This is a genomic window from Pseudomonas sp. SDO5215_S409 (genome assembly GCF_054071325.1).
The window spans coordinates 172648-230318 of sequence record NZ_JBSVWN010000004.1 but is presented as its reverse complement, the minus strand read 5'-3'; the positions used below and the strand labels follow the sequence as shown (position 1 = coordinate 230318).

General features: G+C 62.2%; 47 protein-coding genes, 1 tRNA gene and 2 pseudogenes (2 of these 50 only partly in view). 11 read left to right on the top strand and 39 right to left on the bottom strand.

The genetic code is table 11. The features are described from left to right. From ACW9H9_RS03815 to amaB, 10 genes are all read right to left on the bottom strand, one after another. Positions 1-960: the 5' end (the start) of a phospholipase D-like domain-containing protein gene (locus ACW9H9_RS03815; RefSeq protein WP_457341677.1), read on the bottom strand. Its footprint begins 1230 nt before the window's first position; the window shows 960 of its 2190 coding nt (coding positions 1-960); it begins with the start codon at positions 958-960; the stop codon falls past the left edge of the window. Between the two features lie 17 nt (positions 961-977). Continuing rightward, entirely contained in the window at positions 978-3338 is a 2361-nt protein-coding gene (gene tssI, locus ACW9H9_RS03810) for a type VI secretion system tip protein TssI/VgrG (protein ID WP_457341676.1), read from the bottom strand. Next, positions 3302-3661: a hypothetical protein gene (locus ACW9H9_RS03805; protein WP_457341675.1), complete on the bottom strand. Its 360-nt coding sequence runs from the start codon at positions 3659-3661 to the stop codon at positions 3302-3304. Before ACW9H9_RS03805 ends, tssI begins: the two co-directional genes overlap by 37 nt. Positions 3662-4051: 390 nt before the next feature. Continuing rightward, complete coding sequence (locus ACW9H9_RS03800) at positions 4052-4768, bottom strand: ABC transporter ATP-binding protein (RefSeq protein ID WP_457341674.1); 717 nt, start codon at positions 4766-4768, stop codon at positions 4052-4054. Continuing rightward, entirely contained in the window at positions 4765-5640 is an 876-nt protein-coding gene (locus tag ACW9H9_RS03795) for an ABC transporter ATP-binding protein (protein ID WP_457341673.1), read from the bottom strand. Before ACW9H9_RS03795 ends, ACW9H9_RS03800 begins: the two co-directional genes overlap by 4 nt. Then, the gene (livM, locus tag ACW9H9_RS03790) at positions 5637-6914 is read right to left on the bottom strand and encodes a high-affinity branched-chain amino acid ABC transporter permease LivM (RefSeq protein WP_457341672.1); all 1278 of its coding nucleotides are present in this window, start codon (positions 6912-6914) and stop codon (positions 5637-5639) included. Before livM ends, ACW9H9_RS03795 begins: the two co-directional genes overlap by 4 nt. A 2-nt stretch (positions 6915-6916) precedes the next feature. Beyond that, positions 6917-7831 carry an ABC transporter permease subunit gene (locus tag ACW9H9_RS03785; protein ID WP_457341671.1) on the bottom strand — a complete coding sequence of 305 codons (915 nt, stop codon included), beginning with the start codon at positions 7829-7831 and terminating at the stop codon, positions 6917-6919. Positions 7832-7989: 158 nt separating this feature from the next. Beyond that, complete coding sequence (locus ACW9H9_RS03780; protein WP_457341670.1) at positions 7990-9126, bottom strand: ABC transporter substrate-binding protein; 1137 nt, start codon at positions 9124-9126, stop codon at positions 7990-7992. Between the two features lie 373 nt (positions 9127-9499). Next, positions 9500-10783: an L-pipecolate oxidase gene (amaA, locus tag ACW9H9_RS03775; protein ID WP_457341669.1), complete on the bottom strand. Its 1284-nt coding sequence runs from the start codon at positions 10781-10783 to the stop codon at positions 9500-9502. Between the two features lie 29 nt (positions 10784-10812). Then, positions 10813-12303, bottom strand: coding sequence for an L-piperidine-6-carboxylate dehydrogenase (gene amaB / locus ACW9H9_RS03770; RefSeq protein WP_457341668.1), 1491 nt, complete (start codon positions 12301-12303; stop codon positions 10813-10815). Positions 12304-12455: 152 nt separating this feature from the next. Between amaB and ACW9H9_RS03765 the strand changes: the two genes are divergently transcribed. The 3 genes from ACW9H9_RS03765 to nadE all read left to right on the top strand — a co-directional run bounded on the left by ACW9H9_RS03765 (position 12456) and on the right by nadE (position 15502). Next, positions 12456-13352: a LysR family transcriptional regulator gene (locus tag ACW9H9_RS03765; protein ID WP_457341667.1), complete on the top strand. Its 897-nt coding sequence runs from the start codon at positions 12456-12458 to the stop codon at positions 13350-13352. Between the two features lie 104 nt (positions 13353-13456). Continuing rightward, the gene (gene pncB, locus ACW9H9_RS03760) at positions 13457-14671 is read left to right on the top strand and encodes a nicotinate phosphoribosyltransferase (protein WP_457341666.1); all 1215 of its coding nucleotides are present in this window, start codon (positions 13457-13459) and stop codon (positions 14669-14671) included. A 3-nt stretch (positions 14672-14674) separates the two neighbouring features. Further along, a complete protein-coding gene (gene nadE, locus ACW9H9_RS03755; RefSeq protein ID WP_457341665.1) occupies positions 14675-15502 on the top strand; it encodes an ammonia-dependent NAD(+) synthetase in 828 nt (275 codons plus the stop codon). Positions 15503-15614: 112 nt separating this feature from the next. On the opposite strand, the gene azu is transcribed toward nadE, so the two are convergent. The 4 genes from azu to ACW9H9_RS03735 form a co-directional block, all read right to left on the bottom strand. Next, positions 15615-16061: an azurin gene (azu, locus tag ACW9H9_RS03750; protein WP_457341664.1), complete on the bottom strand. Its 447-nt coding sequence runs from the start codon at positions 16059-16061 to the stop codon at positions 15615-15617. Positions 16062-16384: 323 nt separating this feature from the next. Beyond that, positions 16385-17275 (bottom strand): transglutaminase family protein, encoded by an 891-nt coding sequence (locus ACW9H9_RS03745; protein WP_457341663.1) that lies wholly within the window; start codon positions 17273-17275, stop codon positions 16385-16387. Next, positions 17275-19761, bottom strand: a complete 2487-nt coding sequence (locus tag ACW9H9_RS03740; protein WP_457341662.1) for a circularly permuted type 2 ATP-grasp protein — start codon at positions 19759-19761, stop codon at positions 17275-17277. The genes ACW9H9_RS03745 and ACW9H9_RS03740 overlap by 1 nt, the downstream gene beginning before the upstream one ends. Positions 19762-19894: 133 nt before the next feature. Further along, positions 19895-23185 carry a transglutaminase family protein gene (locus ACW9H9_RS03735; RefSeq protein WP_457341661.1) on the bottom strand — a complete coding sequence of 1097 codons (3291 nt, stop codon included), beginning with the start codon at positions 23183-23185 and terminating at the stop codon, positions 19895-19897. A 257-nt stretch (positions 23186-23442) separates the two neighbouring features. Here ACW9H9_RS03735 and ACW9H9_RS03730 point away from each other — a divergent pair, with 257 nt between their 5' ends. Then, positions 23443-24321 (top strand): helix-turn-helix domain-containing protein, encoded by an 879-nt coding sequence (locus ACW9H9_RS03730; RefSeq protein ID WP_457341660.1) that lies wholly within the window; start codon positions 23443-23445, stop codon positions 24319-24321. 92 nt (positions 24322-24413) lie between these two features. Further along, on the top strand, positions 24414-24890 hold the full coding sequence (locus ACW9H9_RS03725; protein ID WP_457341659.1) for a cupin domain-containing protein: 477 nt from the start codon (positions 24414-24416) through the stop codon (positions 24888-24890). A gap of 65 nt (positions 24891-24955) precedes the next feature. On the opposite strand, the gene ACW9H9_RS03720 is transcribed toward ACW9H9_RS03725, so the two are convergent. From ACW9H9_RS03720 to rnr, 8 genes are all read right to left on the bottom strand, one after another. Next, the gene (locus ACW9H9_RS03720; RefSeq protein ID WP_457341658.1) at positions 24956-27259 is read right to left on the bottom strand and encodes a YgiQ family radical SAM protein; all 2304 of its coding nucleotides are present in this window, start codon (positions 27257-27259) and stop codon (positions 24956-24958) included. Between the two features lie 141 nt (positions 27260-27400). Further along, positions 27401-28798: a replicative DNA helicase gene (gene dnaB / locus ACW9H9_RS03715; RefSeq protein ID WP_457341657.1), complete on the bottom strand. Its 1398-nt coding sequence runs from the start codon at positions 28796-28798 to the stop codon at positions 27401-27403. A gap of 110 nt (positions 28799-28908) precedes the next feature. Beyond that, positions 28909-29355, bottom strand: a complete 447-nt coding sequence (gene rplI, locus ACW9H9_RS03710; protein ID WP_003171376.1) for a 50S ribosomal protein L9 — start codon at positions 29353-29355, stop codon at positions 28909-28911. A gap of 18 nt (positions 29356-29373) precedes the next feature. Next, on the bottom strand, positions 29374-30267 hold the full coding sequence (locus ACW9H9_RS03705; RefSeq protein WP_457341656.1) for a hypothetical protein: 894 nt from the start codon (positions 30265-30267) through the stop codon (positions 29374-29376). 36 nt (positions 30268-30303) lie between these two features. Then, entirely contained in the window at positions 30304-30534 is a 231-nt protein-coding gene (gene rpsR, locus ACW9H9_RS03700; protein ID WP_003171373.1) for a 30S ribosomal protein S18, read from the bottom strand. A 28-nt stretch (positions 30535-30562) separates the two neighbouring features. Next, the gene (rpsF, locus tag ACW9H9_RS03695) at positions 30563-30988 is read right to left on the bottom strand and encodes a 30S ribosomal protein S6 (protein ID WP_457341655.1); all 426 of its coding nucleotides are present in this window, start codon (positions 30986-30988) and stop codon (positions 30563-30565) included. Positions 30989-31204: 216 nt separating this feature from the next. Then, positions 31205-31954 (bottom strand): 23S rRNA (guanosine(2251)-2'-O)-methyltransferase RlmB, encoded by a 750-nt coding sequence (gene rlmB / locus ACW9H9_RS03690; RefSeq protein ID WP_457341654.1) that lies wholly within the window; start codon positions 31952-31954, stop codon positions 31205-31207. Further along, positions 31951-34569, bottom strand: coding sequence for a ribonuclease R (rnr, locus tag ACW9H9_RS03685; RefSeq protein WP_457341653.1), 2619 nt, complete (start codon positions 34567-34569; stop codon positions 31951-31953). Before rnr ends, rlmB begins: the two co-directional genes overlap by 4 nt. 225 nt (positions 34570-34794) lie before the next feature. Between rnr and ACW9H9_RS03680 the strand changes: the two genes are divergently transcribed. Continuing rightward, a tRNA-Leu gene (locus tag ACW9H9_RS03680) sits at positions 34795-34881 on the top strand. Between the two features lie 72 nt (positions 34882-34953). On the opposite strand, the pseudogene ACW9H9_RS03675 reads toward ACW9H9_RS03680, so the two are convergent. The 13 genes and pseudogenes from ACW9H9_RS03675 to ACW9H9_RS03615 all read right to left on the bottom strand — a co-directional run. After that, a pseudogene (locus tag ACW9H9_RS03675) lies at positions 34954-35499 on the bottom strand (methyl-accepting chemotaxis protein); the annotation flags it as partial. 360 nt (positions 35500-35859) lie between these two features. Then, positions 35860-35913 (bottom strand): annotated as a pseudogene (locus tag ACW9H9_RS03670) (hypothetical protein); the annotation flags it as partial. Positions 35914-37025: 1112 nt separating this feature from the next. Continuing rightward, positions 37026-38318 carry an adenylosuccinate synthase gene (locus ACW9H9_RS03665; RefSeq protein WP_457341652.1) on the bottom strand — a complete coding sequence of 431 codons (1293 nt, stop codon included), beginning with the start codon at positions 38316-38318 and terminating at the stop codon, positions 37026-37028. A 54-nt stretch (positions 38319-38372) separates the two neighbouring features. Further along, positions 38373-39560 carry an ATP phosphoribosyltransferase regulatory subunit gene (locus ACW9H9_RS03660; protein WP_457341651.1) on the bottom strand — a complete coding sequence of 396 codons (1188 nt, stop codon included), beginning with the start codon at positions 39558-39560 and terminating at the stop codon, positions 38373-38375. Between the two features lie 303 nt (positions 39561-39863). Next, positions 39864-40730 (bottom strand): protease modulator HflC, encoded by an 867-nt coding sequence (gene hflC, locus ACW9H9_RS03655; RefSeq protein WP_457341650.1) that lies wholly within the window; start codon positions 40728-40730, stop codon positions 39864-39866. Further along, complete coding sequence (gene hflK, locus ACW9H9_RS03650; RefSeq protein WP_457341649.1) at positions 40730-41905, bottom strand: FtsH protease activity modulator HflK; 1176 nt, start codon at positions 41903-41905, stop codon at positions 40730-40732. The genes hflC and hflK overlap by 1 nt, the downstream gene beginning before the upstream one ends. 96 nt (positions 41906-42001) lie before the next feature. Then, complete coding sequence (gene hflX, locus ACW9H9_RS03645) at positions 42002-43303, bottom strand: ribosome rescue GTPase HflX (RefSeq protein WP_457341648.1); 1302 nt, start codon at positions 43301-43303, stop codon at positions 42002-42004. Positions 43304-43315: 12 nt separating this feature from the next. Beyond that, entirely contained in the window at positions 43316-43576 is a 261-nt protein-coding gene (gene hfq / locus ACW9H9_RS03640; RefSeq protein ID WP_457341647.1) for an RNA chaperone Hfq, read from the bottom strand. 96 nt (positions 43577-43672) lie between these two features. After that, complete coding sequence (gene miaA / locus ACW9H9_RS03635) at positions 43673-44644, bottom strand: tRNA (adenosine(37)-N6)-dimethylallyltransferase MiaA (protein WP_457341646.1); 972 nt, start codon at positions 44642-44644, stop codon at positions 43673-43675. Continuing rightward, a complete protein-coding gene (mutL, locus tag ACW9H9_RS03630) occupies positions 44645-46546 on the bottom strand; it encodes a DNA mismatch repair endonuclease MutL (protein WP_457341685.1) in 1902 nt (633 codons plus the stop codon). Positions 46547-46560: 14 nt separating this feature from the next. After that, positions 46561-47982: an N-acetylmuramoyl-L-alanine amidase gene (locus ACW9H9_RS03625; protein WP_457341645.1), complete on the bottom strand. Its 1422-nt coding sequence runs from the start codon at positions 47980-47982 to the stop codon at positions 46561-46563. A 15-nt stretch (positions 47983-47997) separates the two neighbouring features. After that, positions 47998-48468 (bottom strand): tRNA (adenosine(37)-N6)-threonylcarbamoyltransferase complex ATPase subunit type 1 TsaE, encoded by a 471-nt coding sequence (gene tsaE, locus ACW9H9_RS03620; RefSeq protein ID WP_457341644.1) that lies wholly within the window; start codon positions 48466-48468, stop codon positions 47998-48000. Then, positions 48456-49316, bottom strand: coding sequence for an NAD(P)H-hydrate dehydratase (locus ACW9H9_RS03615; protein WP_457341643.1), 861 nt, complete (start codon positions 49314-49316; stop codon positions 48456-48458). The genes tsaE and ACW9H9_RS03615 overlap by 13 nt, the downstream gene beginning before the upstream one ends. A 63-nt stretch (positions 49317-49379) precedes the next feature. Between ACW9H9_RS03615 and queG the strand changes: the two genes are divergently transcribed. Beyond that, positions 49380-50462, top strand: a complete 1083-nt coding sequence (gene queG / locus ACW9H9_RS03610) for a tRNA epoxyqueuosine(34) reductase QueG (RefSeq protein WP_457341642.1) — start codon at positions 49380-49382, stop codon at positions 50460-50462. Here the strand turns inward: queG and ACW9H9_RS03605 are convergent. After that, positions 50441-51058: a trimeric intracellular cation channel family protein gene (locus ACW9H9_RS03605; protein ID WP_457341684.1), complete on the bottom strand. Its 618-nt coding sequence runs from the start codon at positions 51056-51058 to the stop codon at positions 50441-50443. The two genes, queG and ACW9H9_RS03605, sit on opposite strands and share 22 nt — an antisense overlap. Before the next feature lie 71 nt (positions 51059-51129). Beyond that, positions 51130-51672, bottom strand: a complete 543-nt coding sequence (orn, locus tag ACW9H9_RS03600) for an oligoribonuclease (protein WP_457341641.1) — start codon at positions 51670-51672, stop codon at positions 51130-51132. A gap of 107 nt (positions 51673-51779) precedes the next feature. Between orn and rsgA the strand changes: the two genes are divergently transcribed. Continuing rightward, positions 51780-52799, top strand: coding sequence for a small ribosomal subunit biogenesis GTPase RsgA (gene rsgA, locus ACW9H9_RS03595; protein ID WP_457341640.1), 1020 nt, complete (start codon positions 51780-51782; stop codon positions 52797-52799). Positions 52800-52848: 49 nt separating this feature from the next. On the opposite strand, the gene motB is transcribed toward rsgA, so the two are convergent. Both motB and motA read right to left on the bottom strand, forming a co-directional pair. Then, positions 52849-53871 carry a flagellar motor protein MotB gene (gene motB, locus ACW9H9_RS03590; protein ID WP_457341639.1) on the bottom strand — a complete coding sequence of 341 codons (1023 nt, stop codon included), beginning with the start codon at positions 53869-53871 and terminating at the stop codon, positions 52849-52851. Between the two features lie 3 nt (positions 53872-53874). Then, entirely contained in the window at positions 53875-54726 is an 852-nt protein-coding gene (motA, locus tag ACW9H9_RS03585) for a flagellar motor stator protein MotA (protein ID WP_457341638.1), read from the bottom strand. A gap of 166 nt (positions 54727-54892) precedes the next feature. Between motA and ACW9H9_RS03580 the strand changes: the two genes are divergently transcribed. The 3 genes in view from ACW9H9_RS03580 to asd are tightly spaced (at most 58 nt apart) and all read left to right on the top strand, a layout consistent with a single transcriptional unit that may run on beyond the window. Beyond that, on the top strand, positions 54893-56428 hold the full coding sequence (locus ACW9H9_RS03580) for an HDOD domain-containing protein (protein WP_457341637.1): 1536 nt from the start codon (positions 54893-54895) through the stop codon (positions 56426-56428). 58 nt (positions 56429-56486) lie between these two features. Beyond that, positions 56487-57302: a rhodanese-like domain-containing protein gene (locus ACW9H9_RS03575; RefSeq protein WP_457341636.1), complete on the top strand. Its 816-nt coding sequence runs from the start codon at positions 56487-56489 to the stop codon at positions 57300-57302. Positions 57303-57314: 12 nt separating this feature from the next. Then, positions 57315-57671, top strand: the 5' portion of a protein-coding gene (asd, locus tag ACW9H9_RS03570; protein WP_457341635.1) for an archaetidylserine decarboxylase. 504 nt of this gene lie beyond the right edge of the window; the window shows 357 of its 861 coding nt (coding positions 1-357); the start codon lies at positions 57315-57317; the stop codon falls past the right edge of the window.

Here is a 57671-nt window from a genome sequence, read left to right as displayed (position 1 = left end):
GCGATGCATGTTGTGCCCCATGACGAAGCCAACCGCGTTCGCCGTGTCTTCATAGTCCACCAACACCATCTTTTGGTGGTGGCTGCCAAACAGGGTCAAAAGCAACATATGTGCAAAGTTGGTATCGGGTACTTCCCCTTTCATCAAACGATAAAGGGTCGCCAGACGTCCTTTTTCATGGCGCATCTGCGGCCCGCGTATGGCGGCATTCAGGGGTATTTCAGTAGAAAAGTCCCGGGTGCGGAACTCGACGTTCTGCATCCGCCCATCGTGGACGCGGCTGAACCACTCCCGCGTGTATTCCTCATCCTGTGGGGAATATTTGGGCGCGCCAGAACCTTTGAGTTTGTTGTAGCCACCTTGTCCGTTCAGTTGCGCTTGCACGTCGGTCAGAATGTCCAGCAGCTCCTTTTCACGCGTATCGTAGCGATAGCCGCTGGTGCCGTACGCAGGGATTTGACCGGCGCGTAGTTTGGTCAATTCATGTTGGTGAATTGTGCGACGATACTCCAGTTGCTGGCGAGCCTGCACAGAGCTATCAGACGCTGCGCTCCCTCTAGCCATACCCGACCCGGCAGCAGTGCCTCCCGAGCCTGCCAGACCATCGCCAATGAGGGTGTTTTCAACAAAGTTGGCCAGAGGGTTTTTCCAGATCAGCACACGCGTCTTGACCCCGTGGCGACCTCGAACATCGAGCAACTCACCGATGCGATCGCTGTCGGGTTTGAAGCGCATCGCCGGGTCGAATCCCCAACTGATTATTTCGACACTCTTAGTTGCGGCCTGAATGGCGTCGTATACAGCGCCGAACGCCTTGTCACCATTGATCAAAGGGGTGACCTTTATACCGGCACGTGGTGGGTAGAACGCTTTCCTCGCGAACCAGTCCATTGTCAGGGAGGTGGACTTGTGTTCTCTAGGCGTCAGTTGGATCACTTCTTTGCTGTAATCAGTCGTCATTCGATTGCTTCCTGCACTCAATGGCTATTTGGCTTACTGGCGGGGTTCAAGTTAACGGCGCGGTAGTCATCCGTCGAGTTCATCGCTTCGAGCTGATCGACCTGCGCGTGATAGTCGCGATAGCCCTGACGAGCCAGTTGTTGGTTCTGTGCAGCTGATTGGCTACTTTCTTCTTTGGGTTCAATCTCGAAGCGATGGCCATTCACCAACTCAACTGCATAAACTTGGGTGCCAGGGACGTGGTCAAAAATGATTTTACCGTCGCCGCCCGTGAGGCCTTCCTGAATCACGGAGCCATCGGCGAACAGCGTATAGGGCTCATCCTCGTAACCGGGATGACCGGGTACAGCACTGATGGTTGCGCTGAGTTTGTGGATGACATCCGGCGCCAGTTGCGACTCGCCACGCTTCGGTACTTCACCGGCCTTGTCAGAAGCAGCGGGCAGGGGCACCTGTGGCAGGAGCGCTGCATTTCCAGTTCCGACGCCCGCCGCACCTCCGGCATTCAGCTTGATGACAGGCCCCACGACGGTGATGCCACCCGCATTGAGCTTGACGAAGCTACCGCCGGCTTTCACGGTGAGTTCCGTGCCTGCTTCGATTACCATTTTCTGTCCGGCCTTGAGATGAATTTCTTTACCTGCCGTCATCAACTGCGCGGTTCCCAGTTTGATGTGCTGGTTTTGGCCTATCACCAGGTGGTCATCAGCTCTTACTTCAATTTTGCGATCCCCAATCGTGGTGCGATGTTCTTCAGCCTTCAACTCGGTGTAGGTGTTTTTCTCTACCGTGTCGTGGCGTTCATTACCCACGCGGATCTTCTGGTCATGCTCAATGTTTTCATCCCAATCCCGCTGGGCATGCAGGTAGATCTGTTCGGCACCTTTCTTGTCTTCAATCCGCAGTTCGTTATACCCGCCGCCCCCCGGTGAGCTGAGGGTTTTGAACACGGTGCGTGTTTTGTTAGCTGGCAACTTGTAGGGAACCTGGTTTTCCTTGTGGTAGAGGCAACCGGTCACGAGTGGTTGATCGGGGTCGCCCTCGAGGAAGGTGACGAGGACTTCCATGCCGATACGCGGGATGGCGATGGCGCCGTAGCGGTCGCCGGCCCAGCAGTTGGAGACGCGCATCCAGCAGCTGCTTGTGTCATCCGCCAAACCTTCGCGGTCCCAGTGGAACTGCACTTTGATGCGGCCATATTGGTCGCAGTGTATTTCTTCACCTTTGGGGCCGGTGACCATGGCGGTTTGGCTGCCGAGGACGCGCGGTTTCGGGTGTTCCAGCGCCGAGCGATAGAATACGGCCCATGGAGTAGCGAGGAAGCGATTGCGGTAGCCCTGGTGGAAGTCGTCTTGGTCGGCGGTGGCGTCGCTGGTTACCGATTCTTCGAGGACTGACGGCTGTTTACCTTCGTGGAAGATTTTGGTGAGCAGCCACAGGTCGTTCCACTCGGTGCGCGGGTGGTCGGAGAGTTCCAGGAAGTGGCCGCTGGCCAGTGTGGTCTGGTCGCCGTGGCCTTCGGCTTGTCGGTAGTCTGCACGATGGCGCTCCAACGCTCTCTGGCTGAGGCGTTTGCCCCGGGCACGGTCGGTGAAGCGGCCCGGATAGTCGTAGTCTTCGAGGTCTGGCTCGGTGCTTTCGCCTTCAGGTCTGTAGGCGGACTCCAGCAGCAGGCGCGGCTTTTCGAAGTCGTAGTCGCGACGGGTCGTGCGGCTGGTGCGGGTTTCCAGGCGTTGCGTGAAGCTTTTGATGACCGGTTCCTTCGCGACCATACCGCTGCCTTGTACATAAGCTGTCGGCTGGCCGAGTTTCGGGAACACGGTCTGGTCGTCGCCGAACACCAGCAAATGCCCCTTGGGCGTGTGTTGGAAATGGTAGTGAATCCCCTCCTCTTCGCACAGGCGTTGCACGAAATGCAGATCCGTTTCGTCGTACTGCACGCAATAGTCGCGGTCCGGGCACGGTTGGCTCAGTTGGAAGCTGTAGGCGTTACTCCTGATGCCATGCTCGTCGAGGATCAGCGCGATGATTTTCGGTGCGGACATCTGCTGGTAGATGCGCTGGTTTGTTCGGTGTTTCAGATAGCTCAGCTGTGGCACCAGCGTCAGGCGGTAGCGGGTCAGGCGTTTGCCGGCATCGCCTTGGGCGATGCAGTAGATCTGACCGTGGATGCCGCTGCCCGCCGCGTCAAGCGCCAGGAACGCCTGTTTGTGCAGCAAGGTCTCCAAGTCCAGGTCGGGATTATCACTGACCAGTTCCACATCGAATGCGTAGGGTTGGCTGATACCCTCGGTGCCGGTAAACGAAAGCACTTGAAGATCGTGCTCAAGATGATCGATGGTCAGGCTGAAATGAGCTTGGTTGGCAGAACTGAACATCTCTTGGGTGCTCCTTGATGTGGTGTGGCGCTTCCGTAAAAGTTAGGTGTGAATTGCTCCATGTCTCCGGTACTGGCACTGGCGGCAAATCGCCAGGTGTGTGCTTCTGCCGACACCGCATAGGGCACGGTATCGCGCTCGCCGATCGTCCAGCTCGCCTCGCGATGCAAGGCGTTGAGCAGGTTGTCCTCTTGGCTGGTCCAGCTGTTGATCTTCAGTTCAAGGCTGCCCAGCACGCTTGTTTTGCGCCCCGTGCCAATCGCCTGCCGGATGTCTTTGATCAGGTCAGCGGCGAGTCGTTTGTTGAACGGCTTGCCCGCCATCACCCGAAGGGGAACGCGGGTTGCCGGGCAATTTCCCCCAGCGTGCCGCCGCTTTTAACGGTATAGGTGCTGCTCATTGATCATCGTCCTTGACCGTGCGGGTAGCGTTAACGTGTTTAATCTCGACTTAACAGGCGCGCACGCTAACAAAACGGCAAAACAATTGATGTCAGGCGATTCCTAAAATGCATTCGACTTTGCAAGGGGGGGGGGCAGGTCAGTAAATGGCCGCAACGGGTTCATTCAAGTGATGACTCCCCCGCACATAGGGGGGCCGGCCTACACGGGCCAGTTGGACAGCAGCCGGATCAAGCGGGTGAAGAACCCAAAAAAAATGGGAGCGGGCCTGCCCGCGACGCAGGCAGCCACGCTCCCACCGGGGGCGTCGGCTTAGTGGCCGCCGAGGTAGGCGTTGCGCACGTCCTCGTTCACCAGCAGCTCCTTGCCGGTGCCTGTCAGGCGGATTTCGCCGTTGACCATCACGTACGCCCGGTCAGACAGGCGCAACGCGTGGTTGGCGTTCTGTTCCACCAGAAAGATGGTCATGCCCGTGGAGGCCAGTTCGCGCAGCGTGGCAAAAATCTGCTTCACCACGATCGGCGCCAGCCCCAGGCTCGGTTCGTCGAGCAGCAACAGCTTGGGCCGACTCATCAGCGCGCGGGCGATGGCGAGCATTTGCTGCTCGCCACCAGACATGGTCATGGCCCGCTGGTTACGGCGCTCCTTGAGCCTGGGAAACAGCTCGAACATGCGCTGCATGTCCTCGGCGGCGTGCTTGTCACCAATCGGGATGGTGCCCATCAGCAGGTTTTCTTCCACCGTCATGTCGGGGAACACGCGGCGCCCTTCTGGCGACTGGGCGATGCCGTTGGAGGCGATGTAGTGCGACGACTTGTGGGTAATGTCGACGCCGCGATACAGAATCTGCCCCGCTTCGGCCCGTGGCTGGCCGAAGATAGACATCAGCAACGTGGACTTGCCCGCGCCGTTGGAGCCGATCAGGCTCACGGTTTCGCCTTCGTCGATGTGCAGCGAGACTTTCTTGAGCGCCTGGATCGGCCCGTAGAACACGTCCAGGTCTTTCATTTCGAGGATCGGCGTACTCATACCAGCTCCTCTTCATCGGCGCCCAGGTACGCCGCGATCACTTTGGGATCGTTGCGGATCGCCTCCGGGCCGCCTTCGGCGATGACGTTGCCGTGGTCAAGCACCACGATGTGGTCGGAAATACTCATCACCATGCCCATGTCGTGTTCAATCAGCACCACCGTCAGGTCGTGTTCGTCGCGCAGCAGGCGGATCATCGCGCTGAGGGCTTCGGTTTCCTGCGGGTTGAGGCCCGCCGCCGGTTCGTCCAGGCAGATGATCTGCGGGCGCGTGCACATGGCCCGGGCGATTTCCAGGCGGCGCTGCTGGCCGTAGGAAAGCTCGCCAGCCAGGCGGTTGGCGCAGTCCACCAGGTCCACCACTTCCAGCCAGTAGAAGGCGTGGTCCAGCGCGTCGCTTTCGGCCTTGCGGTAGCCCTTGGTGTTGAGGATGCCCGCGAGCATGTTGCGGTTGACCCACATGTGTTGGGCCACCAGCAGGTTTTCCACCACGGACATTTCCTTGAACAAGCGAATGTTCTGGAAGGTCCGCGCCAGCCCTGCGCGGTTCACCAGGTGGGTGCCGCCAAACATCTTGTAGAACACCCGGGTGACGAAGCTTTTCGGCGAGATGAAGTCGCGCGCCTTGAACGACTCGCCCAGCAGCTGGATCACGTTGGTCTTTTTGCCGCGCACGTTGAGGTCGATTTTGCCACCCGTGGCCGTGTAGAAGCCGGTGAGGCAGTTGAACACGGTCGTTTTGCCGGCGCCGTTGGGGCCGATCAGGGCAAAGATCGAGTTGCGCTCGACCTTGAGGTTCACATCCCTCAAGGCCTTGATGCCGCCGAAACTCATCATCAGGTTTTCGACGGACAGGACGATTTCCTTGCTCATGGCGCCACTCCTTTACGTGGGGTTACGCCGGTGCGGCTGATGCGGATCAAACCGCGCGGTCGCCAGATCATCATCACCACCATCAACACGCCAAACAGCAGCACCCGGTATTCGGAGAAACTGCGCAGCAGTTCCGGCGCCACCGTGAGCACGAACGCCGCGATCACCACGCCCACTGTCGAGCCCATGCCGCCCAGCACCACGATGGCCAGGATCAGCGCCGACTCGAAAAAGGTGAACGAGGACGGGTTGACGAAACCCTGGTAGCTGGCAAAAAACACCCCGGCCAGGCCGGCCGTGGAGGCACCGATGGTAAAGGCCGAGAGTTTGACCAGTACGTGGTTCAGGCCCATGGAGCGGCAGGCGATTTCGTCTTCGCGCAAGGCTTCCCAGGCGCGGCCCACCGGCATGCGGGTCAGGCGGTGCTTGACGTACAGCACCAGCAGCACCACCAGAAACAGCACGATGTAGATGAACAGGAATTTGAAGTTAGGGTTGTAGTCGATGCCGAAGAACTCGTGGAACGGCACCCCGCCATCCTTCGCCTTGCGCCCGAATTCCAGGCCGAAGAAAGTCGGCGATGGCACCGGCATGCCGTTCGGGCCGCCGGTAAACGACAGCCAGTTGTTGAGCACCAGGCGGATGATTTCACCAAACCCCAGGGTCACGATGGCGAGGTAATCGCCGTGCATTCGCAGCACCGGAAACCCCAGGATGCACCCGGCCAGCGCCGCACAAATGGCGGCCAGCGGCAGCACCGTCCAGAACCCCAGGCCCAGGTACTGATAACCCAGCGCCAGGCCGTAGGCACCAATGGCGTAGAACGCCACGTAACCCAGGTCGAGCAGCCCGGCCAGGCCCACCACAATGTTCAGGCCCAGCCCCAGCAACACGTAGATCAGGCCGAGGATCACCACGGTCAGCAGGTACTTGTTGGCAAAGAACGGGAACACGATGGCGATCACGATCAGGGCCGGGATGATCCAGCGCAACCGCGACTTGTAGTCGGGCTTGAGCACGTGCACGCCGGAGCCGGTGCTTTCAAAGCCCTGCAGAATCTTCAGGCCCTTGGGGGTTTGCAGGAACAGGCTCATGGCGAAGCGCCCGACCACCACAATGGCCACCAGCAGCGCCACGCGCGCAGGTTCCAGGTTGAAGCTGTAGCCGTCGAGCACGACGCCGACGATAGGGCCGAACACGATCAACGAAATCAGCCCGGCAAGGACTGCGTCGACCACACTTTTCTTGATATCGATAGATTTGGCAGCAGACATGTTTACACCTTCGCCACGAGCGGACGACCGAGCAGGCCCTGGGGACGGAAGATCAGAATCACCACCAGCAGGGAGAAACTGAACACGTCTTTGTAGTCAGAGTTGATCAACCCCGAGAACAGCGACTCGGAGATGCCAAGGATGATCCCGCCCAGCATCGCCCCCGGCAGCGAACCGATGCCACCCAGTACCGCAGCGGTAAAGGCCTTGATGCCAATGATGAAGCCTGCGTAGAAGTCGAACGTGCCGTAGTTGAGCGTGATCAGCACGCCCGCCAGGGCCGCCATCGCGGCACCGATCACAAACACGTAGGAGATCACCCGGTCAGTGTTGATGCCCAGGATCGACGCCATCTTGCGGTCTTGCTGGGTAGCTCGGCACATGCGGCCCAGCTTGGTGTACTTGATCACGTAGGTCAGCAGCGCCATGCCGGCGAAGGCGGCCACGAGGATGAAGATCTTGGTGTAGGTCAGTTGCACGAACCCGGTGCCGATGTCGACGCGCCAGGCGCCGGCCAGCAGGGTGGGAATGCCTTGTTGCTTGGCGCCCTGGGCGATTTGTGCGTAGTTCTGCAGGATCAGCGAAATACCGATGGCGCTGATCAGCGGCGCCAGGCGGGTGGAGTTGCGCAGGGGCTTGTACGCGACACGTTCGATGACCCATCCGTAAACGCCGGTGACGACCACGGTGAAGATCAGGGTGCCGAGCATGAGCAGCGGAAAGGATTCGATGCCGAAGTAAGCCAGCAGTGCCAGACTGATCGCCGCGAGGTAAGCGGAGATCATATAAACCTCGCCATGGGCGAAGTTGATCATGCCAATGATGCCGTAGACCATTGTGTAGCCGATGGCGATCAGGCCATAGACCGACCCGAGGGTCAGGCCGTTGACCAGTTGCTGCAGGAAAATACCATCCATAACGCAATCTCACGCAGTGAGAACCTGCACACCTGTGGGTGTGCGGTTCCTCTAGGAAAAGTACAGAAACATGACGATGCTCACGAGGCCAGGCCCGGCCCCCACCTGAGAGAGAACGGATTCAGGCAGGGGCGGGGCTCAAGCGACCGTGCCCGGCCTTATTTCTGTTTTTCCAGCTGGTGGTATTTGCCGTTGGCGTCCCACTGGTACACCACGTAGTCGGACACTTTCAGGTCGCCCTTGGCGTCCCAGGTCTTCTCGCCCATGACGGTTTGCACCGGGTGCGCCTTGAGCCACTTGGCCGCGTCTTCACCCTTGTTGGACTTGGCACCGTTGAAGCCTGCGGCCAGGGCCTGGATCGAGGCGTAGGCGTACAGGGTGTAGCCTTCAGGCTCTTTGCCCGCCTTGCGGAACTCTTCCACCACTGCCTTGCTCTCTGGCAGCAGGCGCGGGTCGGCGCCAAAGGTCATGTACACGCCGTTCACGTACTGGGCACCGCCCGCAGTGGCCACCAGTTCGTCGGTGACGACGCCGTCATCGGACATGAACTTGACGTCCTTGAGGCCCGCTTCACGAATCTGACGCACCAGGGGGCCGGCTTCCGGGTGCAGGCCGCCGAAGTACACGACGTCGGCGCCGGTGGCGCGGATCTTGGTCACCAGGGCGCTGAAGTCTTTTTCGCCACGGGTCAGGCCTTCTTCGAGCACCGGCTTCACGCCGCGCTTGGTCAACTGGGCAGCGGTGGCGTCGGCCAGGCCTTTGCCGTAGGTGTCCTTGTCGTTGATGACCGCGACTTTCTTGCCCTTGAGCACGTCGACGATGTAGTCACCGGCCACGATGCCTTGCTGGTCGTCACGCCCGCACATGCGGAACATCGCGGTCAGGCCGCGCTCGGTCACTTGCGGGTTGGTGGAGCCTGGGGTGATCGCGATCACGCCCGCATCGCTGTAAACCTCGGAGGCCGGGATGGTGTTGGAGGAGCAGAAGTGCCCGACCACACCGATCACCTTGTCCTGGTCGACCAGGCGGTTGGCCACGGCCACGGCCTGCTTGGGTTCGCACGCGTCATCGCCGGCGACCAGCACGATTTTCTCGCCGTTGATCCCGCCCGCCTTGTTGATGACCTCCGCCGCCGCCTTGGCACCCGTCATGTACTGCTCACCGAACGCAGCGTTGGCACCGGTCATCGGGCCTGCCACGCCAATCTTCACATCAGCCTGAGCGAACGCAGAAACACCCAGCGCAGTAGCGACTGCGAGGGCCAGAAAGCCTTTTTTGTAAAACGTCTGGGACATGAGTGGTGCTCCGAGGTTTTTGTTAATGGCACTACGAATTCACTTCAAACTTTCACCTCAAAGCCCAGAGCAAGGCGCGTGCCATTGCGTTTTTATTCTTCAAAAAGACACGGCTTCACGTTTAAGACAGGGGTTTGGTGGCCTTTTGACTGGACGTGCAACCGTCTAATTCAAAGGGGTGCAACCTGAGGATCCAATCAGCGCAACCCGCTTGAAAACAGGCTGCAACCCGGCCATCAAACGGCCATCGTTGAACCTGTAACAAACGGCGTAACGGAACTGCACATTTACAGTGCGCCGTTGCTACGCCTCGCACCAATACAGATGAGTAGCCTGCTAAGAAAATGCAGGCTTCTTACAGCTACTTCGCTGATCAGATGACAATTCGCAGGCATTGACCGGCGTGGTACAGCGAAAACCCGGCTTCATACAGGCAACTGCGCACGCCCGCCCCGACCAGTGGCTGCATCGGAGTGAACGGAATGGGCAGGCTTTGTGGGTTTTGGTGACACAGGTAGTCGGCAAAGGCCTTGCCCACCACCGTACCCGTGGTGACACCGCGCCCGTTGTAGCCGGTGACCGCCACCAGGCCAGGCGCTGGCTCGAACAGGCGCATCAAGTGGTCGGGGGTAAAGGCGATGCAGCCGGTCCAGGTGCACGCCCACTGCACCGATTTGAGGTACGGGAAGTAATGCTGCTGCACCCGATCGGCCCAGGCCTTCAGGAACCAGGCCGGTTTTTGATTGCCGTTGCCCAGGCTGCCGAGCAGCAAGCGACCGTCGGCGTCCCGGCGAATGCTGCTGAGCACCTGGCGGGTGTCCCACGAGCCCTGGCCGCCGGGCAGGATCCGCTGGGCGGCATCGTCGGTCAGCGGCACCGACGCCACCTGGTAGTAATAGCCGGGGAAAAAATTGCGCCGCAGCTGCGTCCATTCGCCTTCGGTGTAGGCGTTGGACGCGATCACCACCTGCTCAGCCTGCACCGCGCCCTGGGCGGTCTGCACCGACCAGTGCGCGCCCTGGCGCTCGAGCTGGGTCACGGGAGAGTGGTCGAACAGTTGCCCACCAAGGCCCGCAACCGCATTGGCCAGCCCGGTGGTGTAGGCCATCGGGTTCAACGTACCGGCGCGCCGGTCCAGCAACGCAGCGGCGATCTTGCGGGTGCCCGTGGCCGCTTCGCAGGCGCTGCCGGTGAGCAGTTCCACCGGCGCACCGCGCCGTTTCCATTGCTCCTCCCGGCTGCGCAAATCCGCCTCGCCCCGGGCGTTGTGCGCCATGTGCAAGGTGCCTTCGCGGCGCAGCTGGCAGTCGATGCCGTAGGTATCCACCAGGCTGAACACCAGCGACGGCGCCGCACCGAGCATGCGGTTGAGCTGGCTGCCGACCTCGCGGCCAAACCCCGCCTCGATCTCGTCCGGCGGGATCCACAGGCCTGCGTTGACCAGCCCCACATTACGCCCCGATCCCCCCTGGCCGGTGCGATGCGCCTCCAGCACGCATACACTTTTGCCCTGTTCCAGCAAATGAATGGCCGCCGACAACCCGGTGATCCCGGCGCCGATCACGCACACATCCACCTTGACCTCGCCCTTGAGCGCCGCCCGGTCCGGGCGGCCTGGGGTAAGGGTTTCCCACAAACACTCGTTGCGTAATGCCATTGCCAGGCTCCGGGATAAACACCCACCGATCAGTCGAAGGTAATGCCCTGCGCCAGCGGCAACTCCAGCGAATAGTTAACCGTATTGGTCTGGCGCCGCATGTAGCCGCGCCACGCGTCGGAGCCCGACTCACGCCCGCCGCCGGTTTCTTTTTCGCCGCCAAACGCGCCGCCGATTTCCGCGCCGCTGGGGCCGATGTTGACGTTGGCGATCCCGCAATCGCTGCCCACCGCCGACATGAATTGCTCGGCCTCACGCACGTCGGTGGTGAAGATGCACGACGACAAGCCTTGCGGCACGTTGTTGTTCAAATGCAGCGCGTCGGCGAAGTCGGTGTAGCCGACCACGTACAGGATGGGCGCGAAGGTTTCGTCACGCACCACGTCGCTTTGCTCGGGCATTTCCACAATCGCAGGCGACACGTAGTAGGCGTTGGGGAATTGGTCTTGCAGTTGGCGCTTGCCGCCAAACACCTTGCCGCCTTCACTCAGGGCCTGCTCCAGGGCGTCTTGCATGTTGTCAAAGCTGCCCTTGTCGATCAGCGGGCCGATCAGGTTGCCTTCCAGCGGGTGGCCGATGCGCACGTTGGCATACGCGGTCTTGAGGCGGGTGACGATTTCTTCCTTCACCGATTCGTGGGCGATCAGGCGGCGCAAGGTCGTGCAGCGTTGCCCGGCAGTGCCGACGGCGCTGAACAGGATGGCACGTACGGCCATGTCCAGGTCGGCGCTGGGGGCCAGGATCATAGCGTTGTTGCCGCCCAGTTCCAGGATGCTGCGGGCAAACCGCGCGGCCACTTTGGGCGCCACTTCGCGGCCCATGCGGGTGCTGCCGGTGGCGCTGATCAACGCCACACGCGGGTCGTCCACCAACGCAGCACCGGCATCACGGCCGCCGATGATCACCTGGCTCAGGTACGCCGGGGCGTCGCTGAAGGTGTTCAGTACGCGCTCGAACAGCGCCTGGCACGCCAGGGCGGTGAGCGGGGTCTTTTCCGATGGTTTCCAGATCACCGCGTTACCGCACACCAGCGCCAGCGCGGTGTTCCAGGCCCACACGGCCACCGGGAAGTTGAAGGCGCTGATCACGCCGACCACGCCCAGCGGATGCCAGGTTTCACGCATGTGGTGGCCGGGGCGCTCGGAGGCGATGGTCAAGCCGTACAACTGGCGGGACAGGCCCACGGCGAAGTCGCAGATGTCGATCATCTCTTGCACTTCGCCCAGGCCTTCCTGGGTGATCTTGCCCGCTTCCCACGACACCAGCTCGCCGAGGTCGGCCTTGTGGGCACGCAGCACGTCGCCGAACTGGCGCACCAACTCGCCGCGCCGCGGCGCTGGCACCTTGCGCCAGGCCTGGAATGCATGCTCGGCGCGACTGACCTGCTGCTCGACCTCGGCGGCGCCCTGCCAGTGCACACTGCCGATACGGCTGCCGTCGATGGGCGAATGCACGGGCTGTTTACCCGACTGGTACAAGGCCGGGTCTACCCCGAGACGATCAAGCAATGCGGCAACCATGGGTCACTCCTTTAATCTGCTGGCAAATTCTCGTCGCCGACACACCCGGCGAATCAGGCCTTATTTGTAGCGGGCCCAAGACTTGTCAACAAACGACGAATAGGCGAGATATCATTCCGTTTATTCATGCAAAGAAAAAACAGAGCCCCACCATGCTCAATAAAAGACATTTGCCCTCGATCACCGCGCTGCAATGCTTTGAGGCCGTCACCCGGCACCTGAGCTTCACCCGCGCCGCGCAGGAGCTGAACCTCACCCAGAGCGCCGTCAGCAAACAGGTGGCGCAGTTGGAAGAACTGCTGCAACACCTGCTGTTTCGCCGGGTACGCCGCCGCTTGCAGATGACACCGGCCGGGGATCTGTACTTGGTGGAGGTGCGAAAAATCCTCAGCCAGGTGGAGATGTCCACCCACTACCTGCGCTCCTACGGCGGCGAAACCGAAGTTTTGCGCGTGTCCACACCCTACACCTTCGGCGCCCGCTGGCTGGTGCCGCGCCTCAAGGGCTGGCGGTTGCGTCACCCGCAGATCCACCTGGACCTGTGCAACGAGCAGGAGCCCGACGAACTGCTGCAAGGCAAGGCCGACCTGGCCTTCTACTTTGGCGCGGGCTCACGCCCCGGCACCGAAAGCCGCAAGCTGTTCAGCGAAGAATTGGTGCCGGTGTGCGCCCCGGACAGCCTGCCCGCCAACGCGTTTACCGACCCCACCCAGTTGAGCGAACTGGTCCTGCTGCAAAACGCCTCGCGCCCCCAGGGCTGGCACGACTGGTTCGCCGCCCAGGGGCACCACACCGAACACAGCTACCACGGGCCGCGTTTCGAGACGTTTTACATGTGCATCCGCGCCGCGCAAGTGGGGTGCGGCGTGGCGTTGCTGCCGCGCTTTCTGGTGGAAGAGGAACTGGCCGAGGGCAAGCTGGTGATCCCCTGGCCCCATGCGATGCCCAGCCAGGATGCGTACTACCTGGCCTACCCCGAGCATGCGGCCGAGGTGCCCAAAGTGCGCGATTTCGTGACGTGGATGATGGAGCAGGTAGACACAATTTGAAAAAACAGCTGGCAAACCACACCGCGTCTATGCGCCACTAACCGCATTCTTAAATAGCGCGATAAAGGCTGGCGCCCATCGCCGGCCCGTCTGGAGATCCCCGTATGAGCGAGAGTGTGTTTGCCGATAGCATCGTGCAGAACCTGCTCGACACCGACTTCTACAAGCTGACCATGATGCAGGCGGTGCTGCACAACTACCCCAACGTGGAAGTTGAATGGGAATTTCGCTGCCGCAATCACGAAGACCTGCGGCCTTACCTCACTGAAATTCGCCATCAGATCGAGCGCCTGGCCGAGCTGAGCCTGAGCGCCGACCAACTGAGTTCGCTGGAACGCATCAGCTTTCTGAAGCCGGATTTTTTGCGGTTCCTGGGCCTGTTCCGCTTCAACCTGCGCTATATCCACACCGGCATCGAAAACGGCGAGTTGTTTATCCGCCTGCGCGGGCCGTGGCTGCATGTGATTTTGTTTGAAGTGCCGATGCTGGCCATCGTCAGCGAAGTGCGCAACCGCGCCCGCTACCCGCATGTCACCCAGGAAATGGCCCGCGAGCAGCTGTACCGCAAGTTCGACTGGTTGAGCGCCAATGCCAGCGCCGAGGAATTGTCCGAACTGCAAGTGGCCGACTTCGGCACCCGTCGACGTTTTTCCTACGGCGTGCAGGCAGAAGTGGTGAACGTGCTCAAGCATGATTTCCCCGGGCGTTTCGTAGGCACCAGCAACGTGCACCTGGCCCGCCAGATCGAGATGAAACCCTTGGGCACCATGGCCCACGAATGGATCATGGCGCACCAACAACTGGGCCCCCGCCTGATCGACAGCCAGATCGCCGCGCTGGACTGCTGGGTGCGTGAATACCGGGGCCTGCTGGGCATCGCCCTGACCGACTGCATCACCACCGACGCGTTCCTGGGCGATTTCGACCTGTACTTCGCCAAGCTGTTCGACGGCCTGCGCCATGACTCCGGCGACCCGGTGCAGTGGGCGGAAAAATCCATCGCCCACTACCACAAACTGGGCATCGACCCCATGAGCAAGACCCTGGTGTTCTCCGACAGCCTCACGCTGCCCAAGTCGCTGGAGATCTTCCGGGCGCTGCGCGGGCGCATCAATGTCAGCTTTGGCATCGGCACCAACCTCACCTGTGACATTCCGGGTGTCGAGCCCATGAGCATCGTGCTTAAAATGACCGCCTGCAACGGCCAGCCCGTGGCGAAGATCTCCGATGAAGCGGGCAAGACCCACTGCACCGACCCGAACTTCGCCGCTTATTTGCGCCACGTTTTCAAACTACCTGCTGAACCTTCCGAGGGGTGAATCATGCAAGCCGTACAGCGTGAGATTGCTGAACAACTCAAGGTCCAACCGCCGTTCCCGGACCAGGCCGCCCTTGAGGCGGAGGTGTCCCGACGGGTGGCCTTTATCCAGAAATGCCTGCTCGACTCCGGCCTCAAGACCCTGGTGCTGGGCATCAGCGGCGGCGTCGACTCGTTGACCGCAGGCCTGTTGGCCCAGCGCGCCATGACCGAACTGCGCGCCAGCACCGGCAACGACGCCTACCGCTTTATCGCCGTGCGCCTGCCTTACCAAACCCAGTTCGACGAACACGACGCCCAGGCCTCGGTGGATTTCATCAACCCCGACGAGCGCCACACCGTCAACATCGGCCCGGCGGTCAACGCCCTGGCGGGTGAAGTGGCGGCGTTTGAAGGCAAGGCGGCGGTGTCCCGCGATTTTGTGCTGGGCAACACCAAGGCACGCATGCGCATGGTGGCCCAGTACACCATCGCCGGTGCGACGGGCGGGCTGGTGATCGGCACCGACCACGCGGCAGAAGCGGTGATGGGGTTTTTCACCAAATTCGGCGACGGCGCCTGCGACCTTGCGCCACTGAGCGGGCTGGTAAAAAACCAGGTGCGTTCGATTGCGCGCCTGTTTGGCGCCCCCGAATCGCTGGTGGAAAAAGTGCCCACGGCCGACCTCGAAGACTTGTCCCCGGGCAAACCGGACGAGGCCTCCCACGGCGTGACCTACGCCGAGATCGACGCCTTCCTGCACGGCCAGCCGCTGCGTGAAGAAGCGTTCCGGATCATCCGCGACACGTACCGCAAGACCGAGCACAAGCGGGTCATGCCGTTTGCGCCGTGACACCAAGGTCACAGGCGAGCCCGCGCCCGCCTGTTGATAAGTGGCTTTGCCTTCGATGAAACACCCACAAAAAAGCGCCCCGAAAGGCGCTTTTTTCATGCCCCAAGCCCTCTCACTTCAGGGTCACGGTGCCTTTCATCATCGAGATGTGGCCCGGGAACGAGCAGAAGAACGCATAGTCGGTCCCCGCTGCCAGCTTGGACACATCAAAGGTCACCGAGTCTTTCTCGCCAGCACCGATGATCTTGGTGTGGGCGATGATGCGGGTGTCGCCGTCCTTGAGGTAGTTCTTGTCGAGGCCGGCGGCCATGCCGTCGCTGGCGATACCGGGCATGTCGGCGGCGGAGCTGAGCACCCAGTTATGGCCCATGACGTTTTTCGGCAAGCTGCCGGAGTGAGTCAGCTCGACGGTGAATGTCTTGCAGCTCTTGTCGATTTCAACGGCCTTGGTGTTGAACGACATTTGATCGGTGGAGTCGACAGTGACCTTGCACTCTGCAGCCAGCAACTGGCCGCTGGCCAACGTCAGCAGGGAAACAGCAACGATTTTGGCAAACATGTGAATCTCCATGGCAGGGTTTAAAAACGCGTGTTGCGACAAGGGTGCACGATACAGGCGGATAATCCTGTGACCTGTATCAACAAATTGTATACAACTTTAGGCTATCACATTCATCGAAACAATCTACCGGCCAAACGCCCGGCCCCGGCCTATGATCGCCCCATCACCCCCCCGATGGAGTCCGAACCATGCACCTCAATAGCCTGTTCCGCAGCCTGCTCGCCGCCTACGCCTGTGGCGCCAGCGGCACCTATGAGACACCTCGACGCGAGGTTTGACTCTTTAGAAACGCTTACAAGCCTTTGCGCTTTAGCGCAGGCTCACTCGATGGGCATGACCGTCACACGCACTTCGGGGTCATGACTGCCGCCGCCCAATATCACCCCGCGCAGCGGCGACACATCGGAAAAGTCCCGGCCCCAGGCCAGGGTGATGTGCTCCAGCGCGGGCTGCACGTTGTTGGTCGGGTCAAAATCCACCCAGCCCAACACCGGGCAAAACACCGACACCCAGGCATGCGACGCATCGGCGCCGATCAGGCGCGGCTGGCCAGGCGGTGGCTGGGTGAGCAGGTAGCCGCTGATGTAGCGCGCCGCCAGGCCGCGCGAGCGCAGGCAGGCGAGCATCAGGTGGGCGAAGTCCTGGCACACGCCGCGACGACGCTCCAGCACTTCCACCAACGGCGTTGCCACCTGCGTGGCCTCGGCGTCAAAGGTGAATTCGCTGAAGATTTTTTGCATGAGCGCCTGCACGCCCAGCAACAACGGGCGACCCGCCGTAAAGCAGCTTTCGGAGAACTCGACAAAGCTGTTCTTGAGGTGCACGTAAGGCGACTCGAACCGATACCGGCACGCCTCGAGCCGGTCGGCCGGCAGCGCCAGGCTGCTGTACGTCAACTGGCTGCGGGTGAGTTCCCAGGCCGGTGACTGGGCAAAATCCAGCGTCGGGCGCTCCAGCACCTCCACCGTCAGCGCGGCGTTGACCAGCAGTTCGTCATGGGGCCGCTCGAACGCCAGGCGCGTGATGGGGTTGCCGAACACGTCCAGCTCGTCGCGGCGCACGGTGGGCTCGGGGCTGATGTCCAGCAACTGCAGCGTGCAGCGTTGCCACGCGCAGGGCCGGGGCCACAAGTGCGCAAGCTGCTGGGCCAGCGACACCGGGCTGTCGTAGTGGTAGTGGGTATCGTGAAAAATCTGGTAGCGGGCACTCATCACACAGACACCGTTTGCTGGCTCACATCATCCACATGGGCAAAATGGCGCAAGGCCAGGCGGTCGGACACTTGCCCGCTTTCATCGGCCACGGCTTGCAACAGGTCGGCCAGGCCGTCCAGGGCAGCGCGCACGCTGGCATCGCCGAACAGCGGGTTTTCCAGGCAGCCCAGGTCAAAACGCGCCAGGCGCTCCACCAACGGGGCCAGCCCGCTGTCACGGGGCGCGGCAAAATCATCGTTCAGGCGACGCAAGTTGCGGCTCACCAGCTTGAGCTGAAACAACACCGCATGAGGGTTTTGTTCATCCAGCAGCAACAGGTCGAGCACCGGGATCAATTGCGGCACCGCCAGGTAACGCGAGCGGTAGGTGATGCTGCTGTTGCCCAGCTCCAGCAACCACTCAAGCCCGGCTTGATCGAACACCGCCACGCCGCGCAGGAACGCCGCCAGGCTGCTGCTCAAGAACTGCAAGCGCTCGATGCGCCGGCCCATCATCAGAAAGCGCCAGCCTTCATCGCGGGTCATGTCGTCCAGCGCAAAGCCTGACAGCGCCGCCAGGGACATGACCAGACGGTTGAGGAAGTCGAGCAATTCGCCGAAGTCAGGCTCCTTGCTCTCCAGTTGCAGGGCCTCGCGCTGCAACTCCACCAGTGCCTGCCAGTTTTCCCGGGACAGCTTGCCGCGCACCTGGGACGCCGCCCATTGCAGGCGTTGCAGGTTGGCGCGCAGGCTGAACGGCCAGTCATCGCCCAGCAGCGCCGCCAGCAACCGCTCGGGCAGCTCGCCCTCTTCGGGCAGCAAGCGCAGGCTTTCGCCCAGCTCCACGGCGGCCTGCAGGGCTTGTGGGTCGTCGCCGTCGACGTAACGCGCCAACACCACCCGCAACCAGCGCGCGCTGTCATCGCAGCGCTCGCAATAGCGGCCAAACCAAAACAGGTTTTCCACCACCCGCGACGGCAAATAGGGGTCGCGCCGCACCAGGTCATGCGCCCCAATGGCACGCTGTGCACGCCAGTGCTCGGTGCCGTGGGCCCGGTCGCCCAGCACCCAGGTGTCTTTGCTCGCGCCACCGCGTTGCATCGACACCACTTCGGCGTCGGCCTCGGCCGCCACGCGGGTCAGCCCGCCAGGCAGCACGCGGTAGCCGTCGGCGCTGGCCACCGCGTACACGCGCATGCCGATGGCGCGATGCTGCAGGTGGTCGTCCACGGTGTGCCACACCGGCGCCTGGGACAGTTGCGCCAGTTCCTGCGCAACGTACGCGTATGGCCGCGCCTGAATGCGTTCGGCCAGGGCCTGGCGTTGTTCATCATTGAGGTCGCGACCAAACACCGGCGCAAAACTTTGCGACGGGAACGCCGGTTTGATCAGCAACTCCGGGAGTTTTTCCAGCGCTTCGGCCAGCACCGGCGCCTCGCCACACCACCAGGTGGCGATGGACGGCAAGATCAGTTCTTCACCAAACAGGTGCTGATTGATCTTTGGCAAAAAGCCCAACAACCCGGGCGACTCCAACACGCCACTGCCCAAGGCGTTGGCCACCAGCACGTTGCCTTCACGCACCGCGCCCAACAGGCCCGGCACACCCAGGGCCGAGTCGGTGCGCAGTTCGAGCGGGTCGCAGAAGTCGTCGTCCAGGCGACGCATGATCGCGTGCACGCGGCGCAGGCCGTTCAGGGTTTTCAGGTACACCGTGGCGTCGCGCACGGTCAGGTCGCCACCTTCGACCAACGGGTAGCCGAGCTGCCGGGCGAGGTAGAGGTGCTCAAAATAGCTCTCGTTGAAACGCCCCGGCGTGAGCAGCACGATCAGCGGCGGTGCGTCGTCACCGGGTGCCTGGCGGGCCAGGGTTTCTTGCAGGGTGCGAAAGAACCCCGTGAGGTGGCGCACCTGCAAGTCGCGGTAAAGGTCGGGAAACGCACGGGACACGATGGTGCGGTTTTCCAGCGCGTAACCGGCCCCGGACGGCGCCTGGGTGCGGTCGGCGGTGACCCACCAGCGGCCATCGGGCGTGCGCGCAAGGTCCACGGCGTAAAGGTGCAGGAAGGTACCATCGGGCGGCTGGATGCCCTGGCATGGCCACAAAAAGTTGTTGTGGCCAAACACCAGCTCCGCGGGCAGCAAGCCTTCGGCGATCAGGGTTTGCGGGCCGTAGAGGTCGGCCAGCACGGCGTTAAGCAAACGGGCACGCTGGGCGATACCGGCCGACAGGTGCTTCCACTCATCAGCGGCAAGCACATGGGGCAGCAGGTCCAGTTCCCACGGGCGGTCGGCGCCCTTGGGATCGGCATAGACGTTGTAGGTCACGCCGTTTTCCTGGATCTGGCGCGTCAGCAAGGCCTGGCGCTGGGCCAGTTGGGCCGGGGTGCTGCGTTGCAGATGGTCGAGCAGACGCCGCCAGTGGCTGCGCACGGCGCCACTGTCGTCCAGCAGTTCGTGATAAGTACCGGCGGTGAGCGGGTATTGGTCGAGCAAGTCGGGCATGGAACGCTCGGCAGGGGCAAGGGACGTCAGATTAACTCACAAACACTGCAAATCCAGCGTGGATCCACGCGTGGGCGGTGAGTGGGCTTGCCGGGTGCGGGCAAGCCCACTCACTGCAACAGCGAGCGGCCTGTTATTCAGGGGCCTTGGGGTGGCGGCGCAGGTCCAGGGTGAGCGGGAATTCGTCGTCCACCCGTACCGGCGGCACCGCCAGCGTGCCCGGGCTGTGCCCCAAGCGGAAAAACCGCGCCAGGCGCCGGCTTTCGGCTTCGTTGGCGTTGACCGGCAAGCTGTCGTAATTGCGCCCGCCCGGGTGGGCGACGTGGTACTGGCAGCCGCCCAGCGAGCGCTGCATCCAGGTGTCCAGCACATCGAACACCAAAGGCGCGTGCACCGCGATCGTCGGTTGCAGGCAGTTAAACGGCTGCCAGGCGCGGTAACGCACCCCGGCGACAAACTCACCCACGCGGCCGGTGGCGTGCAGCGGCACCGGGACGCCGTTGCAGGTCAGCCGGTAACGCTCGGGCGGCAGGCCGTTCAACTTGACCTGCAAACGCTCCAGCGACGAGTCCACATACCGCACGGTGCCGCCCGCCCCGCCCTCTTCCCCCAGCACATGCCAGGGCTCCAGGGCCTGGCGCAGCTCCAGTTCGATGCCGTCGACGGCATAGTCGCCCACCTTGGGAAAACGAAACTCCAGGTGCGGGGCAAACCATTCGGCGCGCAGCGCGTAACCGGCGCCGTTGAGGTCTGCGATCACGTCGGCAAAGTCCTGCTCGATAAAGTGCGGCAACAGGAAACGGTCATGCAGTTGCGTGCCCCAGCGCGCCAGTTTCGGCGGCGCATAGGGCTCACGCCAGAAACGCGCGACCAGCGCGCGCAACAGCAATTGCTGGGTCAGGCTCATGCGCGCATGGGGCGGCATTTCAAAGGCGCGCAATTCCAGCAGGCCCAGGCGGCCGGTGGCGCCGTCTGGCGAATAGAGTTTGTCGATGCAAAATTCGGCACGGTGCGTGTTGCCGGTCACGTCGATCAGCAAGTTGCGCAGCAGGCGGTCGACCAACCAGGGCGGGCACGCTTCGCCCGGCGCGGGCATTTGTGCAAACGCGATTTCCAACTCGTACAACGCATCGTTACGGGCCTCGTCCACACGCGGCGCCTGGGACGTCGGGCCGATGAACAGTCCCGAAAACAAGTAGGACAACGACGGGTGGTTATGCCAGTAGCTGATCAGGCTGCGCAGCAAGTCCGGACGGCGCAGGAACGGCGAGTCTTTGGGCGTGGCACCGCCGAGCACAAAATGGTTACCGCCGCCGGTGCCGGTGTGGCGCCCGTCGATCATGAATTTTTCGCTGGTGAGGCGGGTTTGCCGGGCCTCTTCATAGAGGAACTCGGTGCGTTCGACCAACTCGTCCCAGGTGGCGGACGGCTGCACGTTGACCTCGATCACGCCCGGGTCCGGGGTGACGCGGAAATTGCTCAAGCGTGTATCGCTCGGGGGTTCGTAGCCTTCCAGCAGCACCGGGCAACGCAGCGCCTGGGCGGTGGCTTCGATGACCGCCACCAGTTCTAGGTAGTCCTCGACCCGCTCCAGCGGCGGCATGAACAGGTACAGCCGACCACCGCGAGCCTGGGCGCACAGCGCGGTGCGCGTGAGCCAGTCGGCGGACTGATCGACCTGCGGGACACGTTCGTCGCTCTCGGCGGCGTCAGCATGCGCATTCAATTGCGCCGTGCCCGGCAAGGGGGGCAAGTCCTGGCTGGGGTCGGTGGGGTGCACAAACGGGTACTCCGCCGCCGTCACCCAGGGCTGCGAGGCCAGCGGCAGGCGATAGCCCAGCGCCGAATCCCCCGGCACCAACCGGCAGTGGTCGCCGCGCAAGTACCAGCGCCCGCTCTGCCACTGGTCATTGGCGGCCGTGCGCGCCAGGGGCAGTACCTGGCCGATGACGGTGCCCAGGCCCTGGCCGAACACCTTGCGCAGGCGCTCACGTTCCAGCTCATCGTTAAGGCGTGGGTCCAGGGCGGTGACGTTCTGCGGCAAATTGCCTTCGCGCCACAAGAAATGCAGGTGATCCTCGTAGGCCGGGAACACAAACCGTGTGGGCAGTTTCAGGCGCTCGGCGATGCCCGCCAGAAAACGTCCGGCCATCACGCTGTCGGCGCCGTAGTCTTTCTGCTCGTCGGCGATCAGCGCCTCGTTATGCCAGATCGGCACGCCGTCACGGCGCCAGTGGCAATTGAGCGACCAACGCGGCAGTTGTTCGCCGGGATACCACTTGCCCTGGCCGAAATGCACCAGCCCCTTGGGCGCGTAGTGTTTGCGCAAGCGCTGGAACAATTCGGCAGACAGCCTGCGCTTGGTCGGCCCCAGGGCGGCGGTGTTCCATTCGGCGCCGTCCGGGTCATCGATGGACACAAACGTCGGCTCGCCGCCCATGGTCAGGCGGACGTCGTGCTCCAGCAGGTCGCCGTCGATCTGGCGGCCCAGTGCCTGGATCGCCTGCCATTGCGCCTCGGTGTAGGGCTTGGTAACACGGGGCGCTTCCCACCTGCGCTCTACCGACATTTCGTGGGCAAATTCGCACTCGCAAGGTTCCACTAACCCACTGATGGGCGCGGCAGAAGAAGGATCGGGACTGCACGCCAACGGGATATGTCCTTCACCGGCAAACAGGCCGGAGGTGGCGTCCAGGCCGATCCAGCCCGCGCCCGGTAAATACACTTCGCACCAGGCGTGCAGGTCGGTGAAGTCCACCTCGGTGCCGGAGGGGCCGTCGAGCGCCTTTACGTCAGCGGTCAGTTGGATCAGGTAACCGGACACAAAGCGCGCGGCCAGGCCCAGGTTGCGCAGCAGTTGCACCAACAGCCACGCCGAGTCACGGCAAGAGCCCGAGGCGTTTTGCAGGGTGAATTCGGGGGTTTGCACGCCTGGTTCCAGGCGGATCAGGTAGCCGATGTCGGCGGCCACGCGCTGGTTGAGGGCCACCAGAAAGTCCACCGCAGGCAAGGGCGTGCGGTCGATGGCGGCCAGGTACGCGGCAAACGTCGGCGTGAGCGGCAAGGTTTCCAGGTACGGCGCCAGCTCGCGTCGCTCATCGGCGGCATAGCTGAACGGGATGTTTTCGGCGTAGGGCTCAAGGAAAAAGTCGAACGGATTGAACACCGCCATTTCGGCGACCAGGTCGACTTCGATGCGCAGCTCGTCGGTCTTTTCCGGGAACACCAGGCGCGCCAGGTAGTTGCCCTGCGGGTCTTGCTGCCAGTTGATGAAATGCTGCTCGGGTTGCACTTTCAGCGCGTAGGACAAGATCCGCGTGCGGCTGTGGGCCGCCGGGCGTAGCCGCACGATCTGCGGGCCGAGCTCGACCGCACGGTCGTAGCGGTAATGCGTAACGTGGTGCAACGCGACATGAATCGACACGGCGGCCTCCTGCGAGCCTGGGCATGTAAGAAAGCGCGCAAGACTTATGCCATTCCGGCAAGCCCGGCGCACCGGATGACGGTGCTGTCTGTTCGGGCACCCGCAGCACCAAAATAGCGCTATCGGGCAAACACCGTGCAACACCCCGCCCACTTATAGTGCCGGGCCGATCAGCGGTCCCGTACCGTGATTGACACTACGCGAAGGCGTGAGGCAAGTTGGCGGCGCATTCCCCCCTGCGGCGACGGACGACCTGCATGCACACTGCTCGAATTGCAGCCGTCCACGACGGCGCTTCCATCCCCCTGTTCGGCGCCTCGTCACCGGGCCCCGCCTCGCCCGGCGCCATGCCGGTAGAAACCCATTGCCTGGAGCCCGGCGACTGGCACACCCATCGGCTGGACACACAAATGCTGACGATGTTTATGCGCAGCAGTGCGGTACTGCACTGCGAGGCGGATGCGGCGGTCAGGCGAATCCCGGTTGCCGCGCACTCCCTGGCATTTTCCCTGCGGGGCACGCCGGAGAGTGTCCGCTGGCTGGCGCCCGTGCAGTTCATCAGTGTGAGCCTGGGCGACCCGGTCATGCGTGCCGCCGCCGAGGAAACCGGCAACGGCCATTTCGAGCTGCTGCCCAACCCCGGTGTGCGCGATGAGCGTTTGAGCGCATTGTTTCAGGCGTTGTACCTGGAGCAGGCCAGCGGCTTTGCGTCGGGGCGATTGTTTGTGGACGCCATGGAGCAGGCCATCGCCGCCACGCTGGTCAGCCGCTACAACGCGTTTGCGCCTGCCACCCTGCGTCCGGTCAACAGCTTGCCAGCCTACTGCGCACGGCGGGTCGAGGACTACATTCAGGCCCACCTGGACCAACCGTTGTCGTTGCACGAACTGGCCCTGTGCGCAGGTTTCAGCCGGGCGCATTTTTCGCGGCTGTTTCACGCGACGTTTGGCCTGCCCGCGCACCAGTACGTGCTGCGCGCACGGGTCGAGCGGGCCAAGTCACTGCTGCATCGACAGGCGCCTTCGTTGCTGGAAGTGGCGCTGGCGTGCGGGTTTCAGACCTCACAGCATTTTTCGCGCACGTTTCAGCGCTACACGGGGCTGACCCCCAGCGCCTTTCGCCGCGCCTGCCAATAGCCGCAATAGACACATCCGCGCACTAACCGGCACGCCCGCCCAAGGCCTGCATGCTCCACTCTCGGTCCCTGAAACCCGACCGAGTACCAGCCATGCCCCAGCCCCCTGCCGTTCATAAAACCACCCCGGACACGTACCTGCTGTTTGGCGTGCAGCTGAAGATTTTGCTGTCGAGTCGGGAAACCGGCGGCCAGTTCTCCATGGTCGAAGGCCTGATGCCACCCGGCGCGGATGGCGGCCTGCACCTGCATGTGCAGGAAGACGAGTCGATGCACCTGTACGAAGGCGAGCTTGAAGTGACCATCGGCGACCAGGTTTTTACGCTTAAGGCGGGCGAAAGCTATTTTGCGCCGCGCAACGTCCCGCAGCGCCTGCGCAACGTGGGGGCTGTACCGGCCCGGGCCTTGGTGGTCGGCACGCCCGGCGGTTTCGACCAATTCGTGGCCGCGGCGGGCATTGCGATCATTAACGGCGTGATCCCCGAGGTCGCCCCGCCGACAGCCGAACAGATGCAGCACGTGATGGCGCTGGCCGAGCAGCACGGAATACGGATTTTGCCGGGGAACTGAGCACGTGCACCGGCCCTGAAACACGACGCCAGCACGGTGGCTGGCGTCGGGGGTTCAGGCGGCGATCAACGCGGTACGACGGGCTTGCGGGCAGGCTTCTTGCCTTTGCCCTTGGCGGCGTCGGTGCGTTCCTTGGCGGCCTGCTTGTTGCGCGCCATGGCGGCGGCCTTGGCCTGTTCGCGCTTGTCCCACGGGTTGCTGCCGTCACTGCCACGCGGCGGCAAGCCGGTGTGCTGGGTGAGGATTTTGGTGGTGGTGTCTTTGGCGACCTTGTGGCTGCCCGCAGGCGTCGAGTTCTTGCGACGGGCGCTCTGGTAGCTGTCGGTGGCCGGCTGGTGCAGCGGGATCAGTTGGTCTTTGCCCGGCCCGATCAGGTCGCCACGGCCCATGCGGGTCAGCGCTTCACGCAGCATCGGCCAGCCCTTGGGGTCGTGATAACGCAAAAAGGCCTTGTGCAGGCGGCGCTGTTCTTCGCTCTTGACGATGGTCACCCCGTCGCTCTTGTAAGTGACCTTGCGCAGCGGGTTCTTGCCCGAGTGGTACATGGCGGTGGCGGTGGCCATCGGCGACGGGTAGAACGCCTGCACCTGGTCGGCGCGAAAGCCGTTGCCCTTGAGCCACAGGGCCAGGTTCATCATATCTTCATCGGTGGTGCCCGGGTGGGCGGCGATGAAGTACGGGATCAGGTACTGCTCCTTGCCCGCTTCCTTGGTGTACTTCTCGAACATCCGCTTGAACCGGTCATAGGTGCCGATGCCCGGTTTCATCATCTGGTTGAGCGGACCTTCCTCGGTGTGTTCCGGGGCGATCTTCAGGTAGCCACCCACGTGGTGGGTCACCAGCTCTTTCACGTACTCCGGTGACTCCACGGCCAGGTCGTAACGCAGGCCGGACGCGATGAGGATCTTCTTCACCCCCGGCAACGCACGGGCGCTGCGGTACAGCTGGATCAGCGAGGAGTGGTCGGTGTTCAGGTTCGGGCAGATACCGGGGAACACGCAGGACGGCTTGCGGCACGCGGATTCGATTTCCGGGCTCTTGCAGGCGATGCGGTACATGTTCGCGGTAGGGCCGCCCAGGTCAGAGATCACGCCGGTAAAGCCTGGGACCTTGTCGCGGATTTCTTCGATCTCGCGAATGATCGACTCTTCGGAACGGTTCTGGATGATGCGGCCTTCGTGCTCGGTGATGGAGCAGAAGGTGCAGCCGCCAAAGCAGCCACGCATGATGTTGACCGAGAAACGGATCATGTCGTAGGCCGGGATTTTTTCCTTGCCATACGCTGGGTGCGGGATACGTGCGTAAGGCATGCCAAACACGTAGTCCATTTCTTCGGTGGTCATGGGAATGGGCGGCGGGTTGAACCACACGTCCACTTCGCCGTGCTTCTGCACCAGTGCACGGGCGTTGCCCGGGTTGGTTTCCAGGTGCAGCACGCGGTTGGCGTGGGCGTAGAGCACCGCGTCGTTGCGCACTTTTTCCACGGACGGCAGGCGGATCACGGTCTTGTCGCGGGTCATCTTGGGGCTGGCCAGGATCTGCACGACCTTGGCTTCTTCCGGGTCTTCGACCGGGCCCTTTTCCTGCTCGATGGCGCAGGCCTGGGTGTCTTGGGTGTTCACGTACGGGTTGATGATCTTGTCGATCTTGCCCGGGCGGTCGATGCGGGTGGAGTCCACTTCGTACCAGCCTGCCGGGGTGTCACGGCGAATGAACGCGGTGCCGCGCACGTCGGTGATGTCTTCGATCTTGTGGCCCCACGACAGGCGCTGCGCCACTTCGACAATCGCCCGCTCGGCGTTGCCGTACAAGAGGATGTCGGCGGCGGCGTCGATCAGGATCGAGTTGCGCACCCGGTCCTGCCAGTAGTCGTAATGCGCGATGCGGCGCAGGGAGGCTTCGATACCGCCGAGCACGATCGGCACATGGTTGTAGGCTTCCTTGCAGCGCTGGCTGTACACCAGGCTAGCGCGGTCCGGGCGTTTGCCAGCCATGCCGCCTGGGGTGTAGGCGTCGTCCGAGCGGATTTTCTTGTCGGCGGTGTAGCGGTTGATCATCGAGTCCATGTTGCCGGCCGCGACACCGAAAAACAGGTTCGGCTCGCCCAGTTTCATGAAGTCGTCTTTGGACTGCCAGTTCGGCTGCGCGATGATGCCGACGCGAAAGCCCTGGGACTCCAGCAGCCGGCCGATGATCGCCATACCGAACGAGGGGTGGTCCACGTAGGCATCGCCGGTGACGATGATGACGTCGCACGAGTCCCAGCCAAGCTGATCCATCTCCTCCCTGCTCATGGGCAGGAACGGCGCCGGGCCGAAGCATTCGGCCCAGTACTTGGGATAGTCAAATAACGGCTTGGCTGTTTGCATGACGGGTGACCGGTGTTGAGATGGAAAATCGCGGGCGCGGAATATAGCACAAAATTTGACCAATTCCGACGTCAGGGGTCGCAATTGTGGCGAGCCCGATCGCGGGCTTTCCCGCGATCAGGCCCTTACAGGCGCTGCAAGCTATTCGTCGTCGTCGAAGTTGTAGCTGCCCGGCGCCAGGTTCTCGAAGCGCGTGTATTTGCCGATAAAGGCCAGGCGGATAAAGCCGATGGGGCCGTTCCGCTGCTTGCCGATAATGATCTCGGCGATGCCTTTGTGTTCCGTTTCCGGGTGATACACCTCGTCGCGGTACACAAACATGATCACGTCGGCGTCCTGCTCGATCGCACCCGATTCACGCAAGTCGGAGTTCACCGGGCGCTTGTTGGGCCGCTGTTCCAGGGAACGGTTGAGCTGGGACAGCGCCACCACCGGGCAGTTGAATTCCTTGGCCAGGGCCTTGAGGGACCGGGAAATCTCGGAAATTTCGTTGGTGCGGTTGTCACCGCTGGAGCCCGGGATCTGCATGAGCTGCAGGTAGTCGATCATGATCAGGCCGACATCGCCGTGCTCGCGCACCAGGCGGCGGGTCCGCGCGCGCATTTCCGAGGGGCTGATACCGGCGGTGTCGTCGATGAACAGCTTGCGGTCGTTGAGCAGGTTGACGGCCGAGGTCAGGCGCGGCCAGTCGTCGTCTTCCAGCTGGCCGGAACGCACTTTGGTCTGGTCGATGCGGCCCAGGGACGACAGCATACGCATGATCAGCGATTCGCCTGGCATCTCGAGGGAGTACACCAACACGGCCTTTTCGCTGCGCAGTACGGCGTTTTCCACCAGGTTCATCGCAAAGGTGGTCTTACCCATGGACGGACGACCGGCGACGATGATCAGGTCGGCGGGCTGCAGGCCACTGGTTTTCTCGTCAAGGTCGGTGTAGCCGGTGGACAGGCCGGTGATGGCGTTGTCGGTGTTGAACAGGGTGTCGATGCGGTCGATGGCCTTGGTCAACAGGTCGTTCACGCCTACCGGGCCGCCGGTCTTGGGCCGTGCTTCGGCGATCTGGAAGATCTGCCGTTCGGCTTCGTCGAGGATCTCGGCGGCGGTGCGGCCTTCGGGGTTGAAGGCGCTGTCGGCGATGTCGGTGCTGATGCCGATCAACTGGCGCAGCGTGGCCCGCTCGCGAACGATCTGGGCATAGGCCTTGATGTTAGCGACCGACGGGGTGTTCTTGGCCAGTTCGCCCAGGTAGCCCAGGCCGCCGACCTGGGAGGTCTGGCCTTCCTTGTCGAGCTGTTCGGCGAGGGTGACCACGTCGATCGGCGAGTTCTGGTCGGCCAGCTTGGCGATGGCGCGGAAGATCAGGCGGTGGTCATGACGGTAGAAGTCGCCGTCCGAGACTTGATCCAGCACGCGTTCCCAGGCGTTGTTGTCCAGCATCAGGCCACCGAGCACGGCCTGTTCGGCCTCGATGGAATGCGGCGGCACCTTCAGGGCAGCGGTTTGCAGGTCATATTGCTCAGGAGCGGAGATATCGTTCATGGCCACTTGAATTTGGGGGTTTGTAGAAAAACAAAGGGCACGACCTGTAAACAGGATCGTGCCCGATGTTAACCGCCCGGCACGCGAGGTGCCAGTCAGTTAGGTGCTGCTTAAGCTGCTACCACGACAACGCGTACGGTGGCTTCAACTTCAGCGTGCAGGTGCACGGCTACGTCGAATTCGCCTACGTTGCGGATGGTGCCGTTCGGCAGACGAACTTCGCTCTTCTGCACTTCAACGCCGGAGGCGGTCAGTGCATCAGCGATGTCGTGGGTGCCGATCGAACCGAACAGCTTGCCTTCGTCACCGGCGGTGGCAGTGATGGTCACTTCCAGCTCGGCCAGTTGGGCAGCACGGGTTTCAGCCGAAGCTTTCTTGTCTGCTGCAGCTTTTTCCAGCTCAGCGCGACGCTCTTCAAACGCAGCCAGGTTGGCAGCGGTTGCAGCGGTGGCTTTGCCGTATGGCAGCAGGTAGTTACGACCGTAACCGGCCTTAACGTTCACTTTGTCGCCCAGGTTGCCCAGGTTGGCGACTTTTTCCAGAAGGATCAGTTGCATGTGGAAATCCTCTAACTTTTAACCTTCACCGTTCGCGTCATCGGTGCCTTTGGGCGCCGCACGACCGCGAAAATCAATCAGGCCGTCGACAATGGCCAAAACCACGAGTAACGGATAGATCAGTTGCATGAACAGCATCAGCGTTACGTACAACCCCACCAGCCAGAACCTGGCCAATCGCTTTTGCGCCACCAGCCCGTGAATCAGGGCCAGCCCGGCGAACATCAGCGGGATGCTGCACATCGGCACCAGCATGGCCATCTGAGGACCGAAATTCGGTCCGACAAGCATGCAAGCCAACAGCAACATCGCCGGCCCAAGCGGGATTCGGATACTGCGAAATTCGCGACCGAAACCACCCGGGTTGTACAAAGACGCCTGCCAGTAACGCCCAAGAATCAGGCTCAACAAGCTGACGACCTGCATTATTGCCGCTATCAGGCCAGTCAGGAGTGGTGCCACCAGTGCTACAAAACGCGCTCGCTCATCTACCGACAACTGCGTGTAGAGATCCCCGAGGGCTCGCGGCAGGACATCGATAATCTCCTGCGACAGCGCCTCGATCTGCGGGCGGAAAGCCGCGCCAAGCACCACTGAATACACCAACCCCAACGCCACGCTGACCAGCAGCGTGCGGACCCAGGACTCGCTTGCGCGCAAAACCAACGCAAGGCTCGAGGCCCCCACCAGTACCATAAGCACGCGTGGATCACCCAATTGCAGCCACCAGATCAAGGCCGGCAACAATCCCAGGGCCAGGACACCCACGGCGTCCTGCAAACCGCGCCGCAGCAGCACAAGGCATACAGCGGCAGCACCCAACCAATACAACAACGGCAATGCCGCACATCCAGCCACTACCAGAGTGGCCTGCACACGACCGCGCATGATGAACTCAGCTAAGGCGCGCATGCATTCAATCCCTTACTGCGTGTCGACTGCCCGGTCTCAGCGGCCGTGGCTGTCGGTGTAGGCCAGCAGGGCCAGGAAGCGGGCGCGCTTGATAGCGGTGGCCAGCTGACGCTGATAACGAGCTTTGGTACCGGTGATGCGGCTTGGAACGATTTTGCCGGTCTCGGATACGTAGGCTTTCAGAGTGTTGAGATCTTTGTAATCGATCTCTTTCACTTCTTCAGCGGTGAAGCGGCAGAATTTACGACGACGGAAGAAACGTGCCATTTGATAGGCTCCTTAAAAGGTCCGTGGATTACTCGTCAGCGTTGTCGCTGTTGTCGCTGTCATCGCTGTCGTCGCCATCGGCGCTTTCAGCATGCTCAGGACGGTCGCGACGCTCACGGCGCTCACTGCGGTTTTCTTCAGCCTTGAGCATCTCGGACTGGCCGGTAACGGCTTCGTCGCGACGGATGACCAGGTTACGGATCACAGCATCGTTGTAGCGGAAGTTGTCTTCCAGCTCGGCCAGGGCCTTGCCAGTGCACTCAACGTTCAGCATCACGTAGTGAGCCTTGTGAACATTGTTGATTGCGTAGGCCAGTTGACGACGGCCCCAGTCTTCCAGACGGTGGATTTTGCCGCCGTCTTCTTCGATCAGCTTGGTGTAACGCTCAACCATGCCGCCGACTTGCTCGCTTTGATCCGGGTGGACCAAAAAGATGATTTCGTAATGACGCATGAATGCTCCTTACGGGTTGTAGCCTGCCGCTCAAAAACGGTCAGACAAGGAGTGAATGACACTTATGGACCTTGCTGCGGGGAGGCACATGCGTACCGGCCATGCAGGCAAGGGGCGCAATAGTAGAGGAGCGAGGGGGAAGCTGCAAGCTGCACGCTACAAGTGGTAGGCGCAGGGGTGGCTGCAAGCTTGAGGCGTCAAGCTTGCAGCGTGCGGTCACGGCTTGCGCGGGGCGCTTCGTTGCCGGCGTGCTTCGAACAGACACACACCGGTTGCCACCGACACGTTGAGGCTGCTGACGCTACCGGCCATGGGCAGGTGCACCAGGTAGTCGCAATGCTCGCGGGTCAGGCGGCGCATGCCTTTGCCTTCGGCACCCATGATGAGAATGGTGGGGCCGGTGAGGTCCTGGTCATAAATGCTGACCTCGGCCTCCCCCGCCGTGCCGACGACCCACAGGCCGCGCTGCTGGAGTTTCTCCAGGGTGCGCGCCAGGTTGGTCACGGCCACCAGCGGAATCACTTCCGCCGCGCCGCAGGCGACTTTACGCACAACCGGCGTCAACGTGGCCGACTTGTCTTTAGGCACAATCACCGCCAGTGCGCCAGCAGCATCCGCCGAACGCAGGCACGCGCCGAGGTTGTGCGGGTCGGTCACGCCGTCCAGCACCAGCAGCAGCGGTGCACCTTCGGTACGGTCCAGCAGCTCGTCGAGCATGGCCTCGCCCCAGACCTGGCTCGGGCTGACATCCGCCACCACGCCCTGGTGGACGCCTTCGACCCAGGCGTCCATCTCGCGGCGCTCGGCCTGGCCGATGGCCACGCGGTTTTCGTTGGCCAGCTCGACCAGCGCTTGTACACGCGGCTCGCTGCGACCTTCGGCCAGCCACACCTGCTTGACGCGCTTGGGATGGTGACGCAGCAACGCTTCTACGGCGTGCACGCCGTAGATTTTTTCCAGACTCATGACTTGGCCTTAGGTTTGCGCGAGCCGCCGCTTTTCGCGGGGGCCGAACCCGTTTTGGACGGGCCTTTACGGTGTTTGCTCGGTTTTTTGTCGCCATCATGGCCGCCATGGCCCGAGGCCGGTTTGCCACCGGTCTTGGCTTCGCTGAGCAGTTTTTGCTTCAGCTCGCGGCTTTTGCGCACTTCGGCGTTTTTGGCTGCGGCGTCGCTTGGGCGATAGGCCTCGGAGGCGGTTTCCTTGGTCGAGGAACGACGGGCCGGTTTGACCGGCGCCGCTTCTGGCTCAACCTTGGCTGGCGCGGACTTGCCTTTCGGCGCGCTGGTTTCGGCCCCGCGCTTCTTACGCCCGATCGGTGCCTCGAGGGTTTTTTCGGCCATCTCGAAGTCGATCTTGCGCTCGTCGAGGTCCACGCGCATGACGCGCACTTCCACGGTGTCGCCCAAGCGGAAACTGCGCCCGGTGCGCTCGCCCGCCAGGCGGTGATGCACAGGGTCGAAGTGGTAGTAATCGCCCGGCAAGGCGGTGACGTGCACCAGGCCTTCGACGTAGATGTCGGTCAGCTCGACGAACAGGCCAAAGCCGGTCACGGCGGTGATCACACCCGGGAACGACTCGCCCACGCGGTCTTTCATGAACTCGCACTTGAGCCAGTTCACCACATCGCGGGTGGCTTCGTCGGCGCGGCGCTCGCTCATGGAGCACTGCTCGCCCAACTGTTCCAGGGCCGCTTCGTCGTACGGATAGATGCGCGCCTTCGGAATGGTCATGGCACCGGCGCGCTTGACGTGCGGGGTGTTCTGCTTGGAGTGGATCACGCTGCGGATGGCGCGGTGCGTGAGCAGGTCCGGGTAACGGCGAATCGGCGAGGTGAAGTGGGTGTACGCCTCGTAATTGAGGCCGAAGTGGCCTTCGTTTTCGGCGCTGTACACCGCCTGGCTCAGGGAACGCAGCATGACGGTCTGGATCACGTGGTAATCCGGACGGTCCTTGATGCTGGCCAGCAACGCCTGGTAATCCTTCGGCGTCGGGCCTTCCTTGCCTTTGTGCAAGGACAGGCCGAGCTCGCCCAGAAACGCGCGCAGTTTTTCCAGACGCTCCGGCGGCGGGCCGTCGTGAACGCGGTATAGCGCAGGGATTTCGTGCTTTTTCAGGAACTCGGCGGTGGCCACGTTGGCCGCCAGCATGCATTCCTCGATCAACTTGTGCGCGTCGTTGCGGGTGGTCGGGGTAATGGCGGCGATCTTGCGCTCGGAACCGAACACAATCCGGGTTTCCTGCGTTTCAAAGTCAATGGCGCCACGCACATGGCGAGCACCCAGCAGCACTTTGTACAACGCATAAAGCTGCTTGAGGTGCGGCACGACACCCGCGTACTCACCGCGCAGGGCTTTGGCTTCGCTGGTTTTGGAGTGTTCCAGAATGGTGCTGACCTTGTTGTAGGTCAGGCGCGCCTGGGAGTGGATCACCGCTTCGTAGAACTGGTAGTCGGTCATCTCGCCGGTCTTGGAGATGGTCATCTCGCACACCATGGCCAAGCGGTCGACTTTCGGGTTCAGGGAGCACAGACCGTTGGACAACTCCTCCGGCAGCATCGGGATCACGCGCTCAGGGAAGTACACCGAGTTGCCGCGCACCTGGGCTTCGGCATCCAGGGCCGAGCCGATTTTCACGTAGCTGGAGACGTCGGCGATAGCCACGTACAGCTTCCAGCCGCCGGAGAACAGGCGCAGCTTGCCCGGACGGGCTTCACAGTAGACGGCATCGTCAAAGTCACGGGCGTCTTCGCCGTCGATGGTGACGAAGGGCAAATCGCGCAGATCGATGCGCTTTTCTTTGTCTTTTTCTTCGACTTGCGGCTTGAGTTTGCGCGCTTCCTTCACGACGGCTTCGGGCCACACGTGCGGGATGTCGTAGGTGCGCAGCGCCACGTCGATTTCCATGCCCGGCGCCATGTAGTTGCCGACCACTTCGACGATATCGCCCTGTGGCTGGAAGCGCGGGGTCGGCCAGTGGGTGATTTTCACTTCCACGAATTGACCGATCTTGGCGTTGGCGTTGCGGCCCGGGGTGATCAGCACTTCCTGCTGTACCTTGGGGTTGTCCGGCACCACAAAACCGATACCGCCTTCTTCGAAGTAACGGCCCACGATGGTTTCGTGACCACGGGACACCACTTCGACAATCACGCCTTCACGACGGCCACGGCGGTCCAGGCCGGAAACCCGGGCCAGGGCGCGGTCGCCATCGAACACCAGGCGCATTTGCGCCGGGCTCATGAACAGGTCGTCGCTGCCGTCATCCGGGATCAAAAAGCCAAAGCCGTCACGGTGACCGGCGATACGACCGGCGATTAGGTCGAGCTTGTCCACGGGCGCGTAGGTGCCACGGCGGGTGTAGATCAGTTGAGCGTCGCGCTCCATGGCACGCAGGCGGCGGCGCAGGGCTTCGAGCTGGTCTTCGGTGGTCAGACCGAATTCTTCGACCAACTGCTCGCGGCTAGCAGGCGAACCCCGATCGGCGAGGTGCGCCAGGATCAGTTCGCGGCTAGGAATAGGGTTTTCGTATTTTTCCGCTTCACGAGCGGCCTCGGGATCGAGGGACTGCCAATCGGCCATTAGAGAGTTTTCACCTTGTCTATATGCGGGTTAGTTTGGCATACGCGTATTGAAACGGGAAATTTCAGACGCCTACAAGCGGGTAAAAGCGCTTTGCAGGCCCACGGCGCGCAGCTTGTGTGACCACTGGTAAAGTTTTCCAGGCTTTTTTGAAAACAGGGGTTTACAGCGCAAAAGCCACTCCGTATAGTGCGCGCCATCGACGACGGCAACGTTAACGATACTGCCCAGATGGTGAAATTGGTAGACACGCCAGCTTCAGGTGCTGGTGACCTTACGGTCGTGGAAGTTCGAGTCTTCTCCTGGGCACCAATTTCAAACTCAAGGTTAACCTTGAGACTCACAAAAACCCGCGAAAGCGGGTTTTTGCGTTTCTACCCTCCCTCAAGCCCGGAACTGCCCCAGACTCGCCTTCAACTGCGCCGCCAGCCCATCCAGCACCTTGCCGCTGGCGGTGGTTTCCACCACGGCCTGCGCCGCGCGCTCAGCCTGGGCATGGATAATTTCCACCCGCCCGCGCACTGCATGTGCACCCTGGGCCTGATGCTCCGCCGCACGCGTCGCCAGGCCAATCGCCGTATGCACCTGCTCTACCGACACCTGCACCGACTGCTGCAAACGCGCACTGTCACGCAACACCAACAAGCCTTCGCTGGCTTGGCGTCCGGCCTTGCCAATGGTTTCTACGGCTTCACGCGCACCTTGCTGCAACGCCACGATATGCGCCTGGATATCCCCCGTGGAACTCTGGGTCTTGCTCGCCAACGCACGCACCTCATCGGCCACTACCGCAAAACCCCGCCCGGTTTCACCGGCGCGGGCCGCTTCGATCGCCGCATTGAGGGCCAGCAGGTTGGTCTGCTCGGCGATCCCATGGATCACGGTCAGCACCACCTCGATCTGCTCGCTTTGCCGGGCCAGCCGCTCAATCACCTTGGCGCCATTATCGACCTGCCCCGCCAGCGCCTCGATCAGGCCGCCGACTTCGGCCGAGGTTCTGGAATTTTCATCCGTGGCCTGGCGAATCTCCACCACCTGCTGCAACGCCGCCTGCATGGCCTGGCTTTCCGCTTGCGCCTCATCCGCCATCTGCGAAAGCGCCCGCAGGCTCTCGGCCACTTCGTCACGCTGCAAACCCGCCGCCGCGTCGGCGCCCGCATTGCGCAGGCTCATGGCGCCGATTTCCACACCGGTGCGCTGAGCCACATCACCCGCTTCGCGCACGATGGGCTGCAATTTGTCCACAAAGCGATTAACCGCCGAGGCCATCGTGCCGATCTCATCCTGACTGTTGATTTGCATACGCTTGGTCAGATCCCCCTCGCCCGCCGCCAGATCATCCATGGCCACAATCAACAGCTTCAGGCGATTGACCACACGCCGGCCGAGCACCACCGCAATCAGCAGCAACACACCAAGACCGACCAGCGCCAACCCCATCCCGATGCGCCAGCGCAGGGTGCCCGCCGCGTCCTGCACCGCGCTTGAGGTGTTGGCAGCCATCTGGGTGGCCGTGGCTTGGGCCGATTGCAGCCGCGCGCCCATGGCCGCAGCACTGTCGGCGGCGGCGCCCTTGAGGCTTTCACCGACCAACTGGTCGCTGCTGGCAATCAACGCACTGAAGCGTTGGTCGAGCGCGGCCAGGTCTGCGTCTACCGACGCAGTGGAAACGCCCATGATGACTTTGCCGATTTCCACGCCATTGGGGCTGATGGACGCTTCGAGGTAGTAGACCGACGGGTCGCTCTTCGCCGCGTCCAGCAACTTGTCCAGGGCCCGCTCGCCCTTGCCCTTTTCCAGCAACGCCTGGTTGATCGGGTTGTCGCGGTTCAGGTAACGAGTCAGGTTCTGGCCCGTGGCATCGTCGTACACCACAAACAGCACATTCGGATTGCGCTGTGCACGCCGAGCGAACTCCGACAGGGTCGGCACGTCACTGTCCCACATGGCCCGAGGTGCCACCGAGGCCAGCAGTTGCGCCATGTCATTGGCGGAGTCCTTCAGGTCTTTTTCCAGGGTCGCACGCAACTGCTTCTGCTCTTCCTGCAAGCGCAAGGAAAGCCCGGCGGTAAGGCGCTGACGGGTGCTGGCAGACAGGTTGTCCAGGCTGGACGTGACTTCCTTGCCCGCTTGCGCCAGTTCATCTGACAACTTTTGACTGTCGACCCCCAACCGGCTGCCCAACTCCGCTTCCAGCGCAGTGACCGTGCTTCGCGTCAGGGCAACCGCCACCAACACTTGCACCAAAAGAGCGATACCCAGGGCAATGAACACCGGTCGCAATAACCGGCTTTGTAACAACGAGAGAACGGCAGACATTGGGAATCCCTCCACTTACGGTGCCATTAAATTGATAGCACCATGAAAGAGGGATGTTTAGCAAGGGTCGTGCCGCGCGAACGGCCAAAACAACAAAGGGCCCCGAAGGGCCCTTTGTGTTTTACATCAACAGCTTATCAAGCGAACGGATGACGCAGAACGATGGTTTCGTTGCGGTCCGGGCCGGTCGAAATGATGTCGATCGGTGCACCGACCAACTCTTCAACACGCTTGATGTAGTTGCGCGCCGCCTGCGGCAGCTCTTCCAGCGTCTTGGCACCCAGGGTGGACTCACTCCAGCCCGGCATCTCTTCGTACACCGGCTCCAGGCCGATATAGCTGTCGGCGTCGGTCGGTGCGTCGATCACGGCGCCGTCCTGGTTCTTGTAGCCCACGCAGATGTTGATGGTTTCCAGGCCGTCGAGTACGTCCAGCTTGGTCAGGCACAGGCCCGAAATGCTGTTCACATCGATAGCACGACGCAGGATAACGGCGTCGAACCAGCCGCAACGACGGGCACGGCCAGTGGTAGCACCGAACTCGTGACCGCGCTTGGCCAGGAACGCGCCGACGTCGTCGAACAGCTCAGTCGGGAACGGACCCGAGCCAACGCGCGTGGTGTAAGCCTTGGTGATGCCCAGGATGTAGTCCAGGAACATCGGGCCCACGCCGGAACCGGTGGCGATGCCGCCCGCGGTGGTGTTGGAGCTGGTGACGTACGGGTAGGTGCCGTGGTCGATGTCCAGCAGGGAGCCTTGGGCGCCTTCGAACATGATGTCTTTGCCGGCACGACGCAGGTTGTGCAGCTCGGCGGTGACGTCGAGCATCATCGGCTTGAGCAGCTCGGCGTATTCCATGCACTCATCCAGAGTCTTCTGGAAGTCGATGGCCGGCTCTTTGTAGTAATTGACCAGTACAAAGTTGTGGTAGTCCAGCAACTCGCCCAGCTTGGCCGCGAAACGCTCGCGGTGAAACAGGTCGCCGATGCGCAGGCCACGACGTGCCACTTTGTCTTCGTAGGCCGGGCCGATGCCGCGACCGGTGGTGCCGATCTTAAGCTCCCCACGCGCCTTTTCACGGGCCTGGTCCAGCGCCACGTGGTAGGACAGGATCAGCGGGCAGGACGGGCTGATACGCAGGCGCTCACGCACCGGCACGCCCTTCTCTTCCAGCTTGTTGATTTCCCGCATCAGGGCGTCAGGTGCAACGACCACGCCGTTGCCGATCAGGCACTGCACGCCTTCGCGCAGCACGCCCGACGGGATCAGGTGCAAGACGGTTTTTTCGCCATCGATGACCAGGGTGTGGCCAGCGTTGTGGCCACCTTGGTAGCGCACTACGGCGGCAGCATGTTCGGTCAGCAGATCAACGATCTTGCCTTTGCCCTCATCACCCCATTGGGTGCCCAGGACTACGACATTCTTACCCATAACACTTGTCCTCATTCGCGCAAACTTGGTGCCGGCAGCCGCCGGCAGGAAAACTCAAGAAGCCAGTGGCGATACTTGCCAAAGCCCGTTCTGCAGAATCAATTGCCGGTCGCAGTCCGCATCACGGGCGGCGGCCAATGGCTGCCCAGGCAATGCCTGGACGACACGCTGACCCTCGCTGCGCAACTGGCAAACCGCTTGCCAGAGTGCTGCGTCCGTACTGTCAGGCATCCAGATACCGCCTGACGGTAACTCGACTTCAGCACGCCCCAGGGTCACCAGGGTTTTCAAATCGGTGGAAAAACCAGTCGCCGGACGGGCGCGACCAAAATCGGCGCCGATGTCGTCATAACGACCGCCTTGGGCGATGGCCTGGCCAACACCCGGTACAAACACGGCAAACACCACACCGGTGTGGTAGTGGTAGCCGCGCAGCTCACCCAGGTCGAAATACAGCGGCAGCTGCGGGAACCGCGCCGACAGTTGCTCGGCAATCGCCAGCACGTCGTTCAGCGCCGCCAGCACATCGGCCGGCGCATTGGCCAGGCGCTCGCGCGCGGCATTCAGCACTTCCCGACCGCCGCACAGGTTGACCAGCGAACGCAGCATACCGGCGAGGTCCGCAGGCACCCCTTCGGTCAGGGCGATCACTTCGTCGATGGCCTTGCGCTGCAGGGCATCGAACAATTGTTGCTCCACTTCACCGGACAAACCGGCCGCGCGGGCCAGGCCGCGGTAGATACCGACGTGACCCAGGTCCATGTGCACATCCGGCACGTCGGCCAGTTGCAACATGGCCAGCATCAGGCTGATGACTTCCACGTCGCTGCTCGGACTCGCGTCGCCGTACAGCTCGGCGCCCAACTGGATCGGGCTGCGCGAGGACGACAAGGCACGCGGCTGGGCATGCAACACGCTGCCGGCGTAGCACAAGCGGCTCGGACCTTCGCGGCACAGGGTGTGTGCGTCGATACGCGCCACTTGCGGCGTGATGTCGGCACGAAAGCCCATCTGACGACCCGATTGCGGGTCGATGACCTTGAAAGTGCGCAGATCCAGGTCCTGGCCCGCGCCGGTCAGCAAGGACTCCAGGTACTCGATATGGGGCGTCACGACAAACTCATAACCCCAGCTCTGGAACAGATCCAACACCTGGCGGCGCGCGATTTCGATGCGCGCAGCCTCTGGTGGCAGTACTTCTTCGATGCCATCTGGCAGCAGCCAGCGGTCTACCGTTGCCATTACGCCATTCCCCTATGATCCGGCCAGCCAGCCCTTGGGCGAGCCCTGAGTGAAGCAGAAGGTGCCCGGCCCCTGCATAAACAACGCGCAAGAACGACGTGACGAATGGCCTGTCATCGGCCTCGTCGGGCACTTTCCTCGAAAAACCTGTGGCGTCTGCCGAACCAAACAACAATCAAACATGCAGACGCAAAAAAGCCGGGAATTTCCCGGCTGCCGCATCATACACCCGTTTTCTGAAAGGATCACCCCGCCCGGCACTTTAGCCGCCCGACGGAGCGATCGATTCAGGTCATCACCGGGTTACTTGGTCTTTTCCAGGTAGCGGAAGAAATCGCTGCTTGGGTCCAGCACCATGACATCGGTTTTGTTCGCGAAGCTTTCACGGTAGGCGCGCAGGCTACGGTAGAACGCGTAGAACTCCTGATCCTGGCCGTATGCCTTGGCGTAGATCGCCGCCGCCTGGGCATCACCATCACCGCGGGCCTCTTCAGACTCACGATAGGCTTCGGCCAGCAGTACGCGACGCTGACGGTCGGCATCCGCACGGATCCCTTCAGCCAGTTCATTACCCTTGGCGCGGTGCTCACGGGCTTCACGCTCACGCTCGGTGCTCATGCGCTCGAACACGCTGCGGTTCACTTCCTTCGGCAGATCGATGGCCTTGACCCGCACATCGATCACTTCGATGCCCAGCTCTTTTTCAGCCATTTTGTTCAGCGAAGCGGTGATATCCGCCATCAGCGCATCACGCTCACCCGACACCACTTCGTGCAGGGTGCGCTTGCCGAACTGATCACGCAGGCCCGACTCCAGACGGCGCGACAGACGCTCGTCGGCAATCTGCTTGAGGCCGGACGTCGCGGTGTAGAAGCGCTCGGCGTCCTTGACGCGCCACTTGGCGTAGGCGTCCACCATCACGGCTTTCTTTTCCAGGGTCAGGAAACGCTGCGTCGGTGCATCCAGCGTCATCAGGCGGCCATCGAACTTGCGCACCTGGTTAACGTAAGGGACCTTCACATGCAGGCCCGGCTGAACATCCGCCTGGACCACACGACCGAATTGCAGCAACACCGCGCGCTCGGTCTGAGACACGATGTAGAAGCAGTTCCAGGCAGCGATGACCACCACGACGCCCACAATCAGGGCTGTCAGCGATTTATTGCTCATCAACGACTCTCCCTGGTACGTGTTTGCTGTTGCAGCAAGTCAGCGGCTGCACGGGCACTCGCTTCATTGGCGGCAGACGTCGAGCCGGTGGACGGCGCAGCAGTGCCGCTACGACCACTGTCGATCATCTTGTCCAGCGGCAGGTAAAGCAGGTTGTTCTGCCCGCCCTTGTTGCCGGTCACGAGCACCTTGCTGGTGTTGCTGAAGACTTCCTGCATGGTGTCCAGGTACAGACGCTCACGCGTGACTTCCGGCGCCTTGCGGTACTCGGCGACCAGCTTGGTAAAGCGATCGGCCTCACCCTTGGCACGAGAAACCACTTCGTCGCGGTAGCCGTTGGCATCTTCAAGGATGCGCTGGGCCTGACCACGGGCTTCCGGCACCACGCCGTTGGCGTAGGTTTCAGCCTGGTTGCGCGAACGCTGCTCGTCTTCACGGGCACGGATCACGTCATCGAAGGCTTCCTGTACTTCGCGCGGTGCAGCGGCGCTCTGTACGTTGACCTGGGTCACGGTGATACCGGTGCGGTAAGTGTCAAGGAAGCGTTGCAGGCGTTCCTTGATTTCACTGGCCATCAACTCACGCCCTTCGGTCAGCACCTGGTCCATCGCGGTGGAACCCACCACATGGCGCAAGGCACTTTCGGTCGCGTGTTGCAGGCTGATTTCCGGCTGGTCGACGTTCAGCACGAAGTCCTGCAGGTTGCTGATCTTGTACTGCACGGTCAGCGGCACTTCGACGATGTTCTCGTCTTCGGTCAGCATCTGGCCCTGCTTGGTGTAGGCACGCTCACGCGTGACGTTTTCCATGTACTTCTTGTCGATCGGCGGGAAATAAATGTTCAGGCCCGGCCCGACCGTCTCGTAGTACTTACCGAAGCGCAGCACCACGGCCTGCTCCTGCTCGTCCACCACGTAGACCGCGCTGTACAGCCACACAGCCGCCAGCACGACGAGGCCCAAGCCCAGCAGGCCGAAACCACCGCCCTTGCCTGCGCGACCGCCGTCGTCACTACCGCGTTTTTTTCCACCACCGAACAACCCATTCAGGCTTTCCTGCAGCTTTCGGAAGGCCTCGTCGAGATCTGGTGGCCCCTTGCGGTCGCCGTTATTGCGGCGTTTACCACCCCAAGGATCCTGATTATTCGAGTTGCCACCCGGCTCATTCCAAGCCATAGCGCTCTCCATCTGATAAAGCAAAGACGCACCCACGGCGCGCCGACCAATGCTACAGAATGCCTGCTATTGCGGCACAACCGCTTTTTCAGGCTTTTATTGCAAAGTGTGTTGTTCGATGAAATCCACCGGCGGGATGCCTTCACGGCTCACCAGTCGATTCAACTCCGAACGCGGCAACCTCACAGCCAGCAGGCTGACACCTTCTTCGTCGTATTCTTCCTTGCGTACCGCGCCCAACTCGAAAAACTGTGCACGCAGTCGAGCAAAACGCTGAGGCAAGCGCAAGGTGCCGACAAACAAATCGCTGCCCAACAGCTCTGCAATGGCTTGCTCAAGCAGCTCCAGACCACTGCCATCACGCGCCGACAACCAGACCCGCTGGGGCTTGCCGTCTTCATTGCGCTGGATTTGTGGCTCGACACCTTCAAGCAAATCGAGTTTGTTATAGACCTCGAGGATCGGCAAGTCCTGGGCACCAATCTCGCCCAGCACCACCATGACCTGCTCGATCTGCAACATGCGGTCCGGTTCGGCCGCATCGATCACGTGCAACAGCAGGTCGGAATTGCTCGACTCTTCGAGCGTAGACCGAAATGCCTCGACCAGCTTGTGGGGCAAATGACGAATGAAACCCACGGTGTCGGCCAGGACAATCGGCCCCAGGTCGTCCAGTTCCAGACGGCGCAAGGTCGGGTCGAGCGTGGCAAACAACTGGTCAGCCGCGTACACGTCTGATTTCGTTACGTTGTTGAAGAGCGTGGATTTGCCGGCGTTGGTGTAGCCCACCAGGGAAACGGTCGGGATATCGGCACGCATACGCCCACGTCGCGATTGCTCGCGCTGGCTGCGCACTTTTTCCAACCGGCCCTTGATCTGGCGCAGGCGCACCCGCAGCAGACGACGGTCGGTTTCCAGCTGGGTTTCACCCGGCCCGCGCATGCCGATGCCGCCACCCTGGCGCTCAAGGTGAGTCCAGCCGCGAATCAGTCGGGTACTCATGTGCTCAAGCTGGGCCAGTTCTACCTGGAGCTTGCCTTCATGGGTACGGGCGCGTTGGGCGAAAATATCGAGAATCAGACCCGTGCGGTCGATCACGCGGCACTCGAAAGCACGTTCGAGGTTACGTTCCTGACTGGGCGTGAGGATGTGATTGAAAATAACCAGGTCTACCTGTTCGGCTTTGACCAGGTCGCGCAATTCCTCGACCTTGCCGCTGCCAACCAGGTATTTGGCGGTTGGCCGATGACGCGGCACGTTAAAAAACGCGACGGTCTCGGCGCCGGCCGAATTAGCCAACTCCTGAAACTCCTGCGGATCTTCGCGCGCCTCAGGGTCCTGTCCTTCCAAGTGAACGAGAACTGTCCGTTCACCACCACCGTGGCGCTCAAAGAACAAAGGAGACTCCTATCAGGCGTTACCTGGCTCAGCGTCACCCTGTTCGGAATCACCTGCGCTAGGCAGACGGATCGGACGAACTGGCACCACTGTCGAGATAGCGTGCTTGTAAACCATTTGGCTGACGGTGTTTTTCAGCAGGATGACGAACTGGTCAAACGACTCGATCGTACCTTGCAGCTTGATGCCGTTGACCAGGTAGATGGACACCCCGACTTTCTCTTTACGTAAAGTGTTCAAGTAAGGGTCTTGTAGCGAATGCCCTTTTGACATGTGCCGCACTCCTTTAAGGATCAATAATGAAAATTCGGAAAATTTAGAAAGCTTAGAACCGTCACACCCCCAAGGATAGACGGCAATTGCCGGGACTCAGCTCAATATGGAGGCCGTTCCCAGGTATTTCAAGGTGCGTGACAGATTGTCGCTGTCCAGGCTGTCCAGCCAGTGCAAATCAGTCCAGCTGCGTAGCCAGGTGAACTGGCGCTTCGCCAATTGGCGCGTGGCGATGATGCCCCGCTCCTGCATTTCGGCTGACGTCAGCTTGCCATCCAGATGATCCCAGACTTGGCGATAGCCTACCGCACGTATCGAAGGCAACCCCGCATGCAGGTCACCTCTGGAACGCAGTGCTACGACCTCGTCCACGAACCCCTGTTCCAACATAATTGTGAATCTTTGTTCAATTCGGTCGTGCAGCACCTGGCGATTCGCCGGAGCGATGGCCAGATTCGCCACAGTATAGGGTAAATGTTGCCGTCCCGAAGCGCCTGCATCAGTACTTTGCGCAGATTGTCTCAGTCTGTGCTCGGTCATCGTCAGCCCACTGACCCGCCACACCTCCAACGCCCGCGTCAGACGTTGGGGGTCGTTGGGATGGATCCGTGCGGCGGACACCGGGTCCACCGCAGCCAACTGCTCATGCAGGGCTTGCCAGCCAAGGCGCGCCGCCTCTTCTTCCAGGGCTGCACGCACATTGGGATCGGCGGGCGGCATGTCTGCCAGGCCTTCCTGCAATGCCTTGTAGTAGAGCATGGTGCCGCCCACCAGCAGCGGGATCTTGCCCCGGGCGGTGATATCGGCCATGGCCGCCAGGGCGTCGGTGCAAAAATCGGCCGCCGAATAGCTCTCGGACGGGTCGATGATGTCGATCAGGCGGTGCGGATACTCGGCCAACAGCGCTTTTGACGGCTTGGCGGTGCCGATGTCCATGTCCCGGTAAACCAGGGCGGAGTCGACGCTGATCAGCTCGCAGGGCAGCACACGGGTCAGCTCGATCGCAAGATCGGTCTTGCCAGCGGCGGTCGGGCCCATCAGAAAGATGGCGGGAGGCAAGGCGCTCATTCAGCGACCGCGCAAGAACAGTTTGTCCAGATCGTCCAGCCCCATTTGGGTCCAGGTCGGTCGGCCATGGTTGCATTGCCCGCTGCGCTCGGTGTTTTCCATGTCGCGCAACAAGCCGTTCATTTCCGCCAGCGCCAGGCGCCGGTTGGCGCGGATCGCACCGTGACAGGCCATGGTGCCCAGCAGTTCGTTGATATGCGCCTGGATACGGTCACTGGTGCCGTACTCCATCAGGTCGGCCAGTACGTCTGCCACCAGCCGGTTGGCCTCGGCCTGCTTGAGCAGCGCCGGGATCTGGCGGATCGCCAGGGTTTCCGGGCCCAGGCGTTGCAGTTCAAAACCCAGCTTCTGGAACACGCCGACATGCTCTTCGGCACAATCGGCCTCACGCTGGCTGACGGCCAGGGACTCGGGCACCAACAAGGGCTGGCCACTCAGGCCCTCGCTGGCCATGGCCACCTTCAAGCGCTCGTACATGATCCGTTCGTGAGCGGCATGCATGTCCACCAGCACCAGGCCGTGGGCGTTTTCCGAAAGAATGTAGATGCCCTTGAGCTGCGCCAGCGCATACCCCAGCGGCGGCACATCGCCCTGGCCTTCCGGCAAGGCGGCACTCGCCGGGGTTTCGGCGCCCGGCAGCGGCGCAAAAAACTCGCGATAGGCGGCCTGGGCCTCGGCCACCGGCACCGCCGATTGCGGGCGGGGCGTGTATTGATACTGATAACCGGCGCCCGCCCCCGACCCGGGTGCGTTATAGCTCGGCGCAGGCGGGGGCGATTGCAGCAAGTTGGCGGCCAGGCTCATTTCGCCCTGAGGCCCGAATTCACCTGCCTGCGGCCCGCTCGGGCGGACGATGGCGGTGGCAATCGGCGCGGCCAGCTGGTCGTCCGGTCGCACATCGCCCAGGGTGCGGTGCAGGGTGCCGTACAAGAAATCGTGCACCATGCGCCCGTCCCGAAAGCGCACTTCGTGCTTGGTCGGGTGCACGTTGACGTCGACCACCGAAGGGTCAACCTCGAAAAACAGTACAAAGGTCGGGTGCCGGCCGTTGAACAGCACATCGCGATACGCCTGGCGCACCGCGTGGGCCACCAGCTTGTCGCGCACCGCCCGGCCATTCACGAAGAAATACTGCAAGTCCGCCTGGCTGCGCGAGAACGTCGGCAACCCCACCCAGCCCCACAGCCGCAGGCCGTTGCGCTCGATCTCGATCGGCAATGCCTGCTCCAAAAAACCCGCCCCACACACCGCCGCCACACGCCGGGCGCGGGCGGCATCGTCATGGGCCTCGTGCAGGCTGAGGATGGTCTTGCCGTTGTGACGCAGGTGGAACGCCACATCGAAGCGGGCCAATGCCAGGCGCTTGATGACTTCCTGCAGGTGATCGAATTCGGTTTTCTCGGCCTTGAGGAATTTGCGCCGCGCCGGGGTGTTGAAGAACAGGTCGCGCACCTCGACCGACGTACCCACCGGATGCGCCGCCGGCTGGACCCGGGCGGCCATGTCGCGGCCTTCGGTTTCCACCTGCCAGGCCTGGTCGGCGCCGCGGGTGCGGGAGGTCAGGGTCAGGCGCGCCACGGAACTGATGGAGGCCAGGGCTTCACCGCGAAACCCCAGGCTCATCACCCGCTCCAAGTCTTCGAGGTCACGAATCTTGCTGGTGGCGTGACGGGCCAGAGCCAATGGCAGGTCATCGGCGGAAATACCGCTGCCATCGTCGCGCACCCGCAGCAGCTTGACGCCGCCCTGCTCCACATCCACATCGATGCGCTTGGCGCCGGAGTCGATGCTGTTTTCCAGCAGCTCCTTGATCACCGACGCCGGGCGCTCCACCACCTCGCCCGCCGCGATCTGGTTGGCCAGGCGCGGGCTGAGCAATTCGATACGCCCGGCATTGCTCATCACGGATTCACTCATTACTGCGCCGCCAATTCAGTGCCAGGAATGGTCAGCATTTGCCCGACCTTCAGTTCGTCGCTCTTGAGCCCATTGGCGCTGCGCAGCGTGACAGCCGACACCTGGAAGCGCACGGCCAGCATCGCCACCGTGTCGCCCGGTTGCACCCGGTGCTCACGGGGCCCCTGGGCAATTTTCCCAGAGTCGCGCAGCCAGGCGATGTACGTCCCCGGCGGCGGGTTCTGCTGGAAGAACTGGCGCACACCTGCGCTGATCGAACGGGCCAGGGCCTGCTGATGGCTGGCGGTGGCCAGTTTGGAAGCCTCGTTGGAGTTGGAGATAAAGCCGGTTTCCACCAGGATCGACGGAATATCCGGTGACTTGAGCACCATGAACCCGGCCTGCTCCACACGCTGTTTGTGCAATGGCGTGACCCGACCGATATTGCTCAGCACCTTCTGGCCAACGTTCAGGCTGGAGGTCAACGAAGCGGTCATCGACAGGTCCAGCAAGACGCCCGCAAGCATCTTGTCCTTGTCGTCGAGGGACACGTTGCCCGCCCCGCCGATCAAGTCGGAACGGTTTTCGCTGTCTGCCAGCCACCGGGCCGTCTCGGACGTGGCGCCGCGATCAGACAAGGCAAACACCGACGCACCAAACGCCGCCGCGGAGGGCGCCGCATCGGCGTGAATCGAAACGAACAGGTCGGCGCCCTTCTTGCGGGCGATTTCGGTACGACCGCGCAGTGGAATGAAGTAGTCGCCGGTACGCGTCAGCTCAGCGCGATAGCCCTTCATGCCGTTGATCTGGCGCTGCAATTCGCGGGCGATCGCCAGTACCACGTCTTTTTCATGCTGGCCGCGCGAACCCGAGGCACCCGGGTCTTCGCCACCGTGACCGGCATCGATCACCACGATAATGTCGCGCTTGCCCGCAGGAGCCGGCGGCGGTGGCGGCAATTTGACCTGCGGCTGCGCGGGCGTCACCGGCACGGCAGGCACCGTCGCCACGTTAGGAGCGGGCGCAGGCGGTGGGGCGGCGTCGGCGGCGTTGTCGAACAGGTCGACCACCAGCCGGTTGCCGTATTGGGCGTTGGGCGCTAGGGAAAAACTCTTCGGCGTCACGGCTTTTTTAAGGTCGATGACCACCCGCAGGTCGGTTGGCGTGCGCTGGGCCGAGCGCATGGCGGTGATCGGGGTATTGGCGGTGGACACCTTCAGCGGGGCGGCCAGGGTCGCGCCATTGATGTCGATCACCAGGCGATCGGGCGAGCTCAAGGTGAACACACTGTGCTGGACCGGGCCAGACAGGTCGAAAACCAGTCGCGTGTTATCCGGCGCCCGCCACAGGCGCACACTGCGCACCTGGGAAGCAGCCAGAGCATTGACAGTCATTGCCGCAAGCAACACCCCTACGACAGCAACCAACGCGCGAAAGCGCATACCTAACCCCACCAATTATTTGAATTCCAATGCCAGAGCGCCGCACCAGGACTCGCCGCGCGGGCTCTGGGGCAACAACTTCAGCTGACGTCCTTGCTCATGCGGCGTAATGGTAATGGTCAGGTCGGGCTTTGGCAAAAAGCCCGTGCCCTTGTCCGGCCATTCGATGAGGCACAAGGCGTCTTCTTCGAAGTAGTCACGGATGCCCATGTACTCCAGCTCCTCGGGGTCCACCAGACGATAAAGGTCAAAGTGAAACGCACGCACCGCGCCGATTTCGTAAGGCTCCACCAGGGTAAATGTAGGGCTTTTTACCGCCCCTGCATGACCCAGCCCGCGAATAATGCCGCGCGACAAGGTGGTTTTGCCCGCGCCCAGGTCGCCTTCCAGAAAGATCAGGCCGGCACCCCGGGTCACGTCGGCGATGCGCTTGCCAAACGCGACCGTGGCGTCTTCATCGGCCAGCAACAGGGTTACTTCAAACACGGTGATTGCTCCTCCAATAACTGACGAATGGCGGGGATCAGGTCACTGGCGGCCAACCCGCGGCCAAAACGGCCCTGACGGTCCCCGGCGGTCGCGTGCAGCCACACGGCCAGGCACGCCGCCTCAAATGCGGCCATGCCTTGGGCCAGTAACGCGCCCACCAGGCCCGCCAGCACGTCGCCCAGGCCTGCGGTGGCCATCGCAGGATGACCCTGATCGCACCGTGCAACCCGGCCATCGGGGCTTGCGATCAGACTGCCAGCGCCCTTGAGAATGGTCACGGCATTGAATGTTTGACTCAACTGGCGGGCGACCTTGAGGCGATCGGCCTGAACCTCGGCTGTCGATATCCCCATCAAGCGCGCGGCCTCACCGGGATGAGGGGTAATCACACATCCCGTCGGCAACTCGACCTTGCCGGCGGCCAGCAGGTTGAGCGCGTCGGCGTCCCACACTTGCGGCTGACGGGCATTGGCCGCTGCCGACAACAGGCTGCGGCCCCAGCACGCCTGGCCCAGGCCCGGGCCTATGACGATCACCGAGGTCTTTTCCAGCAGGCCCATCAGTTGGTTGGCCGAGCTCACGCCCACCGACATGACCTCCGGCAGCCGCGCCAGCGCGCCCGCGATGTGTTCAGGGCGAGTGGCCAGGGAAACCATGCCTGCGCCGCTGCGCAGGGCGCTTTCGGTACTGAGCAGGGCAGCGCCGCCAAAACCGTGGTCGCCGCCGATCAGCAGCACATGGCCGAACTGGCCTTTATGGGCGTCCGGGGCGCGCGCAGCCAGGTGCGGCAAGTGGCCGGGCAACAGGGGCTGAACGTCGGGAATAGGGTGTTTTGTCTGAGGCATGCGTCTTCAAGCTCCGATGTCTGGCAGAATTATACGCATCTCACCTGTGGTTTCCCGTTTCTCATGCCTGCTATTACCTACGACCTCCCCGCCCTCGCCCAATCGATCAAAGACTGGGGCCGGGAGCTGGGTTTCCAACAAGTGGGCATCAGCGGCCTGGACCTGGCCGAGCATGAGCAACACCTGCAACGCTGGCTCGAGGCCGGTTATCACGGCGAAATGGACTACATGAGCGCCCACGGCAGCAAACGCTCCCACCCCGAAGAACTGGTGCCCGGCACCCTGCGCGTGGTGTCACTGCGCATGGACTACTTGCCCGGCGACACCCAAATGGCGCAACTGCTGGCCAAACCCGACAAAGCCTACATCTCCCGCTACGCCCTGGGGCGCGACTATCACAAGCTGATCCGCAAGCGCGTACAGCAACTGGCCGATCGCATTCAGGCACACATCGGCCCCTTCGGTTTTCGTGCGTTTGTCGACAGCGCGCCCGTTCTGGAAAAAGCCATCGCCGAACAGGCCGGGCTCGGCTGGATCGGCAAAAATACCCTGGTGCTCAACCGCAAGGCCGGCAGCTATTTCTTCCTGAGCGAGCTGTTTGTAGACCTGCCCCTGCCGGTAGACGCCCCTCACGTCACCGAGCATTGCGGCCGTTGCACCGCCTGCCTCGACGTGTGCCCGACCAATGCCTTCGTCGGGCCCTACGTGCTCGACGCCAGGCGCTGTATTTCCTACCTGACCATCGAGCTCAAGAATGCGATTCCCGAGGACCTGCGCCCGCTGATCGGCAACCGGGTGTTTGGCTGCGATGACTGTCAGATCGTATGCCCCTGGAACCGCTTTGCCCGCACCTCGGCAGAGGGCGACTTCAAGCCCCGGCACAATCTGGATAACGCTGAACTGGCCGAGCTGTTCATGTGGGACGAGGACACATTCCTTGGCAGCACCGAAGGCTCGCCGCTGCGCCGCGCGGGCTACGAACGCTGGCTGCGCAACCTGGCGGTGGGCTTGGGCAATGCGCCTTCAAGCATTCCGGTGCTGGAAGCCTTGAAGGCGCGCCGCGACTACCCCTCAGAGCTGGTCCGCGAGCATGTGGAATGGGCGCTCAAGCAGCACGCCGAACGTCAGTGCACGTCGTCGTTGTAGACGAACTTGGGCATTTCCCAGTGAAACCGGATCGCCAGCAGCCGCAGGAGAAAACCGCTGAACAGTGTCAGCAAAATCGCTTGCTCGCTGGGTAGTGCCAGGTAAAGGCACAGCATGTAGAACCAGGCGGCGAGGAACGAAACGCTGGCGTACAGCTCCCGGCGAAAGATCAGCGGGATATCGTTGCAGAAAATATCCCGCAAAATGCCGCCAAATACCCCGGTGATCACCCCGCTGACCGACGCCACCAGCATGCCATGGCCCATTTCCAGCGCGGTCATGCTGCCGATCAGGGTAAACGCCACCAGGCCCACGGCGTCGAGCGCCAGAAACACCGAGCGCAGGTGACGCATCAGCGGCGCGATAAAGATCGTCACCAGCGCCGCAATCGAGGTGAGCACCAGGTATTCGGGGTGCTTGACCCATGTCAGCGGGTAATGCCCCAGCAACACGTCCCGCACCGAACCACCGCCCAGCGCCGTCACGCAGGCGATCAGCACCACGCCAAACCAGTCCATGCCGCGCCGCCCGGCAGACAACGCACCGGTCATGGCTTCGGCGGTGATGGCGATGAGGTAGAGCATCAGCAGCATGATGGCGATCCTTGCAAAGAGGCGCGCAGTCTACTCATTGAGTGATGGCACCAAAAGGGGTGCCCGCCCCGCCCTTATGCCTTGATGAAATGCTTGCGGTAATGCTGCAGCTCGGCAATCGACTCGCGAATGTCATCCAGCGCCAGGTGCGTGCTGCCCTTGTGGAAGCTGTCCTTGACCTCCGGCGCCCAGCGTGCGGCCAGTTCCTTCAAGGTGGACACGTCCAGGTTGCGGTAATGGAAGTAGCTTTCCAGTGCCTTCATGTGGGTATAGAGGAAGCGTCGGTCCTGGCAGATGCTGTTGCCACAGATCGGCGACTTGCCCTTGGGCACCCAGTGCTCCAGAAAGGCGAGGGTCTGGGCCTCGGCCTCGGCCATGCTCACGCGGCTTTCACGCACGCGCTGGGTCAGGCCGGAGTTGCCGTGGGTGCGGGTGTTCCACTCGTCCATGCGCGCCAGCACTTCGTCACTGTGGTGGATAGCAATCACCGGGCCTTCGGCCAGGGTGTTGAGGTTGCTGTCGGTGACAATGGTAGCCATCTCGATGATGACGTCGGTGTCGGGGTTCAGACCGGTCATTTCCAGATCGATCCAGATCAGGTTCTGTGGGTTTTGCATGGTTGGATTCTCTTGGCACCTTGGCGTAGCTGCGCAGTTTAGCAGGCAGGGCGTGCTAGACTCGCGACCGTTTTACCTAACCTTTGCATTATCGACACGGAACACCCATGGCCAAACGCCAGCTCAACCGTCGCCAAAACTGGCGCATCGAAAAGATTCAGGGCGAACGCGCCGCTCGCGCCGCCAAGCGTGAATCTTCCGCCGTGGAAGCACTGGAAGGCGGCGACCTGGGCCCCGAACAAACGGGCCTGGTGATCGCGCATTTCGGTGTGCAGGTGGAAGTCGAGGCCCAGGACGGCACAGTGTCGCGCTGCCACCTGCGCGCCAACCTGCCTGCCCTGGTGACCGGCGACCAAGTGGTGTGGCGCGCTGGCAACCAGGGCATCGGCGTGATCGTCGCCCAGCTGCCGCGCACCACCGAACTGCGCCGTCCCGACAGCCGGGGCCAACTCAAGCCAGTGGCGGCCAACGTCGACATGATCGTCATCGTGTTCGCGCCACTGCCCGAGCCCCACGCCAACCTGATCGACCGCTACCTGGTCGCGGCCGAACACGCAGGCATCCGCCCGCTACTGCTGCTGAACAAGTTCGACCTGATCGACGAGCAAAACGCCCCGGCGCTCAACGCGCTGCTGGCGGTGTACCGGCAACTGGGTTACCCGGTGCTGGAGGTGTCTGCGCACCACGGCAACGGCATGCAACAGTTGCAGGAACAGCTGGACGGGCGCATCAGCGTGTTCGTGGGCCAGTCGGGCGTGGGCAAGTCGTCGCTGGTCAACAGCCTGCTGCCCGAGGTCGAAACCCGCGTGGGGCCGCTGTCGGAGCTGTCCGGCCAAGGCACCCACACCACCACCACCGCGCGTCTGTTCCACTTCCCAGGCGGCGGCGAGTTGATCGACTCCCCGGGGATTCGCGAATTCGGCCTGGGCCACGTCAGCCGCGCCGATGTCGAGGCGGGCTTTATCGAGTTCAACGACCTGATCGGCACCTGCCGCTTTCGCGACTGCAAGCATGACCGCGAACCGGGGTGCGCCCTGCTCAAGGCGCTGGAAGATGGCCGGGTGCAGCAGCAGCGGATGAACAGCTACCGGTCGATTATTGCGAGCTTGCCGGACAGTAGTTACTAGTCGATCCCTACAACAAGGCCGCGATAATCGCGGCCTTGTTGAATCGGCTTTATGAACCCGTCGCGGGCTGCGTCGGGTCCTTCACTGCGCCGTCATCAAACAGGTTCAGCTTCTGGCGCAGTTCATGCGCCGGCAGTGGTTCTTGCTCCGGGGGCAGCGCATTTGGGTCAACCGGGACTTCGCCCGGCGCGCCGTCGCCCTGAGTGGGTTGCGGCGTTACCGCGCCCTGTTCGCCTTCAATCGCCCGCTGGGCTTTTTTGGTCAGTACCACGATGTCGATACGGCGGTTGACCGGGTTGAACGGGTCTTTGATGTCAAACAATTGCGAAGAGGCAAAGCCCACCACCCGCGCCACTTGCGGGTCCGGGTAACCCCCGGCCACCAGCACCCGACGGGCGGCGTTGGCGCGGTTGGCCGAGAGTTCCCAGTTGCCGAAGTCACCTTGCCCGGCATAGGGCTTGGCATCGGTGTGGCCGCTCACGCTGATCTTGTTCGGCACCGCCTTGATGGTGTCGGACATGGCCAGCAGGATGTCCTCGAAGTACGGCTTGAGGCGCGCGCTGCCAGAGTCGAACATCGGGCGGTTCGCCGCGTCCATGATCTGGATGCGCAGGCCGTCCGGCGTGATCTGGAACTGGATCTGGTCCTTGAACTTCTGCAACTGCGGGTTATCGTCGACCTTGGTTTGCAGCTCCTGCATGAGCAGCTCAAGGCGCTCCTGCTCGACCTGTTCAGCCATGCTCTCGACGGTTTCGCGCTCGATGGGGATATTGGTCGGCGGCGACTCGGTCTTGATTTCCGGGTTGATGGTGCGCTCGGGCGCCAGTTGTGGCGAGCCGCCCAGGTCGATCACGAACGGGGTGCCGCTTTCGGAAAACCCAATGGGGTCTTTGAAGTAACCGGCGATGGCGATTTTCTGCTCAGGCGTGGCCGTGGACATCAGCCACAGCACCAGGAAGAACGCCATCATCGCCGTCGCAAAGTCGGCGAAGGCGATTTTCCAGGCGCCGCCATGATGCCCCGCAGCAAAGCGCTTGACGCGCTTGATGATGATCGGCTGGTTGTTTTCCATGGCTTAGCGACCGCGAACCGCTTGTTCCAGCTCGACGAAGCTTGGACGGTGCTTGGGGTACAAGACCTTGCGCCCGAACTCGACCGCCAGCGACGGCGGCATCCCGGAAGCAGAAGCCACCAACGATGCCTTGATCGCTTCGTAAATGTTCAACTCTTCCTTGGCATCGTGAGACAAGGACGTCGCCAGCGGACCAAAAAAGCCGTAGGCCGCGAGAATACCGAAGAAGGTCCCCACCAGCGCCGCACCCACGTGCATACCGATAGCCTTCTGGTCGCCTTCGCCCAGGGATGCCATGGTCACGACAATACCGAGTACGGCCGCCACAATACCGAAGCCGGGCATGCCGTCAGCAATGCCGGTCACGGCGTGGGACGGGTGCTCCAGCTCTTCCTTGAGGCTGAACAGCTCCATGTCGAACAGGCCTTCCAGCTCATGGGGAGCCATGTTGCCGGACGACATGATGCGCAAGTAATCGCAGATGTAAGCGGTCATGCGCTCGTCTTTGAGCACGGCCGGGTATTTGGCGAAAATCGGGCTGGCGGCGGCGTCTTCGATGTCGCCCTCAATGGCCATCATGCCTTCGCGGCGGCTCTTGTTGAGGATCTCGTAGATCAGGCCCAGCACTTCCAGGTAGAAGGTGTGGGAGAAGCGCGAGCTGAACATGCCCAGCGACTTTTTGATCACGTGCATCGTCATGTAGCCGGGGTTGGCCTGCAGGAATGCACCAAAGGCTGCGCCGCCGATAATCAGCACTTCAAAGGGCTGGATCAGCGCCGCAATTTTACCGTGGGACAGGACGTAGCCGCCGAGCACGCTGGCGATGACGACGATGATGCCGATAATTTTAGCCATAGGAGAGGGGTACTTACGCCGTCGGGTTCATGGACATATTCGGAAGTTCTAAAAACTCTTCTTCTACTTATCGGCAAATCTGCGCCAGACTATAGCCCGTTACGGCGAAAAGCCAGTTCGGCCCGCTCCGGGCGTGTTGACCGCAAGTGATGATCGCGCCCCAATCATGGCCAAAGAAACCAAAGCCCCGACTCAAAAACCTGCCGACCTAGCTGCCTGGATAAAGTGCCTGGATGCGGTGCTGTTGCCTGTTCCCAAGACTAGTCACGATCGGGTGTGCAAGGCGATCGCCGACAACCGCAGTTCGTTGCGCGATATTGCAGAACTGATGCAAAACAGCCCGGCGCTGGCGCTCAGCGTGATGCGCGAAGCCAACCACCATACGCATGGCAGCCTGGCCGAACCCGCCGAAAACCTTGAAGTGGCAATCAACCGCCTGGGCCTCAAACGTACCCAGGAGTTGCTGGCGCGCCTGCCTTCGGTGCCCGCCCATGAGATCCCGGCGGCGTTGCGCCAATTGCAGTTGATCAGCCAGCACGCCTCGCAACAAGCCAACGGCCTGTTCGCCAGCCGCCTGGCACGGCTGTGGCAAGACATTCATTGGGGCAGCCTGTTGTTCCTGTCGCCACTATGGCCAATGGCGATCGCCTACCCCAAATTGCTGGAAGCATGGGAACTGCGGGTCATCCACAAAGGCCAGCCTGCACACACAGTGGAACAGGAACTCTTTGGCGTGCGCCTGCTGGACCTGTGCCTTGGGCTGACCGAGGCGTGGCGCCTGCCGATCTGGGTGTCCCAGGGCTATACGCTGCTGCTTACCGAACAGCGTCTGCTGGTCAAGGCGCTGCACATCGCCCGCGAAGACGCACCGCTGCGCCAGCAACAGTTGCTGGACGCCGACCCGTCACTGCGCCGCTGGCTGAATCAACCGGCCAATACGGTTTTACTGGCCAACGGCATGGCGCTGGCGGCGCAGGAGTCCTGGACGTGCCCGCACACCCAGCGCTGGCAGTACCTCACCGCGCTGTACCTGCAACAGCCGCTGGCCGATGTGCAGCAACAGGCTCACCAACAAGCGGTGACCAGCGCCCGCAACAACCTGTTGCCCGACCTCTGGCACCCGGCCCTGTCGCTGATCTGGCCGTGGCATGTGCAACGGGTGCATCACGGTTTGTTGCCAGCACCGCCGCCTACCGCCGAATCCCTGGCCCTCTGGCGTCGCCGCTGCACTGAGTTGCTGGTGGAACCAAGCCGTTTTGCCAACGCCATGCACCTGACCACCTGCGCCCGGGAAGCCCTGGTGGCGTGCGGCATGCAACGGGTTCTGTTGCTGATGACAGACAAAGCCCAGAGCACCTTGCGTGCCCATCAGGCGGCTGGCCTGCCCAAGGAAGCCGATCACCTGAGCCTGGACGTCACGCACAGCACGCTGCTGCAACGCCTGCTGCAAAAGACCGCCCAAGTGCGCCTGACGCCCGACAACCACGCCCAATTCGCCCCGCTGCTGCCGCCGCTGCTGCGCCGCCTGTTCAATGGCGAGCACCTGCTGTTACGCTCGCTGAGCGCCAATGGCCGGGTGGTGATGCTCGCGATTGTCGACCAGGGCGGCGGGCCGTTCTCGGAAACCACCGTGCAAGCCTTCGGCAAAACCGCCCAGTGCATCGAAAAAGCCCTGCACAGCTTTACCAACCGCAGCGCCTGACGCTTGCGCTACAATCGCCCTCCCTTAGCGCCCCATTTTTATGCCCAGGAGGCTTCACATGCCTGACTTCTCTGGCTTGCCGCTGGTTATCGAGCCCCGCGACCTGCTGAGTCGCCTTGATGCCGAACACCTGATTCTGGTGGACCTGACCAGCGCTGCGCGGTATGCCGAAGGGCATATCCGTGGCGCCCGCTTCGTCGACCCCAAGCGCACCCAACTGGGCCAGCCACCGGCGCCGGGCCTGTTGCCGGGCAAGGCTGAGCTGCAAAGGCTGTTCGGCGAACTGGGCCATACCGCCGACGCCACCTACGTGGTGTACGACGACGAAGGCGGCGGTTGGGCCGGGCGCTTTATCTGGATGCTCGATGTGATCGGCCATCCGAACTACCACTACCTCGACGGCGGGCTGTTGGCCTGGCTGGACGAAAAACACCCGGTGTCCACCGAGGTTCCGGCCCCCGTCGGCGGCCCCGTCAGCCTGACCCTGCACGACACGCCCACCGCCACCCGCGAATACCTGCAAAGCCGCCTGGGCGCCGCCGACCTGGGCGTGTGGGACGCGCGCAGCCCGCTGGAATACTCCGGCGAAAAAGTCCTCGCGGCCAAAGGCGGGCACATCCCCGGCGCCGTGAACTTCGAGTGGACGGCGGGCATGGACAAGGCGCGCAACCTGCGCATCCGTCGCGACATGCCACAGGTGCTGGAAGACCTGGGCCTGACCCGCGACAAAGAAATCATCACTCATTGCCAGACTCACCACCGTTCTGGCTTCACCTACCTGGTGGCCAAGGCGCTCGGTTATCCGCGAGTCAAAGGTTATGCCGGTTCCTGGGGCGAATGGGGCAACCACCCCGACACCCCTGTCGAGATTTAAAGGACAGTTTCAATGAAAAAGCAGTTGTTCATCATCAGCCAGTACCTGCTGCCCCACCACTTGCTGTCGCGATTGGCCGGGTGCGTTGCCGAGTGCCGTGTGCGCTGGTTCAAGAACGCCTTCACCGCCTGGTTCGCCAAGCGCTATCAAGTGGACATGTCCCAGGCACTGGTCGAAGACCTGACCGCCTACGAGCACTTCAACGCGTTCTTCACCCGCGCCCTGAAAGACGGCGCGCGCCCGCTGGACCCGACTCCAGGTGCCGTACTGAGCCCGGCCGACGGTGCCGTCAGCCAGCTCGGCCCGATCGAACATGGCCGGGTGTTCCAGGCCAAGGGCCACAGCTTCAGCGTGCTGGAACTGCTCGGC

Bases quoted from the DNA above. Each gene is read 5' to 3' on its own strand.
- tssI (WP_457341676.1), bottom strand. From the start codon at position 3,338: ATGTTCAGTTCTGCCAACCAAGCTCATTTCAGCCTGACCATCGATCAT.
- ACW9H9_RS03805 (WP_457341675.1), bottom strand. From the start codon at position 3,661: ATGGCGGGCAAGCCGTTCAACAAACGACTCGCCGCTGACCTGATCAAA.
- ACW9H9_RS03800 (WP_457341674.1), bottom strand. From the start codon at position 4,768: ATGAGTACGCCGATCCTCGAAATGAAAGACCTGGACGTGTTCTACGGG.
- ACW9H9_RS03795 (WP_457341673.1), bottom strand. From the start codon at position 5,640: ATGAGCAAGGAAATCGTCCTGTCCGTCGAAAACCTGATGATGAGTTTC.
- livM (WP_457341672.1), bottom strand. From the start codon at position 6,914: ATGTCTGCTGCCAAATCTATCGATATCAAGAAAAGTGTGGTCGACGCA.
- ACW9H9_RS03785 (WP_457341671.1), bottom strand. From the start codon at position 7,831: ATGGATGGTATTTTCCTGCAGCAACTGGTCAACGGCCTGACCCTCGGG.
- ACW9H9_RS03780 (WP_457341670.1), bottom strand. From the start codon at position 9,126: ATGTCCCAGACGTTTTACAAAAAAGGCTTTCTGGCCCTCGCAGTCGCT.
- amaA (WP_457341669.1), bottom strand. From the start codon at position 10,783: ATGGCATTACGCAACGAGTGTTTGTGGGAAACCCTTACCCCAGGCCGC.
- amaB (WP_457341668.1), bottom strand. From the start codon at position 12,303: ATGGTTGCCGCATTGCTTGATCGTCTCGGGGTAGACCCGGCCTTGTAC.
- ACW9H9_RS03765 (WP_457341667.1), top strand. From the start codon at position 12,456: ATGCTCAATAAAAGACATTTGCCCTCGATCACCGCGCTGCAATGCTTT.
- pncB (WP_457341666.1), top strand. From the start codon at position 13,457: ATGAGCGAGAGTGTGTTTGCCGATAGCATCGTGCAGAACCTGCTCGAC.
- nadE (WP_457341665.1), top strand. From the start codon at position 14,675: ATGCAAGCCGTACAGCGTGAGATTGCTGAACAACTCAAGGTCCAACCG.
- azu (WP_457341664.1), bottom strand. From the start codon at position 16,061: ATGTTTGCCAAAATCGTTGCTGTTTCCCTGCTGACGTTGGCCAGCGGC.
- ACW9H9_RS03745 (WP_457341663.1), bottom strand. From the start codon at position 17,275: ATGAGTGCCCGCTACCAGATTTTTCACGATACCCACTACCACTACGAC.
- ACW9H9_RS03740 (WP_457341662.1), bottom strand. From the start codon at position 19,761: ATGCCCGACTTGCTCGACCAATACCCGCTCACCGCCGGTACTTATCAC.
- ACW9H9_RS03730 (WP_457341660.1), top strand. From the start codon at position 23,443: ATGCACACTGCTCGAATTGCAGCCGTCCACGACGGCGCTTCCATCCCC.
- ACW9H9_RS03725 (WP_457341659.1), top strand. From the start codon at position 24,414: ATGCCCCAGCCCCCTGCCGTTCATAAAACCACCCCGGACACGTACCTG.
- ACW9H9_RS03720 (WP_457341658.1), bottom strand. From the start codon at position 27,259: ATGCAAACAGCCAAGCCGTTATTTGACTATCCCAAGTACTGGGCCGAA.
- dnaB (WP_457341657.1), bottom strand. From the start codon at position 28,798: ATGAACGATATCTCCGCTCCTGAGCAATATGACCTGCAAACCGCTGCC.
- rplI (WP_003171376.1), bottom strand. From the start codon at position 29,355: ATGCAACTGATCCTTCTGGAAAAAGTCGCCAACCTGGGCAACCTGGGC.
- ACW9H9_RS03705 (WP_457341656.1), bottom strand. From the start codon at position 30,267: ATGCGCGCCTTAGCTGAGTTCATCATGCGCGGTCGTGTGCAGGCCACT.
- rpsR (WP_003171373.1), bottom strand. From the start codon at position 30,534: ATGGCACGTTTCTTCCGTCGTCGTAAATTCTGCCGCTTCACCGCTGAA.
- rpsF (WP_457341655.1), bottom strand. From the start codon at position 30,988: ATGCGTCATTACGAAATCATCTTTTTGGTCCACCCGGATCAAAGCGAG.
- rlmB (WP_457341654.1), bottom strand. From the start codon at position 31,954: ATGAGTCTGGAAAAAATCTACGGCGTGCACGCCGTAGAAGCGTTGCTG.
- rnr (WP_457341653.1), bottom strand. From the start codon at position 34,569: ATGGCCGATTGGCAGTCCCTCGATCCCGAGGCCGCTCGTGAAGCGGAA.
- ACW9H9_RS03665 (WP_457341652.1), bottom strand. From the start codon at position 38,318: ATGGGTAAGAATGTCGTAGTCCTGGGCACCCAATGGGGTGATGAGGGC.
- ACW9H9_RS03660 (WP_457341651.1), bottom strand. From the start codon at position 39,560: ATGGCAACGGTAGACCGCTGGCTGCTGCCAGATGGCATCGAAGAAGTA.
- hflC (WP_457341650.1), bottom strand. From the start codon at position 40,730: ATGAGCAATAAATCGCTGACAGCCCTGATTGTGGGCGTCGTGGTGGTC.
- hflK (WP_457341649.1), bottom strand. From the start codon at position 41,905: ATGGCTTGGAATGAGCCGGGTGGCAACTCGAATAATCAGGATCCTTGG.
- hfq (WP_457341647.1), bottom strand. From the start codon at position 43,576: ATGTCAAAAGGGCATTCGCTACAAGACCCTTACTTGAACACTTTACGT.
- miaA (WP_457341646.1), bottom strand. From the start codon at position 44,644: ATGAGCGCCTTGCCTCCCGCCATCTTTCTGATGGGCCCGACCGCCGCT.
- mutL (WP_457341685.1), bottom strand. From the start codon at position 46,546: ATGAGCAATGCCGGGCGTATCGAATTGCTCAGCCCGCGCCTGGCCAAC.
- ACW9H9_RS03625 (WP_457341645.1), bottom strand. From the start codon at position 47,982: ATGCGCTTTCGCGCGTTGGTTGCTGTCGTAGGGGTGTTGCTTGCGGCA.
- ACW9H9_RS03615 (WP_457341643.1), bottom strand. From the start codon at position 49,316: ATGCCTCAGACAAAACACCCTATTCCCGACGTTCAGCCCCTGTTGCCC.
- queG (WP_457341642.1), top strand. From the start codon at position 49,380: ATGCCTGCTATTACCTACGACCTCCCCGCCCTCGCCCAATCGATCAAA.
- orn (WP_457341641.1), bottom strand. From the start codon at position 51,672: ATGCAAAACCCACAGAACCTGATCTGGATCGATCTGGAAATGACCGGT.
- rsgA (WP_457341640.1), top strand. From the start codon at position 51,780: ATGGCCAAACGCCAGCTCAACCGTCGCCAAAACTGGCGCATCGAAAAG.
- motB (WP_457341639.1), bottom strand. From the start codon at position 53,871: ATGGAAAACAACCAGCCGATCATCATCAAGCGCGTCAAGCGCTTTGCT.
- motA (WP_457341638.1), bottom strand. From the start codon at position 54,726: ATGGCTAAAATTATCGGCATCATCGTCGTCATCGCCAGCGTGCTCGGC.
- ACW9H9_RS03580 (WP_457341637.1), top strand. From the start codon at position 54,893: ATGGCCAAAGAAACCAAAGCCCCGACTCAAAAACCTGCCGACCTAGCT.
- ACW9H9_RS03575 (WP_457341636.1), top strand. From the start codon at position 56,487: ATGCCTGACTTCTCTGGCTTGCCGCTGGTTATCGAGCCCCGCGACCTG.